Below are 57,671 nucleotides of genomic sequence, written 5' to 3'. Positions count from 1 at the left end.
ATACAAAACATAGTACTAAACTTAACTTCTTTTTCAACTAAATTCCTTCTTTCCCCTAATGTGTATTTTGTATATTGTTAAATAATGAGAATATAATCAACAATACTATAAACTAAATAATGCTATAAAATACCTACAATACCCGTATTATAAGTTAAAACAAGGTCTAATTCAATAAAAATCGTGTTAAAATTCCCCCTAAATGTGAAAATGTTTTAATTTAACATGATTCTTGATGTAACGACATATTATTTAAGTAGAGGGATTTAAGATGGGCATAGAGAGGGTGATGTGTAATGGGGATTGCGACAAATGTTGAGCTGCACAAATTGTATGAAGCAGCAATTGCTTTTCGAAAATTACAACCATGGAAATGGATGTATGCCTCTCAAGTATTTATCATTCACGATGATGAGAGAGATATAGATGGATTTTGTAGCATTATGGGAATGATGGGAGAGCATTTTTCATTATCAGTCTATTTAGGAGAGGCCGGTTATCAATCGTATCGCTATTTATATGATAAGGCGAGTTTAGCGTATATGGATCATATTTTCATGAAAGCAGAGGTTAAGAAAAATTGTTTAACCGTGAGCTTTGAAAACCCAGAAGCTTTGACAGAGCATGATGATGAGCAGGCGATGTTTTTAGGCTATCAGTTTAAAGGGAAAAATGAATGTCCAAGATTTCGTTATCATCATCCAGGAATTTATTCATGGTATCTAACGGATGGATGGCAATGTCGATTTTTAACGAAAGCATTAGAGCAAGCAATGATTGTCGCAAGATTAGAGTTGACGAAAGATTTAAAAGTGCCAGAGATTTATGATAGTAAATATTATTTAAGATATTATACAGAAGAAAAAGGATGGGACGGTACGTTTGTCGATGCTACATTGTATAAGAAAGCACCTACGCCTAAGAAAACTATTTTTCAAAACGATTTGTTAGCTTATCGAGTGAAGAAATTACCCAAATTACTAATTACATTAGAAGCAATTCAGTTTTATTTGCCTAATCCTGTCGTTGAGGTCGGTTCTGGCCAACCATTTTTTATGCTTGTTACTGCACTTGTTGATTCTGAAGAAGGACAACTTTTTTATCTGGATGTTCAGGAAACAGCTGCGCTTTACTTGACAGATATTGTTACAGAACTAGCAAAGCAATTTCTTGAACTTAAAATTAGACCGTGTGAAATTATTGCAGAGGATGAAGATACTTATGCACTACTTGAAGATGTTTGTAAACAAATTGATGTAAAACTTTCTATCGATTATCATACAGCGCGAGCTCATGAATTTGCCGAATATATTTTTGAAGAATTACAGAATGCAAGTTCTAACACAGTTAAAGTCATTGAGAGTGAACAGTCAGATATTGATAAGTTAATTATGTTTGCAGACCAAATTACAGATACGCTTCAAATCCAACAAGCACTTGATGATTTGAGTGAACAAGCGAAGGAACAATATAAGTTAATTACTCAAACATTTGTCTTAGCGATGTATACGATTCGAGATCAAATTCCAAGTGAATGGACAGGAGATGCTGTGAAAGATATTTGTCTAAATGTGTTGCCAGAACAACTTGAAAAGGATGTTTTAGCACAGTGTAAACCCGTCCTCTCACACTTTGTTACCGTTTTAGGTGAAGATGAAATTATCCCGAATTATCGGTCATTATTACTCGTGATTAATAATTGTCTTTGAGGAAACGACGATTTAGTCGTTTTTTCTTTTTCCAATAAATGACTGTTGATAGGAAACGTGCTACAATCTTCTTAACGTGAATAAGGAGTGAGAAAACTATGAACGTCAATGAAAAGATTAAAGCATTAAGAACAGAAATGAAACGAATTGGGGTACAAGCATACATTATTCCGAGTGCAGATGCGCACTTAAGTGAATATGTCGCAACACATTGGCAAGGACGCGCCTACTTATCAGGATTTACAGGTTCAGCAGGGACACTAGTTGTTACTGAGACAGAAAGTGGACTTTGGACAGATGGTCGTTACTTTATTCAGGCAGAGTCAGAGCTTGCTGGTAGTGAAGTTCAATTATTTAAAATGGGACAATCAGGTGTCCCGACAATTACTGAGTATTTAGCTAATACATTACAGGAAGGAAGTTGTGTGGGGTTTGATGGAAAAGTATTAGCCGCTTCAAATGTTTTAGAAATGTTAAAAACATTTGAGCCAAAAAAAATCAAAGTCTGTGGAGAACATGACTTATTAGATTCAATTTGGACGGATCGTCCAGCGATTCCAAGTACAGATGTTTTTATTCATGAGACCAAATATACGGGATACAGCTGTGCTGATAAGTTAAACATGGTTCGTCAAGAGATGAAAAAATCAAACTTAAACGGATATGTGTTAACGTCATTAGGAAGTATCGCTTGGTTATTTAATGTTCGTGGGGATGATATTTTATTTAATCCGTTAGTGGTATCGTATGCACTTGTATTAGAAGAGTCAGCTTATTTATTTGTTGATTCGCATCGCTTATCAGATGAGGTGACTAACTACTTAACAACTAATGGAGTGACCTTGAAGGAGTACGATGAAATCGATGAGATATTGGCCTCATCTGTTGTGTCTGGGCGCATTTTATGTCCACTTGAGACGGTGAATTATTATTTATATCATGTGCTAGTTAATCATGAAGGGGCTGAAGTTGTAGCGGGATTTGATCTTGTAAACAACTTAAAAGCGGTCAAAAATGAAACCGAAATTAAAAATACCCACAATGCCCAAGTCAAAGATAGTTGTGCCTTAGTCGGTGCCATGCAAGAGATTTATGAAAAATTAGATGCTGGGGAATTAGTGACAGAATACGATGTGCGTGAAATTTTAGAAGTTTATCGTCGACATCAGCCGTTAAACTATGGATCAAGTTTCGGGGCCATTGTTGCTTATGGTGCAAATGCGGCGATGATGCATTATAATCCGACAAAAGAAAAGTGCTCACTGATTGAGAAAAAAGGGTTTTTACTCATTGATTCTGGAGGTCAATATTTAGATGGAACAACAGATATTACACGTACATTTGTCTTAGGTGAATTAACAGAAGAAGAGAAAATTCATTATACCCTAGTGTTAAAAGGCCATATTAATTTGAGTAAAGCAGTCTTCCAAAAAGGATGCTCAGGAGGAAATTTAGATATTTTAGCACGCCAGCCACTTTGGTCGCATGGTTTAGATTATCGTTGTGGAACAGGACACGGTGTTTCTTACTTTGGTGGTGTTCATGAAGGGCCACAAGGATTTAGATTAACACAAACTGTTCCTCTGCAACCAGGAATGATGACAACAAATGAGCCAGGGGTTTATGAAGCGGGTCGCCATGGAATTCGCATTGAAAATACATTACTCGTTGTTGAAAAATGTGCAACTGAATATGGAGAGTTTTATGAGTTTGAAACGATCTCGTATTTCCCAATTGATACAAAAGCAATCATTGTTGAGATGTTAAATGATGAAGAATTAGCTTGGTTTAATCAGTATCATCAAAAAGTAGTCGAAACCTTATCTCCTCATTTAACAGGAAAAGCTTTAGAATGGTTAAAACGTGAGGCTATTCAATTAAGCAGATGATAAACCTTATCCTTATAATATAGAGAGAGTGCGAATGAATTACTAAATATTAGATAAAACTAACAAAATGCTTGAAATTTTGCTGACTTAATGTGATATGATAACCCTGTAAACGAATTCATTTTTAAGTGAGGGGGATTTTACGTGAAAAAGTATTTAGTTTTAGATATCGGTGGAAGTGCAATTAAATATGCAAAAATGGATGAAGAAGCTACCATTTTAGAAAAAGGTAGTGTTAAAACACCACTTGATAAAGTTGAAAGTTTAATTGAAGTTATTGGCTCTTTGTATGATCAGTATCAAGATGAAGTTGAAGGAATAGCCATTAGTATGCCAGGGGTTTTAGATGTTGAACGTGGTTATGCTTATAGTGGAGGATTTTTAAGATATAATACAGACGTGGAAATTGTCAAATTAATTCAAGAGCGCTGTCCTGTTAAGGTCACAATTGAAAATGATGGGAAATGTGCAGCTTTAGCAGAAGTGTGGAGAGGTAGCTTGCAAGATGTGAATGATGCGATTGTCATTGTTCTTGGAACAGGTATTGGCGGAGGGGTTGTCATTAACCGTAAGGTTCATAAAGGTTCGTCATCATTTGCAGGAGAGTTTAGCTCAATGCGTTTAAATAATCAAAAATTAGATGATGGTGAATATACGTGGGGATTTAGCGGTGGAGCAAGACAATTATCAAGTAAAGTGGCTGAAGTAAAACAGTTAAATCCAGATGAGGTGGATGGTTATTTCATCTTTGAAAAAGCAAATGAAGGAGATGAAGAAGTTTTAGCAATTTTAGATGAATTTACAAAACAAATCGCAGCACAAATTGTTAACCTTCAATGTGTAATTGATCCACAGCGTGTGGCCATTGGTGGGGGAATTAGTGCTCAACCATTATTGCTAGAATATATTAGAAAAAATGTGGATAGTTTCTCAGATAATTTTGGGAACTATAAACCTGGTGTCCAAGTAGTTCCATGTACGTTTAGAAATGATTCGAATTTAATAGGTGCGCTTTATCATTATTTAACATATACAGCTTAAGGGAAGTCTTTAGTGACTTCCTTTTTTTGTTTGATGAATTTAAAAGACGTTTTAAAGTGAGGGTGATATAATAAGTTTAATCAAGCATCTATGAAAGGACTGAATAAAATGGAACAAGTCTATCCACGTATTGTTGAATTTTTAGAAGAGGAGCTAGGCAAAGATACGAGTGGTCATAGTTTAGATCATGCGATTCGTGTTTATAAAAATGCTAAAGCTATTTTAAAATCAGAGGGTGGAAATGAACGTGTCGTTTTAATTTCAGCGTTAGTTCATGATGTCATTGACTCCAAGTTATTTGAAGATTCAAGAGAGCAACAGGCTAAATTATTAATCTTTTTGCAAACACTTGGATGTAGCCAAGTAGAGCTTAAAGAAATTTTCTACATTATTGAAAATATTTCTTATAAGGGGGGAACAGGTGAACCTGTTCACACACTTGAAGCCAAAATTGTTCAAGATGCGGACCGATTAGATGCCATTGGAGCAATTGGAGTTGGTCGAACATTTATGTATGGTGGATCAAGAGGAACTAAAATGTATGATGAAAATATCCTACCAATGGAGTTTGAAGATGAGACGGCTTATCGCCAACATAAAGGAACAGTTATTAATCATTTTTATGAAAAATTATTTAAATTAAAAGATTTAATGAATACAGAAACAGCGAAAAAAATCGCTAATCAGCGCCATGAATTCATGGTGACGTTCGTCGAGGAATTTTTGAATGAATGGAAGGGACAAGCCTAAATAAAAAATAGAGTCGAATATTGTGATTAAAATTGATTAAAGGTTGACTTTTTTTCCTGTTTCTCCTATAATTACTGAGAAAGCTTTAATTCGGTCCCGTGAGGCTGAGAAGAACACGTTTAAAAGATAATAGAACTATATCTTCCTTTAATGGAATTCGTGTATCCTCTTTTGGCCTACCTAAGTTAGCTGAAAGAGGATTTTTTATTTAAAAAGCTGAAAGTGGCAATTGAAATTTCATACAGGTCGTAGTTCGTAGTCTAAACTCGAATTTTGAGTTTAATGACATGAGGTGACTTGGTAGAAAATCTGCTGCTCGAAGCTAGATTGGAATGATATCTTGTTTCTAATATGACTAATACTAGGTAAGCAATCTTGCAGAATTTTACGAATTTTTATAGGAACGAACTTAACTAGTCTAAACTAACTTATTACCAACTTCGTGTTCTTTCTAAGTAAGGATATCCGATAGGATAAGTCATCTAAGGAGGAATTATAATGGAAAAGAAATTAATTTTAGATGTGCATGAAAAACCGAAAGTAGCACATTGGATTGCGTTAAGCATTCAACACGTGTTAGCCATGTTTGGATCAACAGTACTTGTTCCGATGTTAACAGGACTACCAGTTAGTTTAGCATTAGTATCATCAGGAATTGGAACGTTATTTTATTTATTTGTTACAAAAGGGAAATCACCTGTTTATTTAGGATCATCATTTGCTTATATCGCCCCAATTACTTCAGCATTAGCTCTTGGAGCAACTTTGAATGCAGATGGTTCAATTGCGAGTCATCCAAATTACGGAGCCGTAATGGGTGGATTAATGATGGTTGGGCTAGTTTATTTAGTGATTGCTTTGATCATTAAGTTTATCGGAACAGATTGGTTAAATAAAATTTTACCGCCGGTTGTTATCGGACCAACAATTATGGTCATTGGGTTAAGTTTGGCAGGAACAGCTGTTAACATGGCATCAGAACATATAGTGGTTGCCTTAATTACATTATTAACAGCAATTATTGTCTCAACTTATACAAAAGGGTTATTACAACTACTTCCAATCTTTAGCGGAATTGTTGTGGGATATATTTCAGCTGTCGCTTTCCAATTAGTCGACTTTAGCGCAGTTAATGAAGCAAGCCTCTTCGCTATGCCTAATTTTGCGTTCTTACACTCAAAACCAGTCTTTAACTTAGAAGTAGCAGCAATCATGGTGCCAGTAGCCATTGTAACAATTACAGAACATATTGGAGATCATTTAGTTTTGGGATCAATCGTCGGGCGTGATTTAACAAAAAATCCTGGGTTACATCGTACATTAATCGGTGATGGAGTAGCAACATTCTTCGCTGGATTTATTGGTGGACCTGCTAATACAACGTATGGTGAAAATACAGGAGTCATTGGATTAACAAAAGTTGCTTCTGTATGGGTCATCGGTGGAGCAGCTGTGACAGCCTTTGCTTTAGGATTTATTGGTAAGTTTACCGCATTAGTTCAAACAATTCCTAGTGCCGTAATGGGGGGAGTAAGTATTCTTCTATTCGGAGTTATCGCTTCATCAGGGGCACGCGTCTTAATCAATAACCAAATCGATTTCGGACGTCAACGCAACTTAATTATTGGAGCAGTTATCTTAATCGTAGGAATTGGAGGCTTAACGATCAACATCGGTCAAATTACTTTATCAGGAATGGCATTAGCCGCAATTATTGGTGTGATCTTACACTTAATCTTACCAGATAAAGAAGCCTCTTATGGACAAAGATCTAACAAAACTGAATTTGAATTAGAAGTAGTTGGAGAAGAATCAACAACTTCAGAAACAGTAATGACTAAGGAACAAACAACGGCTATTTAGTCCTTTATAAAAAAGTCAGCTTCTTTGCTGATTTTTTTATAAATATTTTTATAGAAAATATTGTTAAAAAAGGAAGAATATTGTTTAATTTTATATAAAAAAGGGTGAAATTATGAGTGCTATTAAACATTTAACACGATTGTCAGATTTTACAGTAGAAGAAATTATGGAAATTTTAGAACGTGCTAATCGTTATGCATCTGGTGAAACAATTCCACAACTTGAAGGAAAAGTGGTAGCTAATCTCTTTTTTGAACCGAGTACACGAACGCAATACTCATTTATGATGGCAGAACAAAAATTAGGATTAAAAACAATGGATTTCACAGCTGAAACGTCAAGTGTTCAAAAAGGTGAGACGTTATACGATACTGTCAAAACGTTTGAAGCAATCGGAGTTGATGGAGTGGTAATTCGCCATCCACAAAATAATTACTTCGAAGAATTAATTCCTAATTTAAACATTCCAATCTTCAACGGAGGAGATGGAAGTGGAAATCATCCAACCCAATCATTATTAGATTTATTAACGATTTATCAAGAGTACGGTAAATTTGAAGGATTAAAAATTGCAATCGTTGGTGACATCGCGCACTCTCGTGTAGCTCACACAAATATCGAAGTGATGAACCGATTAGGAATGGAGGTTCACTTAGTAGCTCCTGAACAATTCCAAGAAGAAGGATACGCATGGGAGAACTTAGATGATGTGCTAGAAGAAATGGATATTATCATGTTACTTCGTGTTCAACATGAGCGTCATCACGGTGGAATGCAGTTAACAAAAGAAGAATACCATGAGCAGTATGGCTTAACGGTTGAACGTGAAAAACGCATGAAAGAAGGAGCTATCATTATGCATCCAGCCCCATTTAACCGCGGAGTAGAAATTGCAGACGATGTCGTTGAATGTAAACGTAGTCGAATCTTCAAACAAATGAGTAATGGGGTATTTATTCGAATGGCAGTGTTGGTGGGATCCCTGGGCTACGTGGATTAATCGTAGATTAAGACCGTAGCTATCCTCCGCTGGTAGGGAATGGGATCCCTGGCGATTGTTGAAGACAATCTAATCCTCAACTGCTAGGGAATGAGATCCCTGGGCTACGTAGATTAAGACCGTAGCTATCCTCCGCTGGTAGGGTAAATTGAAACTAGATGATATAAGAGTAAAAGTTATAATAGTTCAATTCAAGTAGTAGGGCTAAATACTATTAGAAACTTATGGAGTAGGGAGTGAAGTGTCATGATTCTTTTAAAAAATGGGCGACAAATCAATGAGAGTAATGAATTAGTAGCTGTTGACCTTTTAGTCAAAGATGGAATCATTATTAAAATGACTGAATGTATTGAAAATACTGAGGCACAAGTTTATGATTTAGCAGGAAAATTAGTCTCGCCAGGATTAATCGATGTTCATGTTCACTTAAGAGAACCAGGGTATGAGCGAAAAGAAACAATTGAAACAGGAACGAAAGCTGCCGCACGTGGTGGATATACAACGATTGCAGCGATGGCAAACACGATTCCAGTCCCAGATTCAATGGAAAGTGTGACCTATATCGAAGGGTTATTACAACAATCGGCACAAGTACGTGTTTTCCCGTATGCAGCTATCACCCTTGGTGAGAGAGGACAAGAGATTGTTGATGTTGAGGCTTTATCAGAAACAAGTATCTTAGGGTTTTCAGATGATGGACGTGGAATTCAAGAAGCGGGTGTAATGTATCAAGCGATGCAACGTGCCAAGGCTGTGAATAAACCAATTGTTGCACACTGTGAAGATGATAGTTTGTTATTCGGTGGATATTTACATGATGGAGAATACGCAAAAGCAAATGGACATCGCGGAATTTTATCAGTTAGCGAATCAGCGCAAATAGCTCGTGATATTATGTTAGCTCAGGCGACGGGGGTTCATTACCATATCTGCCACATTAGTACGAAGGAAAGTGTTGAATTAGTTCGATTTGCAAAAGCCCAAGGAATTAATGTGACTGCTGAGGTGTCACCGCATCATTTAATTCTTTGTGATACAGACATCGTTAACGATGATCCAAACTTCAAGATGAATCCGCCACTACGTGCTGATGCTGATCGCATAGCATGTGTGCAAGGTTTATTAGATGGAACAATTGATGTTATTGCAACAGATCATGCTCCACATCATGAAGATGAAAAAGCATGGGGAATTGAAACAGCACCATTTGGGATTGTGGGATTAGAAACAGCTTTTCCATTAATGTATACGACATTCGTTAAAACAGGGAAGATGACATTAAAACAATTAATTGATTGTATGAGTACAAAGCCTGCAACTATCTTCAATTTACCATACGGAAAATTAGAAGTTGGAGCAGTAGCAGACATTACCATCATCGATTTAGATAAAGAGATGGAAATTGATTCAACTCAATTTTTATCAAAAGGAAAGAATACGCCATTTAATGGTTACCGTGTAGCGGGATGGCCAGTGATGACATTAGTAGGTGGCAAAGTGACCTACAAAGACGAACAGGTGAATTAATAGGAGGGTTAAATGATGTATAATCGTAAGCTTGTATTAGAAGATGGAACAGTATTTTTAGGAACAGCATTTGGATGCCTTGAACCGATGATCGGGGAAGTCGTATTCAATACAGGGATGACAGGATATCAAGAAATTTTATCGGACCCATCATACTTTGGGCAAATGGTTACGATGACGTATCCTTTAATCGGTAACTATGGAATTAATGATCATGACTTTGAATCATTCTCACCATCAGCATCAGCCTTAATCGTTAAAGAGTATTGTGAAGTGCCATCAAACTGGCGTTCAGCAAAAACATTAAGCGAATTATTAGAAGCAAAAGGTGTACCAGGTTTATGTAATGTGGATACTCGTGCTTTAACAATTAAAATTCGTGAGCATGGAGCTATCCGTGGAATGATTGCAGACATCAATAAAAGTAATGAAGAAATTTTAGCAGAGTTAAAAGCAACACCAGTATTAGATCGTCATGTTGAACAGGTATCAACAAAAATGGTTTACTCAGCACCAGGAAAGGGACATCGTATTGTTTTAGTTGATTTTGGTGTGAAAAAAGGAATCATCCGTGACTTAACAGCACGTGGATGTGAAGTCATCGTTGTCCCATTTAATACGACAGCTTCTCAAATCGATCACTTAAATCCAGATGGAGTTGTTTTAAGTAACGGACCTGGGGATCCAAAAGATGTCGTTGAAGCTTTACCAATGATTCGTGAAGTTCAGGAAAAATATCCATTAATGGGAATCTGCTTAGGGCATCAATTATTCGCGTTAGCAAATGGTGCAGACACGAAGAAAATGAAATTTGGACACCGTGGATGTAACCATCCAGTTAAAGATTTAGAAACAAACAAAGTTCACATTACTTCTCAAAATCATGGATATGAAGTATGTCGTCAATCAGTTGAAAATACACCACTAGAAATCACTCATGTTGCTTTAAATGACAACACAGTTGAAGGATTAAAACATAAAGAATATAAAGCATTTACTGTTCAATACCACCCTGAAGCATCACCAGGACCAGACGATGCAAGTTATTTATTCGATCGTTTTATTACTAATTTAAAATAATTTTTATGATGAAATAGAGAAATTAGGAGGAAGCAAGGATGCCAAAACGTACAGATATTAACCGAATTTTAGTTATTGGTTCAGGACCAATCATCATCGGGCAAGCAGCAGAGTTCGACTATGCAGGAACACAAGCCTGCCAATCTTTAAAAGAAGAAGGATATGAAGTCATTCTCGTTAACTCAAACCCAGCGACAATTATGACAGATACAGAAGTTGCTGATAAAGTTTACATGGAACCTTTAACGAAAGAATTTTTAAGCAAAATTATCCGAAAGGAACGCCCAGATGCCGTTTTACCATCACTTGGAGGACAAACTGGATTAAACTTAGTCGTTGAATTAGCAGAGGATGGAATTTTAAGAGAATGTGGTGTTGAAATTTTAGGAACAGATTTAGCAGCCATTAAAAAAGCAGAAGACCGAGACATGTTCCGTGAATTAATGTTTGAATTAAACCAACCAATTCCAGAATCGGTAATTGTTAATACCGTTGAAGAAGCAGTAGACTTCGCAAATGAAATCGGATATCCAATTATCGTTCGCCCGGCCTTTACATTAGGTGGAACCGGAGGAGGAATCGTAGAAGATGAAGAAGGTTTACGTACAACTGTTGAAAATGGATTAAATTTATCACCAGTTACACAATGTTTAATTGAAAAATCAATTGCGGGATATAAAGAAATTGAGTACGAAGTGATGCGTGATGCAAATGATAATGCGATTGTCGTATGTAACATGGAAAACTTTGATCCAGTTGGAATTCATACAGGAGATTCTATCGTCGTCGCTCCATCTCAAACATTAGCTGATCGTGAATACCATATGTTACGTGATGTTTCATTAACAATTATCCGTGCTTTAGGAATCGAAGGTGGATGTAACGTACAGTTAGCTTTAGATCCAAATAGCTTTAACTACTATGTTATCGAAGTCAACCCTCGTGTTTCTCGTTCATCAGCCTTAGCGTCTAAAGCAACAGGATATCCAATCGCAAAAATCGCAGCAAAAATCGCTGTAGGTTTAACATTAGATGAAATCATCAACCCAGTGACAGGTGTTTCTTATGCTTGCTTCGAGCCAGCATTAGATTATGTTGTTGCTAAAATCCCACGTTGGCCATTTGATAAATTCAATTCAGCTAATCGTCGTTTAGGAACTCAGATGAAGGCAACAGGAGAGGTTATGGCAATTGGGCGTAACTTTGAAGAGTCATTATTAAAAGCTGTTCGTTCATTAGAAACAAAGGTTTATCATGTTGAGTTAGAATCATTAAAAGAAGAATCAGATGAAATCTTATGGAAACGTACGAAGTTTGCAGATGATGAGCGTTTATTCGTGATCAGTGAGTTAATCCGCCGTGGAACAACAATCGAAGAAATCCACAACGTCACAAAAATTGATTTATTCTTCTTAACGAAATTAAAAGGAATCATCGATTTCGAATCAGTTGTAAAAGAAAATCCTTGGAACCTAGACATTTTAGGACAAGCTAAGCGTTTAGGGTTTGCTGATATTACAATCGCAAAATACTGGAATTCTACTGAATTAGATGTTTACAACTTCCGAAAAGAAAAATCATTAATGCCAGTTTATAAAATGGTAGATACATGTAGTGCAGAATTTGAATCAAAAACACCTTACTACTATGGAACATACGAAACATTCAATGAATCAAAACGTACAGATAAACCAAGCGTTGTTGTATTAGGCTCAGGACCTATCCGTATCGGACAAGGGGTTGAGTTTGATTACGCAACAGTACACTGTGTAATGGCAATTCAACAAGCAGGATATGAAGCAATTATCATTAATAATAATCCTGAGACAGTTTCAACAGATTTCTCAATTTCAGATAAATTATATTTTGAACCATTAACAATCGAAGATGTTATGCATGTGATTGACTTAGAGCAACCAGAAGGAGTGATCGTTCAGTTCGGTGGACAGACAGCAATTAACTTAGCATCTAAGTTACAAGAACGTGGAATTAAAATTTTAGGAACATCTTTAGAAAATATTGACCGTGCAGAAGACCGTGATCAATTCGAAAAATTATTAAAAGATTTAGAAGTTCCTCAACCATTAGGAGCAACTTGCCAATCAGTTGAAGGGGCAAAAGAAATTGCTAACCGTATCGGTTACCCAGTCTTATTACGTCCTTCATATGTATTAGGTGGGCGTGCGATGGAAATCATCGATAATGATGCTGAAATCGAACGCTATATGAAAGAGGCATTAAAAGAAAATGGGGAAAATCCAATCTTAATCGACCGTTACTTAACAGGTAAAGAGGTTGAAGTCGATGCTATTTCTGATGGAGAAAATGTTTATATTCCAGGAATTATGGAACACATTGAACGCGCCGGAGTTCACTCAGGGGATTCAATGGCAGTTTATCCACCACAAACGTTATCAAAAGAAGTTATGGATAAATTAATCGATTATACAACACGTATTGCTCGTGGTTTAAAAATCATCGGATTATTAAATATCCAGTTCGTTGTGACGAAAGAAGAAGAAGTTTACGTATTAGAGGTTAACCCACGTTCATCTCGTACCGTACCATTCTTAAGTAAAATCACAAACGTCCCAATGGCTAATATTGCAACAAAGGCAATCTTAGGGCAATCGTTAGTTGAGCAAGGATATGAAACAGGATATCATCCACATTCTGAAGGTGTTTATGTTAAAGCACCAGTCTTCTCGTTCTCAAAATTACGTAAAGTAGACATTTCTTTAGGCCCAGAAATGAAGTCGACAGGGGAAGCAATCGGTAAGGATCGTACGTTAGAAAAGGCATTATACAAAGCGTTAGTTGCAGCAGGTATGAAGATGCCAACACATGGACGCATCTTATTCACCATTGGAAATAAAGATAAAGAAGAAGCAGTAGAACTAGCACGTCAATTCACTGAAATCGGATATGAATTAATTTCAACAGAAGGAACTTGTAGGTTATTACATGAAAACGGAATTTACGCTGTTCCAATCGCAAAAATCGGTGAAGAAGGTAAAACAGTTTTAGACGTAATCCGTGGACAACAAGTTCAATTCGTTATCAATACATTCTCAGTAAGTAAAAAAGATCGCATCACAGATGGGTTCTTAATTCGTCGTGAAGCGGTAGAAAATAACATTCCATGTTTAACATCATTAGATACAGCGCGCGCGGTTTATAAAGTATTAGAATCAATGAGCTTTGCAATTGACGCAGCTATCTAATCCAATGTTTATAAAACCGACATCTTTTTAGATGTCGGTTTCAATAAGCAATTAAATAAAGTATAGTTAGAAGTTTAATTTAAATAGAATCTAGATTATAGGGGGTTCCATCTATGCGTAAAGTTCAGAATATGACGGTTGTCAGTCAAAAGTTAATTGCAAAAAATGTGTATGAAATTATTTTAAGTGGAAACTTAGTTCAAGGAATGCTGCAAGCAGGGCAATTCGTCAATATTAAAATTAACGAGGTGGCTTATCCACTATTAAGACGTCCAATCTCAATTTGTGAGATTAATCAAGAGTTAAATCAATTTAAGATGATTTACCGTGCAGAAGGAGAAGGAACAAAACTTCTTTCTCAAAAACAAGCAGGTGAACAAGTTGATATTTTAGGACCGCTAGGAACAGGATTCGATATTGAAGATGTTCAAGCAAATGAAACAGTTGTATTAGTTGGGGGAGGAATTGGAGTTCCACCAATGTACGAAATGGCCAAACGATTACATGCAAAAGGTAACAAAGTGATCGCTGTTTTAGGATTCGCTTCTTCAGTTGATGTTTTCTATGAAGAAGAATTTAAAGCTTATGCAGACGTATACATCACGACAATGGATGGTAGTCATGGTTACAAAGGTAATGTTGTTGAATTAATCAATGACAAACAATTAAACTTCGACTGGATTTATGGATGTGGACCAAAAGTGATGTTAAAAGCGATTGATGAACAATTCGGTCAAACGAAAAAAGGATATTTATCATTTGAAGAGCGCATGGCATGTGGAATTGGAGCTTGTTATGCTTGTGTTTGTCAATTAAACAGTGGGAAAATGGCTCGTGTTTGTAAAGAAGGACCAGTATTCAAACTTGGGGAGGTTGCATTATAATGAATCGTTTAGCAGTTAAATTACCAGGATTAAATCTTAAAAACCCAGTTATCCCAGCATCAGGATGCTTTGGATTTGGACGGGAATTCGCTGAATATTATGACTTGTCACGTTTAGGATCTATCATGATTAAGGCTGCAACCGATGAGCCGCGTATTGGAAATCCTACACCACGCGTGGCTGAAACACCAGGTGGAATGTTAAATGCAATCGGATTACAGAACCCAGGTGTTGATGTCATTATTGAGCGTGAATTACCATTTTTAGAACAATATAATTTACCAATTATCGCAAATGTGGCAGGTAAAACATTAGAAGAATACGTTACAGTTGCTGAAAAAATTTCTAAAGCACCCAATGTAGCTGCTTTAGAAATCAATATTTCATGTCCAAATGTTAAAGAAGGTGGAATTGCCTTCGGAACAGATGCGAATGTTGCCGCAGAATTAACGAAAGCAATTAAAGAAGTTTCAAGTGTTCCAGTTTATATTAAATTATCCCCAAATGTCACAAATGTTGTTGAGATTGCAAAAGCAGTTGAAGCGGCAGGGGCGGATGGAATTACAATGATTAATACGTTACTTGGAATGCGTTTTGATTTAAAAACAGGAAAAACAATCTTAGCTAATGGAACAGGTGGATTATCAGGACCTGCGATTAAACCAGTTGCACTACGTATGATTCATGATGTGTATAAAAATGTTAACATTCCAATTATCGGAATGGGTGGAATTGAGACAGCAGAAGATGTGTTAGAATTCTTATACGCAGGAGCGAGTGCCGTTGCTGTAGGGACAGCTAATTTCATCAACCCATATGCATGTGTGGATATCATCGACCGCTTACCAGAAGTATTAGACAAATACGGATTTGAAAAATTAAGCGATGCAGTCGGATATGCTCATAAATAAATGATAAAAGAGGTTTAGTAATCGACTACACTTTTTTTCAAAAAGGGATAAAAATTTGATAGAAACTACTTCAATAGTTGACAAAAAATAGGGTATCTTCTATAATTACTGAGAAAGCTTTAATTCGGTCCCGTGAGGCTGAGAAGAACACGTTTATATTTTAATATATTCCCAATTATTTTTATGGAATTCGTGTATCCTCTTTTAGCATACTCATAGGCTGAAAGAGGATTTTTTTGTATAAAAGACTGGAGCTTGAAGCTAGAGTGTATAAAAAGCTGAATTGAGTGGTAAATAGGGATTAGCACTATTCTGAATTTTATAAAGATTAGATTGGGTTACTAGAATTAAAGCAACTAAAAGGGAGGATGTTCTACGTGAATAAAGCAGTTATCATTGCATTAGATTTTAAAAATTTTGAAGAGACAAAAGCATTCATTGATCAGTTTGAAGAATCATTATACGTTAAAGTTGGGATGGAACTGTTTTATGCAGAAGGTCCTCAAATCATCAAGTATTTAAAAGAGAAAAACCATAAAATTTTCTTAGATTTAAAATTACATGACATTCCAAACACAGTGAAGAGTGCGATGAAAAACTTAGCACGCTTAGGTGTAGATATGGTAAATGTTCATGCAGCTGGAACAATTCCAATGATGAAGGCTGCTGTAGAAGGATTAATTGAAGGAACCCCAGAAGGTGAAAACCGACCATTATGTATTGCGGTGACTCAATTAACGTCAACAAGTGAAGAAATGATGCAAGAGCAAATTTTAATCAATGAAACGTTACCAAACACAGTATTAAAATATGCCCAGTTTACAAAAGAGGCTGGTCTAGATGGAATCGTCTGCTCTGCGTTAGAAACAAAAGAAATTCATGAAAAATTAGGATTAGATTTTGTAACATGTACACCAGGAATCCGTCAGGCTAGTGACAGTGTAGATGATCAAAAACGTGTCGTCACACCAGAAAAAGCACGAGAATTAGGATCAGATTACATCGTAGTCGGACGCTCAATTACACGTGCACAAAACCCAGTTGAAACATATCAGTTAATTAATAAACAATTTCTTGGATTATAAGATTCATAAAATATTATAACTATGAGGAGAGATTTATTTATGAAACGTACAATTGCTAAACATTTACTAAATATTCACGCCGTATTACTACGTCCAGAAAATCCATTCACTTGGACATCAGGAATTAAGTCACCAATCTATTGTGACAACCGTTTAACATTATCTTATCCAGAAGTTCGTCGTGACATCGAAGCAGGATTATGTGAAATTGTAAAAGAACATTATCCTGAGTGTGAAATGTTAATGGGGACAGCGACAGCTGGTATTCCTCACGCTGCAATTATGGCAGATAAATTAGACTTACCAATGGGATACGTACGTTCATCAGCTAAAAAACATGGCCGTGGGAACCAAGTTGAAGGATTAGTTAAAGAAAGAATGAAAGTAGTTGTTGTTGAAGATTTAATTTCAACAGGAAAATCTTCAATTGAAGCTGTTGAAGTTTTACGTGAATTAGGGTGCGATGTATTAGGGATCGTTTCTATCTTCTCATATGAATTAGAAACAGGATTAAAGAACTTAGAAGCAGCATCATGCAAAAATGTTTCATTATGTAACTATCAAACGTTAGTTGAAGTTGCAGCAGAAATTGGAGAAATCTCTGAAGAATCAATTGAAAAATTATCGGCATGGCGTAAAGATCCAAGTGATGAAAGTTGGTTAACAAAATAGTTAATTAGGAATCGATATGTTCGATTCCTTTTTTATAAATGTAAATGATATACAATAATATCTAATTAAGAAGGAATCTATTTTTAACTAAGTTATTAACAAATGATAATATTTATAAAATACTATAAAAAATTGATAAGATGTATTTATGTCTCTGTTTGTTTTTCCAATTTTAGGATGGGTGAATATTGACAAAGAATGAAATAGAGGGCATGATAATTATAAGTAGATTTATTAGTTATGACGTAAGGTATTTGTCACAATGACAAGTACATAATAAATTTACAGTGAGAAAAATGAATTGTTTTTCTAACTAGAAAAGGGTGGATTCATGGGAGAGCGTATTATTATTGCATCACAATCAGAGAGATTAGTGTCAACAATTAGGTCCCAAGTAACGAGTTCTGGTTATGAAGTCGTAGGGATAACGACGGATGGATATGATTTAATTCGCCGGTCAAAAGCATTAGCACCCGAAGTAGTTATTGTGGATGAAGATTTGCCAGGAATGAGTATTGTATCACTTGTAGAAACATTGATTCATGAACGTCAAGCAGTTTTATTATTAGGAAAGTCTTATCAAAAGTTTTATTATAGACAAGATCCGTATTTTGAATTTTGTGAAAAGCCGGTTCAATCCATTGTTTTATCAACGATGCTACGTGTCTTGACGAAATACGGTCAAACAGTCAGACAATTAGAATCAAAAGTTAACGAATTAGAACAAGCTCAAAAAACTGAGAAAACTATACGGTTAGCTAAGCGTGCGTTACAACAAAATCAGAATATGACAGAGGATGAGGCACATCGCTATATTCAAAAACGTAGTATGGAACTACGAATTAGTAAGTTAGAACTTGCTGAGAGAATTTTAAAAAGTTATAAAAAAAACAGTTGATTTTATTAGAGAAATCTCATATAATGGAAACATAGACAAAGGCGTCTTTAAGAAACAATATTTAAACTAATAGATGATGAACAATGGGGTTCATTAAACAATGTGTTTTGTTTAACACTTGTTTAGTGAACCCTTTTTTGTTAATTTTGATCAATGTCGATAAGATTAACAGACTCAATCACTGAGTGTATCATTATCTAGAATAGGGCAGTATCTATAATTGGGAAAATCAATGATTATTAATGGATTATGAGGAGGAGTTCTAAATGGCAACTTTAACAAAAGAAGAAATCTTACGTATTGCACATGAAGAAGGAGTAAACTTTATTCGTTTAATGTTTACAGATTTATTTGGGGTAGTAAAAAATGTTGAGATTCCTTTATCTCAATTAGAAAAAGCATTAAGCAATCAAATGATGTTCGATGGATCGTCAATTGAAGGATTTACTCGTATTCAAGAAAGTGATATGTACTTATATCCTGATTTAAGCACATGGTTAATCTTCCCTTGGACGCCAGGAGAAGCTAAAATTGCTCGTTTAATCTGTGATGTTCATAATGTTGATGGAACTCCATTTGCAGGAGACCCACGTTCTAACTTACGCCGTGTATTAGGTGAAATGAAAGAATTAGGATTTGCTCGTTTCAATTTAGGGCCAGAAGCTGAGTTCTTCTTATTCAAATTAGATGAGAATGGATTACCAACCGGTGAATTAAATGACCACGGTGGATACTTCGATTACGCACCATTAGATTTAGCAGAAAATTGCCGTCGTGATATCGTAATCGAACTTGAAAAATTAGGATTTGAAATTGAGGCATCTCATCACGAAGTTGCTCCAGGGCAACATGAAATCGACTTCAAATATGATGATGTATTAGCAGCATGTGACAAAATTCAAACATTTAAATTAGTTGTTAAATCAATTGCTCGTAAACACGGATTATATGCAACATTCATGCCAAAACCAATCGCTGGAATCAACGGTTCAGGAATGCACTGTAACGTTTCATTATTCAATGAAGATGGATCAAATGCATTCTTTGATAAAGAAGGAGATTTACAATTAAGTGAAACAGCATATCATTTTATGGCTGGTATCTTAAAACACGTTCGTAACTTCACAGCCGTATCTAACCCAACAGTTAACTCATATAAACGTTTAACTCCAGGTTATGAAGCTCCAGTTTACGTGGCATGGTCACCATCTAACCGTTCGCCACTAGTACGTGTACCTGCTTCTCGTGGAATGGGAACTCGTTTAGAAGTACGTTCAGTTGACCCATCAGCTAACCCATATTTAGCATTAGCTGCAATCTTAGCATCTGGATTAGATGGAATCAAAAACAAATTAACACCTCCAGCGTCAGTTGAAGAAAATATCTTTGAAATGACTCAAGAAGAATTAGATGCACATTCAATTACAGCTTTACCAGGATCATTATCAGAAGCTGTAAAATTATTAGAGCAAGATGAAGTTATTAAAGATGCTTTAGGTGCTCATATTTTTGAAAAATTCGTTGAAGCGAAACATGCTGAATACGATGAGTATCGTTTAGCTGTTCATGAATGGGAATTAAAACGTTACATGAGCTTGTTATAATTGATGAACCTTTTTAGATAGAAAATCATATTTATTTCGGGAGTATTAAATAAATAAAGAACTTTTCTGAGGGGAAGCAGAAAAGTTCTAAAAGACGATTGGTTGAATTACAAATTGTAATTGATCCAGTCGTCTTTTTTAGTTTATTAATCAAAAACAAATCACAATTTTTTAATTTTTACATAAAAGAGATAAGGTTCTTGTTATAATAAGTATAGAAAAAAAGAGGGAGTGAAGCAGATGAAATTAATGTTCGCATCGGATATTCATGGATCAGCTTATTGGGCAAAAAAAGTATTAGAACGTTTTGAAGAAGAGCAAGCGGATTACTTAGTGTTACTTGGTGACTTATTGTATCATGGACCAAGAAACCCGCTACCACAAGACTATAATCCACAAGTAGTTATTAAATTATTAAACAGTATCAAACACCAAATTATTGCGATTCGTGGAAATTGTGATAGTGAGGTTGATGAAATGGTGTTAGAATTCCCCATTACAGCAGATTATAACATCATTCCATTAAAAAATCGTAAATTAATGGCCTCACATGGACACCTTTATAATGATCAACAAATTCCGAGCTCATTGATTGAAGGTGATATCTTCATTTTTGGTCATATCCACGTGCCAATTTTAAAACAACAAGATGGTGTGTACATCTTAAATCCAGGATCGACAACCTTACCAAAAGAAAATCATCCAAATTCATATGGGATTTTAAATCACGATCAGTTTAAAGTTAAAACATTTGATGGAAAAGTCTACAAAGAAATCGCACTAAAATAAAAACTCGTCTTTAGACGAGTTTTTTTATAAGCGATAATCCATAAAATTCACTTTATATTTTTTTAACATTTGAATTTGATTTTGTTTTATCAGGTCTTCTACTGGTTTCTCAACATAGGTGATATGCCACGGTTCATATTGATACCTAGTTAAATGAGTTAGTGGTTGTGGATAGCGAATAATGAATCTATACTCATGGGCATATTCACCTAACCAAATGATTTTCGTTGGTTCCATTTCTTTATTCATGATAAATGCACATTGTGGTTGATGCTCACTATGAATTGGGTGTGGACTGTATGTATCAGCTATTTGTTAATCATCTTCTCAACAATATTCATCATAAAGATTTTTTTAACAGTCATAAGTTCCATAAACCGATAGGATAGAAAGATTTAGTTTTTCTTTTTTAGCATCAGATATGAGTGATAAGAAGGTATGCCCGACTTCCTAACAGGTACGATAGGGTGATTGTAGGAAGTAAATTAAATTTTTAGGTACAGAAGAAGAAAGAAGCTCGTAATAGTTATTCACAATCAGAGGAAATTGCTCTAAATTAGACATTTTAATCTCAGTATATGAAGCTAAATTTAGTTTTACATTTAAACGTCAAAAAATCTGATTATAGGATAGCTGTGGATAACTTTTTTTAATACATCATCTAACGGTTAATATTGTTTTCAACATAGTAATAAATCCTCTAAATTTTTGCATCACGTTTAATTCCTTCTCAGTAAAAAAAACAGCATAATCAATCATGCTGTTTTAATATATTATTTTTTAGCAATGGGTTTCACAACAACTTGTCCTTCGGCATCTATATACAAACCAATACATAATCTAGAGATTTTAAGTCAAGCTAAGTTCTTAAAATACGTTGATAGTATGACTGATTTATATAATAAAGGAGTTAGGCCAGAGACATGATCATAACAAATCTTTATGTAGTTAATCCCAGTCTGCGTATCAACAACGATATGCAACTTATCACTTAGGCCTCCTGGTTCATAAGAAACAACAAATCGAAGCGATATTCAATTTCTCCAAAGCGATATAGATTATATTGTTTATATACGAGCTACGCCAGTTTCTTTTGCTACTTTTTTAACAGCATCTGCTACGCGTTCAGCGACTTTTGGATCAAATGGCGAAGGAATGATGAAGTCAGCGCGTAACTCTTCTTCTGGGACACATGAGGCAATAGCCATTGCGGCTGCTAATTTCATTTCTTCATTGATTTTTGTGGCACGCGCATCTAAAGCTCCACGGAAAATACCAGGGAAAGCTAAAACATTATTAATTTGATTAGGGAAGTCTGAACGACCTGTTCCGACGACTAAAGCGCCACCTGCTAATGCATCTTCTGGCATAATTTCAGGATTTGGGTTCGCCATCGCAAAGATGAAAGGATCTTTATTCATGGAACGAACCATTTCAGGTGTCACAATGTTGGCAACTGAGACTCCGATAAATACATCAGCACCGACTAACGCAGAGGCTAATGTATCATCACCGATGAAGTTTTCTTTATTTGTAATTTCAACTAACTCTTTTGTTAAGAAGTCATAGCGATCAATTTTATCACGATGTACAATTCCATCAATGTTGTAACCGATAATATCCCCAACCCCTAATTGATTTAACATTTTAATAATGGAACTTCCCGCTGCTCCGGTTCCACTCACAACTACTTTTAAATCTTCTAATTTACGATCGGTTAACTGGCAAGCATTAATTAAAGCTGCACTCACAACGATAGCTGTACCGTGTTGGTCATCGTGGAAAACCGGAATATCCATTTCTTCGATTAGACGACGCTCAATCTCGACACAACGAGGTGCCGAAATATCCTCTAAATTAATTCCTCCTAAAGATGGAGCTAACAATTTACAAGTTTGAATAATCAGTTCAGGATCTTGTGTATCAAGACAAAGAGGAAAAGAGTCTACCCCAGCAAACTGTTTTAATAAAATAGACTTTCCTTCCATAACAGGTAAAGCGGCTTTCGGACCAATATTTCCAAGTCCTAAAACAGCTGAACCATCCGTAATGACGGCAACCATATTTCCTTTACTTGTGTAAGTATATACTTCGTCTTCATTTGCTGAAATCACACGACAAGGCTCAGCAACACCAGGTGAATAAGCTAGACTTAAATCTTCCTTCGACTCAACCTTAACCTTTGAATTAATCTCGATTTTTCCGCGAGCCTGTGCATGTAATGCTAACGATTGTTCAAAAACATTCATAATAAATCCTCCAAATAGTTTTTTCGATTAGTTTTGAGTTGAATAAAGACTATTACCATGACAATCTGTCGCCACAATAACAGGGAAATCTTCCACCACTAAGCGGCGAATCGCCTCTGTTCCTAAATCATCAAAAGCAATCACTTCAGCTTCTTTAATATGTAAAGCAAGAAGCGCCGCCGCACCACCAACAGCTGCAAAATAAACAGCATCATTACGTTTCATCGCATCAATTACCTCATGATTACGTGGACCTTTACCGATCATTCCTTTTAATCCTAAATCTAAAAGGGTCGGTGCGTAAGCATCCATTCGATAACTTGTCGTCGGACCTGCCGATCCAATGACGGCACCTGGTTTTTCAGGTGTTGGACCGACATAGTAAATGATACTATCTTTTAAATCAAATGGTAATGGTTCATTTGCATCTAAACGTTCAATTAATCGTTTATGAGCTGCATCACGTGCTGTATAAATGATCCCAGATAATTCAACAATATCCCCAGCTTTTAAGTTTTTAGTGACTTCTTTTGTTAACGGTAAGTTAATTTTCATTGTCCTCATCCTTTAATTAAAAAATTTCTGTGACATGTCTTGAGGCGTGGCATTGAATGTTGACTGCCACGGGTAAAGATGCAATATGGCATGGATAAGCATTAACTTTGACGGCTAATGCAGTTGTGCTTCCACCGAACCCCATTGGACCGATATTTAACTCATTAATTTCAGTTAATAATTCTTTTTCAAGACGTGCGCAAATTTCATCTGATGATGTATCTTCTAATGGACGCATTAATGCTTGCTTAGAGAGTAGGGCACATTTTTCAAAATTCCCACCAACCCCGACTCCGACAATAATCGGTGGACAAGGGTTTCCTCCAGCTTTTAAAATCGTATCTAGGACAAATTGTTTAACCCCTTCATAGCCATCTGATGGTTTTAACATTCCAACCGCACTGACATTTTCACTTCCAGCACCTTTAGGGGCAATCGTAATTTTTAATTCATCGCCTTCTACCCATTGGTAGTGAATGATGGCTGGCGTATTATCCTTCGTATTGATACGGTCTAGAGGATGTGCAACGACTGATTTTCTTAAATAACCGTTTTGATATCCACGTCGGATACCTTCATGAATGGCCTCTTCAAGGTTTCCAATCAATTGAATACTTGAACCAATCTCAACAAATACGACAACAATTCCTGTATCTTGGCACATCGGTACTTGTGAATTTGTTGCAATTTCATCATTTTTAATAATTTGACTTAAGATGGTTTGCCCAAGAGTAGAACTTTCGTTTTCTTGAGCTTGTCTTAATGTCGTCATAAGTGATGAGCTTGCATTATAGTTTGCTTCAATACACATTGATTCAATCTTTGGAATAATGCTTGATACTTCAAGTTTTCTCATAGATGAAATCCCTCCTATCACCTAGTATTTTACAGGATGTGACAATAGATGAAAAGAAAAAGCAGAGAGGATAATGATAAGTCGATAGGAAAAGATAATTAATGTTGAAAAATATGAAGTGAGAAGCGTATTCTTGCTAAAGAAAAGATTGCATTTTTGAAATTTACTTTACCATAAAAGAATCTAAGTAATCATCCTAGATTACAGAGGTCTTTTCTTCTTCTTTTTTCGTTCGGTTCATTTTGATAAAATATTATTTAAATTAACAAAAATCAAAAGCGATTTCGTGTCGAATCTACTTGAGATAATAGATAATTAAGAAATTTTTTGAAAATTATGTCTTAAGCGCTATAAAAGGTGAAAATATCTTTAACAACTTGGGCTAAAGTTTGATATAATACAATAGGTATTCGTGTAAAAACAGAAAGGAAGAGCGTCGATGGAAGTGATTAAAATAGAAGGAGGACGTCCATTAAACGGAACGGTCCGAATTGATAGTGCTAAAAATAGTACAGTTGCTTTAATTCCTGCGGCCATTTTAGCGGATTCTTCAGTTATTTTAGAAGGTGTTCCACAGATTGTGGATGTTGAGCATCTAGGGATGATGATTGAACAATTAAATGGTACATATAAGATAGATAATGACGAGTTAATTATAGATCCTACAAATTTAATCAATACACCATTAGTAGAGGGTGCAGTAAATAAATTACGAGCTTCATATTATTTTATGGGGGCTTTACTTGGAAAATTTAAAGAAGCAGTGATTGGAATGCCTGGGGGTTGCTACTTAGGTCCACGTCCAATTGACTTACACTTAAAAGGATTTGAAGCTTTAGGAGCAACTATTACACAAGAATCGGGAGCGATTCGCTTAAAAGCCGAGAAATTAACAGGAGCTAAGATTTATTTAGATTTTGCTTCAGTAGGGGCTACGATTAACATTATGTTAGCTGCCGTTAAAGCAGAAGGAACAACGATAATCGAAAATGCTGCGAAAGAACCAGAAATTATCGATTTAGCTAATCTTTTAAATAGTATGGGAGCTAAAATTAAAGGAGCAGGAACAGGTGAAATTCGTATTCAGGGAGTTTCATCACTTCATGGCACACGTCATGCAATTATTCCTGACCGTATTGAAGCTGGAACATATATTACTTTAGCAGCTGTCGCTGGAGAAGAAGTTAAAATTGATAACATTATTCCTCATCACTTAGAGGCGTTAATTGCAAAATTACGCGAAATGGGTGTGGATATTGATGTTCATGCAGATCATGTCATTGTACGTGGCGGCAAAGAAATGAAAGCCGTTGATTTTAAAACAAGTACTTATCCAGGACTTGCAACAGATTTACAACAACCATTAGTGACTTTATTAACACAAGCAACTGGGGTTGGAATGGTAACAGATACAATCTATTCTGATCGTTTCAAAAATTGTTTCGAATTAAATAAAATGGGAGCAAATATTAAAGTTCAAGGAAACTCTGCGATTGTTCAAGGACCAACAAAATTACATGCTGCTCGCGTAAAAGCAACAGACTTACGTGCGGGAGCTTCATTAGTGATTGCGGGGTTAATTGCTGAGGGTGTAACCGAAATCGGAAATACATACCATATTGATCGTGGATATTCAAATATTGAACAAAAATTAAACAATATCGGTGCTAAAGTTTGGCGTGAAACTGTAACAGAATAATAAAACAAAATAAAAATGGAATGCTAAGATAGAGTACTTTATTTGCAATTAACTAATTTCATAGCAATTGTCAAATTTTAATTGATCGATTCATGAAAATTTTTATTGCACCAGTACTATAAATTTAGTATAATTCTATTGTTATATAGACTTTCTCTGATTAATCAATTAATCAGGGCCGAAGGAGTGAACTAGAATGAAACAAGGAATCCATCCAGAATACAACCGTATTAACGTAGTATGTACAACTTGTGGAAACGAATTCGAAAGCGGATCTGTTAAGAAAGAAATTCGTGTTGACACTTGCTCAAACTGTCATCCATTCTACACAGGACGTCAAAAATTCGCTCAAGCTGATGGACGTATCGAACGCTTCAACAAAAAATACGGAATCAACACTAAATAGTTTTGATTTTGAAACACCACCATTTGTGTGGTGTTTTTTTTTTATTTATTTTAATTTAACAACCTGAGGAGATTTTAATAATTAACATAAACTGATTTAAAAACAGAGAGAGAAAGAGCTTTGGCATAGGCCAAAAGCTCTATTTGTTTAAATCAATGATTGGAAAAAAGAATTAAAATATCCTGTATTAGGGAATATTTAGTTGAAAAATGTTCAAACTAGGACTATCTTATGTATTGCTGATTTTGACTTTTACTTACTTCATAGATGATGAGAGAACAATAGAATGAAAAGCTGAACAATAATAATGGAAAGGAAGTAAATGGTGTTAAATATGATGAGAGATATCCAGAGGCTAATTAAAGAGAATAAGTTGGAAGATGCTATTCATGGAGTAATCGATGGATCAAAGAAAATAGAGCGAGTTGTTTCTGAATATTTATGGTCACAACAACGTCTTCAAGATTTGATTTTACGTGAATCAAAGGGAGAATTGATGCATTGGAACCATCTATACGATAGAATTGCCTATGTAGATGATTTAAATTCACCATGGTTTTATCGAGATGAAGAAGGGTGTTTTTATAATGTTACCGAAGATCATTTGAGTGAATTATTAATTCGAATTGAATTAATGACTCAGAGTGAGTAAGGGAATCATCTCAACATAAAGCTGATTGGTAGACTAACTATAAATAGTAGGAAGAAATTGTGTTAAGTCAATTTCTTCTTTTTTATATTCTATATATGGCGAAATCTAATTGATGGTTTTTCTTATATACTAGCTATAGTAAAAAGATTCTGAAAGGAACTTATATCAAAGCAATCTCTATGATAAGAGTTCTTTCAAATCATGTTAAAAGCTTTTCGCCATGTATATAGATAAAAATAAATTAAATTCATCTAATGTTCTTTATAGTAGTCAATGATAGATGTTTATGATGAAGAAAAATAATTATCTTTGATAGGGGGATGTTCGAATTTGGTTTCGTTTTCAATTCAAATTACGTTATACAAAGTTCGACAAAATAATTCGTCAGTTATGATTCTATTAGAATCTATCTGGAATATTACATAAAAAATTCCATTATTTAAAAACTGCTTATTATAATCTGTAATAAAATGTAGAAATTTTGATACAAGAGATTTTATAATAGAGTTTGTGGTGAAAAATGAACTATTTGAACTATATTTTTTCTTTTGAAAAGGAGAGAAAAAATAAAAGTTTCAAGAGGAGAATTAATAAAAAGTTTGAGGAGGAAATAATGGCATTTAAAGATATTCGATCGTTTATGAACCTCTTAGAAAAAAGAGGAGAATTAGTCAAGGTTACAGCAGAGGTCGATGCAGAATTAGAAATTACAGAAATTACAGATCGAATTTCAAAACAGTACGGACCCGCATTGTTATTTGAAAATGTAAAAGGATCAAACTATCCTGTCTTAATTAATTCGATGGGAAGTGATGATCGAATGAGTTGGGCACTTGGTGTAAATGAGCTAGATGATTTAGAGCGAGATATTGCCAACTTAATTAATATGCAAAATTATATAAAGATTCCGAGTCTGATTCGGTCAATTCCAAATTTGATGAGACTTTTAGCTGTTTTTCCTTGGAAATTACCGATGAAAGGGGCTTGCCAAGAAGTCATTGAACATCATCCAGATCTCTCAACCTTACCGGTTTTAAAATGTTGGCCTGAAGATGGAGGGCGATTCTTTACCTTACCATTAGTCATGACGAAGGATCCAGACACTGGAGTTCAAAATACAGGAATGTACAGGATGCAGATTTTTGACAAAAATACGACAGGTATGCATTGGCATTGGCATAAAGATGGTCGCGAAATTTATGATAAATATCGCCAGTTAGGTGGAAAAATGCCAGTTTCAGTTGCGATTGGTTGTGATCCAGCTATTATCTTCTCGGCAATTGCTCCATTACCTAAAATGATTGATGAAATGATGTTTGCAGGTTATTTACGAAAACGTCCAGTCAAAATGGTTAAATCGATTACGAGTGATATCTATGTTCCAGCCGATGCAGAATTTATTCTTGAAGGATATGTTGATGTCAATGAAGCGTTACGATTAGAAGGGCCATTTGGTGATCACACGGGCTATTATTCATTAGCTGACATGTATCCAGCCTTTCATGTCACGTGTATCACACACAAAAAAGATGCGATTTATCCAGCAACAATTGTTGGACGACCACCGATGGAAGATTGTTATATGAGTAAAGCAACTGAGCGAGCATTTTTACCGCTTTTAAAAATGATTTATCCTGAGATTGTGGATTACTCTCTACCCTTTGAAGGTGTCTTTCATAACTGCGTCATCGTCTCTATTAAAAAGCGATTCCCTGGTCATGGAAAGAAAGTAATGAATTCTCTATGGGGGATGGGACAGATGATGTATGCTAAAATGATCATTGTTGTGGATGAAGACATTAACCCTCATGATACGAAAATGGTCGCAAATCACATCTTTAAAACTTTAGATCTTAAAGAAGATTTAGTCTTCTCACAAGGCCCATTAGATGCATTAGACCACTCATCAGCGACCGATCATTATGGTTATCGATTAGGTGTTGATGCTACACGAAAATTTGAAGTAGAAGGCAAGATGGTGGAGTGGAAGATAGCTGAGCAGAAAGATTTCACTTCTTATCTTGAAACTCATCCTCAAATTCAAAGTTTTGATTATCCTTTACAGGGAGTCCTTCAAGGATGCCTAATTGTTTCTATGAAAAAACAACAGTCAGGAGATGTCCAAAACTTAATGCATGAACTATGGAATCAAGAAGAAATGGCGTTTAACAAATTCTTAATTGTCGTAGATGAAGATGTCGATGCAAAAGATACCTCTAAAGTGGCATGGAAGGTCTTTAATAATATCGATGCTAAACGAGATTTAGAAATTGTTGAAGTGTCAGATCAAAACTTTGGTCATCGAGTTGGAATTGATGCAACCAAAAAGACAACCTTAGATCAGCATCCTCGTCAATGGCCAAATGATATTGTTATGTCTGATGAAATTAAAGAAAAAGTCACAAGGAGATGGAGCGAGTATGGAATTAACTAAAAAGATTTATAAAAAAGTTAATGACTATGGAATTTTAGTCATGTTCTCACATACGATTTTTTCATTATCCTTTGCTCTTATTTCCATGTTATTAGCTGGGCAAGGTCATTTGAGTTTTAAAATAATCTTTTGGGTTTTAATTGCCTTTCTGTCAGCTCGTACGGGGGCAAATGCCTTAAATCGTGTCATTGATGCTGAAATTGATGCGAAAAATCCTCGTACAGCAACCCGCCAGATTCCACAAGGATTAATGAATAAAAAGGAAGTCATCATTTTTGTTGTGATTTGCTTTGCCATCATGGTGTTCGCAGCAGCGCAGTTAAATACGATTTGTCTAATTTTATCCCCAATTGCGCTCTTTTTAATGACGATTTATTCATACACGAAGCGATTTACTTGGCTATGTCATTTAGTCTTAGGTGTAACTTCTGCAGCAGCACCTGTTGGGGCATGGTTAGCTGTAACTGGAACTATTTCATGGATTCCTCTTTTAATGGGGGCAGCTAATACGCTATGGGTAGCGGGATTTGATATTATTTATGGTGCACAAGATTACGATTTTGATGTTAAAAATGGCATTCATTCGATTCCAGCACGATTTGGAGTCAAAAATGCCTTACATATTTCATCCGCCTTTCATATCTTAGCTGTTGCTTTCTTAATTGTGATTGGTCTTTTATCACCGGATCTAGGAATCATTTATTTTGCTGGATTAACGATTAATATTGTTTTATTTATCATCCAACATAAATTAGTAGCACCAGATAATTTAAAAAATGTAAAAGTAGCTTCTTATAGTATTAATCAGGTGATTAGTATTGTCTTTTTAATCACGGGTGTATTAGATTGTTTAATTTAGGAGAGACATCATGAAAAAAATTGTTGTTGGAATTACAGGAGCAAGTGGAAGTATTTACGCGAAGCGTATGATAGAGGTATTAGTAGAGCAAGGAATTTTAGTTCATGTCATTGCTACAGATACAGGAAAAAAAGTCTTTAACTATGAACTTTCTTTAAATTTAGAAGACTGGATTACTGAAATGCAACAACAGTACTCTAATCTGAAATTAGAAGATAATAATAACTTATTTGCTGGTGTGGCTAGTGGATCATATGGTTTTGATGCGGTGATTATTTTACCTTGTTCGATGGGAACAATGGCTGAAATTAGTCATGGGTTATCATCTAACTTATTATGTCGTGCAGCAGATGTTGCCTTAAAAGAATCACGTCCATTAATTATTGTTCCGAGAGAAACACCCCTAAATACGATTCATTTAGAAAATATGTGCCGTCTATCAAAGGTAGGTGCAACAATTATTCCCGCAATGCCTGGTTTTTATCATCATCCACAAACGATGGATGATCTCATTAACTTCGTTGTCGGAAAAATTTTAAGTTATTTAAAAATCAAACATGAATTATTTAAGAAATGGGAGGATACAAAATATGAAGATTAAAAATTTATTGGTTACAACATTAGCTGTGGCTGCTGGTTTAACATTAACGGCATGTCAATCAGATAAGTCAGAAGGAGCATCAACTTCACAAGAAGGAGAAGCGGTAACTTTGAATTTTGGGGCTATGGGGTCTATCGATACGATTCCATTCGTTATTGCACAAGAAAATGGCTATTTTGAAGAAGAAGGAATTAAGGTTAATTTAGAGTTATTTAACGCAGCTAAAGACCGCGATGCGGCATTACAGGCAGGGCAATTAGATGGTGTATTAGCAGATGAAACAGCGATTGCAATTTATCAAAACTCAGATATGGATATGCAAATTACGGGTGCAACAAATGGATACTGGACATTAGTAGCGACAGAGCAATCAAACATTCACTCATTAGAAGATTTAAAAGGTAAAAAAATCGGAATCTCTGAAAACACAATGATTGAATATTTAGCAGATGATATTACTACATTAAATGGAATTGCAGCAGAAGATTTTGAAAAAGTCGCGATTCCTGCCATGCCAGCACGTTTAGAAGCATTAAGAAATAATCAAATTGATGCCGCTATCTTACCAGCACCATTTAATGAAACAGCGATTGCCGATGGTGCAGTTGAAATTGAAACAATTCACAATACAGATATCATGATTTCAGTAACTGCATTTTTAAACAGTGTCATTGAACAATATCCACAAGCTATTCAAGGATTCTATAATGCTTATAATAAAGCTGTAGATTATATTAATTCAACAGACATTAGCGAGTATGAAGATGCTGTCATTAAAACAGTTGGTTATTCTGAAGAAACTCGTGGAAACATCATTTTGCCAAAATTCAAACATAACTACTTACCAGATGTAGAAAAGGTTCAGAAAGTATTTGATTGGGCAACAGCAAAAGGGTTATTAACAAAAGATATTACAGCAAAAGATGTCTTAAATAACGTTGCGACAAAATAACTAGATGAAGGAGAACCTGTATGATACAGATAAAAAATTTATCTGTTTTCTATCAAGGTAAAGAGGGAACGACTCAAGTTCTAAATCAGCTTGATTTCACCATGAATCGTGATGAAATTTGTGCGATTATTGGTCCATCAGGTTGTGGAAAGTCAACCTTACTTAAAGTTTTATCTGGGATTATAACGACTCATGAGGGTGAAGTCCTCCTAAATCAGGAGGTACTTAACCCTCATTCGCATAAAATCGGCTTAATTCCACAAAACTTTGGACTTTTACCGTGGAAAACAGTACAAGAGAACTGTCTACTTTCATTTAAGATAAAAAAAGAGAAAATCACTTCTTCTACACTAGAAAAAATGGATCAGATGATGAGACGTCTTAATATTGATCATTTAAAAAAGAGATATCCTCATGAATTGAGTGGTGGACAAAAACAACGTGTTGCGATTGTTAGGAGTTATTTAATGGAGCCTGATCTTCTTTTGATGGATGAAGCTTTTTCAGCATTAGATGCAATCATTAAAGAAGAAGCACAACAACTCTTTTTAGATGTTTGGAGCGAATCTAAAATTAATACGTTCTTCGTTACTCATAGCATTGATGAGGCGTTATATATGGGAAAAAAAATTATGGTTTTATCTAATAACCCGGGTCAGATTGTTAAAATCATAGATAATCCGCTATTTCATTTAACGGACTATCGTAATCATTCAGATTATCCACACCTATATGCTCATTTAAAGCAACTGATTAAGAAAGGGTGGATAGAAGAGTCATGATTTTTAAAAAAATGTGGAATTTAGCTAAAGGGTTTATTTTGTTCAATTTTATTTGGTATCTATTAGCGTTGATCATGAATTCTCGCGTGTTACCGACACCCGATAAAATTTACGTACATTTACCTACTTTGTTACAAAATAGATTTGAGGTTCATATTATTGCGAGTTTATATCGTTTATTTCTAGGAATGTTCATTTCTTTTCTGATTGGAACGATCATTGGGTTGTTAATGGGATATTTTCCGAGTATGAATAAACTATTCAACCCACTTGTCTATTTTGTTTATCCTGTTCCTAAAACAGCTTTGTTACCAGTCGTTATGACCATTTATGGACTTGGGGATAACTCGAAAATTATGATTATTGTTTTAATTACCGTTTTTCAAATGATTGTCTCAGTTCGTGATGCGGTCATTAATGTTTCAAAAGAAAACTATCACTCACTTATTAGCTTAGGAGCCAGCTCATTACAATTGTTTTATCATGTGACCTTTCCCGCGATTTTAACAGAACTCTTAACGAGCATTCGCGTCACACTTGGAACCGCCCTATCTGTTTTATTTTTTGTGGAGGCTTATGGGACAAAGCAGGGAATGGGCTATTTTATTCAAGATGCTTGGTCACGAATTAATTACATTGATATGTATTCAGGTATTCTGATACTTAGTCTTATAGGAGTTTCTTTATTTATTATTATTGATTTATTAGAGAATCGATTTTGTAAATGGAAAAAACAATAAATGCTTAGAAAAAGGAGATTGAAATTGATGCAGTTATCAAAGTTATTTCATCAGCATAAAATCAGTGTTAAGATTCAAGAAATAGGCAATGATTTGAATATATGTATCTTTGGCGGAGATGAACCACATATTGGAGCTGTTGCTTTAGGAATTCCTATCACTTTACCTCATGATCCACTTACTCAGACATCATCGGTCTCATTAATGACGGTACCTGGGCACAAAGAAGATGAGTTTGCATTAAGAGTGGCTCGTCAATTAGCCAAACAGTTAAACAAAGTCATTGTCGTTAGTTGTGGTATTCATATTCAAGACATTAAGAAAGAGGAAATTTTCCAATTAAGTGAATTATTAGATGATATTATCAATGAACTATTAAGTGTTTTAGCATAATAGGAAAGAGCTGTCTTTTTAATAAAGACAGTTTTTTTGTGAAATTTAAAATCATTTATTGACCTTTACGTTACGTTAACGATTATGATAAATCTACAAGGAGGGATGACCATGGAATATACGATTCAAAAGTTAGCTCATTTGGCTGGCGTTAGCACAAGAACTTTGCGTTATTATGATGAAGTTGGAATCTTAAAACCAGCTCGGATTAATTCATCAGGCTATCGTATTTATAGTCAAAAAGAAGTCGATCGTCTGCAACAAATTCTCTTTTATCGAGCGCTCGAGGTTGGAATCGATGAAATTAAACAGCTTCTTTTAAATCCATCGTATGATGAGCTAGATGCTTTAAATGATCATTATCAAAAACTCCTTGAAAAACGTGCACAAATTGATTTACTTATTCACAATGTTCAATCAACGATTGCCATGAAAAAAGGAGAGAAACCAATGACAAACAAAGAAAAATTCCAAGGATTAAAACAACAATTGATTAAGGAAAATGAACAAAAATACGGAAAAGAAATTCGTGAAAAATATGGAGATGAAAAAATTAACCGTTCTAACAAACAATTCGCCAATTTAAGCGAAGAAGAATTTAATCAGATGAATGAATTAGGACAACAAATTTTAGAAAAATTAGCAATAGCTATGAAGACAAATAATCCTCAAGGTGAATTAGCACAAGAAGTCGCAAAATTACATCATCAATGGCTAGGCTATACATGGCCAAGTTATAGTCGGGAAGCTCATGCTGGACTAGCTCAAATGTATGTATCTGATGAACGTTTTACCGCATATTATGATGATGCAGTTGAAACGGGTGCAACTCAATTTTTATGCGATGCAATTTTATACTATACTTCGAAATAATCGCAAATCAGACAGAATAAAAGTTCTGTCTTTTTTTATGGTTTTTTTATGAAACATTCTCTTTAACTCTGATTTTGTTTATAATAGATACTAAGATTAATAAAGAAGAGGAAGAGGTATGGAGTATAAAAAAATTAGGTTTTTAATTTTAAGTAAAACCAATGAAATAGAGAGAATGTTAGATGATTTGTTTATTGAACATCAAGAACAAATTAGTTTAAATTGTAAAACCTATCAGAATATTCGAAATCATGACGTAAAGGAATATGATTTTATCATTATAGATAATAGTGAGTTAGATGATTCGATCGAAATGATTCGTCAAATTAGACATCAAATGAATCAGAATATTCCGATTTTAATGTGCATTAATCAAGAATTCATGCAAAAGTTAAATGACTGTATTGAGGCAGGAATTTCTGATTATATTGTGAAACCTTATACAAAAGAAATGTTAAAGTTAAGAATTCAAAATAACTTAAATTTAATTGACGCATTTAAAATGTCAAAAAATAAAGAGTTACAATTTGATGCGTTATTAAATAATACTCCGTATATGGCGTGGTTCAAAGATAAAGAAAGTCACTATATTACCGTGAATCGTGAATTTAGAGAACATTCGGGAAAAGATGATGAAACTATTCATGGTCGAGACGATCAATTCGTTTGGGATGGGCAAATCGGAGATCGTTGTCGTGAATTTGATTTAATTGTGATGAACGAACGTCGACAAATTATGTTTGATGAAATTATTCCTGGTAAAAAAGGATATCGTCAATTTAATATTTATAAAGCCCCAGTTATGGATGAAATGGGAGATGTTATTGGTACGATTGGGATTGCTCGAGATATTACAGAACTTAGAAATAAAGATACTAAACTCTCAATCATTTTAGAAAATATTCCATTTGCTGTTTTCTTAAAAGATATGAATGGAATTTATATTGATGTGAATACGAACTTTCTAAATTTATGTCAATTAACACGCGATGAAATTATCGGACGAACTTGTTATGAACATGCATTAAGTGAAGGATGTATAGAAGAAGATCATTTAATAATGGATACCCTTGAGAGCAAAGTATTTATTCGAAAAATAATGATTGAGGGAAATGAACGTACATTAGAAATTTATAAAGCTCCTGTCTTTGATATTCAGGAACAAATGATTGGAATTGTTGGGGTAATGAAAGATATTACAGATATCATTCAAACTCAAGAACATATTAAAACATTAGCTTATACTGACTTTTTAACAAGCTTAAAAAATCGTCGTAGTTTATATCATTATCTTGAAAATGATCTAGCCAATAAAAATATTCCATTGACTGTCTTGTTTATCGATTTAGATAACTTTAAAAAGTTAAATGATAGTTTTGGTCATCATGTGGGAGATAAAGCTTTAGTTCATATTGCAGAAAAACTCGCTAATATTTGTGACGATGCTTTTGTAGCCCGTGTAGGTGGAGATGAATTTGTTGTTATTTGGGAACAAATTAGCGATGAGATATTAACTCAAAAGCTAGATCTTTTATTAAATAAGATGCGAACAGAATTTAGTAGAGGCGAGTATGCTAACATTGTTTCAGTGAGTATTGGGGTGGTTCGAAATGAATGCTCGTCAGGAGATGTTGAAACGATTTTGTTAAAAGGGGATTTAGCGGTTTATAAAGCAAAAGAAAAAGGAAAAAATCAGTATGTTATTTATACAGATGACCTTGAACGTGAGCGATTATTTAATTTACAAATGGAATATGATTTAAGACACTCGATTCAAAATAAGGAAATCAATCTATTTTACCAACCCCAATATACAGTTGATAAAGAATTAGTCGGTTTTGAAGCATTATTCAGATGGAATCATCCAAGATATAAACATATTCCTGTCATTGAGATTATTCGTTTGATTGAAGAATTAAGATTAATTGAGGAAGTTAGTGCATATGTTTGTCTTCAAGCTTTTGAATTTGCTAACGAAATTAATCAAAATAGAGAAAATCCAATCGTTGTCTCAATTAATATTTCTGCGTTACAAATTATGAATGATAACTTTGTGGATAATTTTAAATCACTGATTAAACAAGCAAATGTTAATCCGAACTATATTGGAATTGAAATTACAGAGACTGTTTTAATGCAAAATATTAATGAGAATATTAAAAAAATACGTGAACTAAAAGATTTAGGAATCACTATTTCACTTGATGATTTTGGAACAGGCTACTCATCATTGAACTATTTAATTAATTTGCCTTTATCAAAGGTGAAAATTGATCGTAGTTTTATTAAAGGGATGGGGAAGCAAGATGAATTTAAAAGCCTTGTCCGACTGATTATCGATATTGCACATTCGTTACAATTACCCGTCATTTCAGAAGGTGTTGAAAATGAAGAGGAATTAGAAATACTGAAACAGATGGATATTGATAATATCCAAGGGTATTATTTCTCAAAACCTATTTCAAAAGAAGATGCTTTATTATTAATTAAATAAACAAAAAGTAGAAGATCTTAATTGAAGATTTTCTACTTTTTTTTGTTTTTAACCACACTTAAAAATAATGAGTTGACTATACATTTTTTAACAAGGTGATTTCATATAATGAATTATCTTATAGTATATAGGAGGATTAGAGATGTATCAAAAAGTTAAGGAAATGGTCGATACCATTTATCCACAACTCATTGCTATTCGTCGCGACTTACATCAACATCCTGAACTAGGTCTAGAGGAATACCGAACATCGGCGTTAGTTTTAGACTATTTACAACAGTGGAATATAAAAGTAACCCAACTTATTGGAGAAACAGCCATCGTTGGCTTAATTGAGGGAAATCCGGGAGAGAAAACAATTGGGTTACGAGCAGATATGGATGCTCTTCCCATTGAAGAGAAAACAGGGGCACTATATGCCTCATTAATACCAGGAAAAATGCATGCTTGTGGACATGATGTTCATACAACAATTTTATTAGGGGCTTCTTATATCCTTCAACAGCTAAAAGAAGAGTTTAAAGGGAATGTTAAACTTTTTTTTCAACCAGCTGAAGAAACAGTAGGTGGAGCTAAACCAATGATTGAAGCAGGATGTCTGGAACACCCGAAAGTCAATCATGTATTAGGACTTCATGTTCGTCCAACTTTAAATGTGGGTGAGGTAGGATTTCATTATGGAAAGTGTCATGCGGCAAGTGACACCATTATCATAAGCATTAATGGAAAACAAGCACATGGAGCCTATCCACAAGATGGAATCGATGCAATTTTAATTTCGGCACATGTCATTACGGCATTGCAAAGTCTGATTAGTCGTAACTTATCTCCATTTGAAACAGCTGTTCTTAGTTTGGGGATTATTGAGGGAGGAACGGCTGGGAATATTGTTTGTGATCAAGTCACAATTAAAGGAACATTACGCACCCTTGATCAAACGACACGTGTTTTTATGAAAAAACGGATCATTGAAGTTGCAGAAAACACTGCAAAAGCTTTTGGAGGAAGTGCAGATGTTCGTATTGAAGAAGGCTATGCACCACTTATTAATGCTCACGCCATTACAGATGCTGTTGCTCATGTCGCAAGGAAGCTACTTGGAGAAGATAATGTAATTATTATGGAGCATCCAAGTCTTGGGGTTGAAGATTTTGCGTATTTTGCGGAGGCTGTTCCATCATGCTTTTATAATTTAGGAACATCAAATCCTCATAAAGGAATTCAAGCAGCTTTGCATGAGAATACATTCGATGTGGATGAAGAAGCCATTAAAATCGGGGTTTGTTTACAAGTGTTATCAGCACTTCATTTGCTAGAACAATAAAGGGGGAAGAGAGCGTGATTGAACCAAAACCATTAAAAATGGGAGGGAAAATAGCAATCGTGGCACCGGCAGGACCATTAGAAGCAGAAACCGTCTTTAAAGGAGAGGAAGTTTTAAAAGAAATGGGTTTTGATGTAATCATCACTCCTAGTTGCTTTGAACGAAAAGGTTACTTAGCAGGATTATCGGATCGCCAACGAGCAGAAGATATTATGATGATGTTTGCAGATGATGAAGTCGATGCTATCCTTTGTATGAGGGGCGGATACGGTTGTAATCGGATTATTCCATACTTTAAAAACTTCAAATTTGAAAACTATCCGAAACCATTTATCGGTTATAGTGATATTACTTACTTGCACCTTTTCTTCAATCAATACCATCATCTGATCACCTATCATGGCCCCATGCTAAAAGATCTTCTCCTTAAAAATGAAACAACGACTAATCATTTTTTAGAAACTATTATGGGAGAGACAACTTTTGATATGATTGATGTTCCGTATTATAATCAAACCGTTTGTCCCGCTTCCGGAATTTTAGTTGGGGGAAATTTGACGATTATTTGTTCGACGCTCGGAACCCCTTATGAAATTGATACACGAGGAAAAATTTTATTTATCGAAGAAGTTAATGAACCTGTTTATGCGGTTGACCGATTACTCATGCAACTCAAATATAGTGGAAAGCTAAACGATGCAGCGGGAATTATTTTAGGTGACTTCAATGTTTATGATAAAAAAGAAACAGACAAGTTACTTAAACGCACACTAACATCTTGTCATAAACCGATTGCCTACAATATTCCAAGTGGACATTGTAACCCACTAATTACCCTTCCACTAGGTGCTTATGTTACTTTAAATCCTCAAACAAATAGTTTATCTATCCAACAAGGATGTACTTGCCAATAAGAAAAAGCGATAAAATCCTAACTGATTTTATCGCTTTTTGTATACGCGGGAAATAATTTGGAAATTAAAAGGTTGGCTTGAATCTTAAAAGAAGTATCTGTTATAATTATCAAGATGTTCAAATTTTGATAGAAAACATAGAGAAATGTAGGATAGGATGAAAGGTGGTTTCATAGTATGTATGATGTTCGACAAGAAGGTTGGGTAGAAGCAATTTGTGGTAGTATGTATGCAGGAAAGACTGAGGAGCTAATCCGTCGTTTAAAGCGTTTAGACTTTGCGCGCCGTTCATATTGCTTATTCAAACCAGCTATTGATAATCGCTATAGTGACGACGAAGTCGTATCACATAGTGGATTAAAAATGCCGTCAATCGCGATTGAACACCCAATTGAGATTTTAGATTACATTAAAGACGATACATATGCTGTTGCAATTGATGAAGTGCAATTTTTCGAAGAAACTATCGTTGAAGTGGTTGAACACTTAGCAGATAAGGGAATTCGTGTGATTGTTGCAGGCCTTGATAAAGATTTCCGTGGTGAACCATTTGGAACAATGCCAGCTTTATTAACAAAAGCAGAGTTCGTGACTAAGTTAACCTCTATTTGTAGTGTTTGTGGAGCATCTGCGACACGTTCACAACGATTAATTAATGGACAACCTGCTTCATATTTTGATCCAATTATTCAAGTCGGAGCTAAAGAAGCATATGAACCACGTTGCCGTCACTGTCATGAGATAAAAGATCGTCCAGATTGTTTAGGTTTAAAAAAATAAAAAAATTAAGATAAATGATTGACAATATAATTATATTTCGGTATAATCTATATTGTTGATACGGAGGAATACCCAAGTCCGGCTGAAGGGATCGGTCTTGAAAACCGACAGGGCGTGAAAGCGTCGCGGGGGTTCGAATCCCTCTTCCTCCGCCATAACAAGATAATAATTCACACGTCATGTGTGATTTTTTTTTATTCTTTGTAAGAAAATATTATCGTTATAATAGTAGGGTACAAAAAAGGAGCTAAATGATTTTAGCTCCTTTTTTTATTTATGATTTATGGCAAGTCTTCGCCTTTGTACATCCTGAACATCCACAGCTACATCCATTTGATTTTTGATTACGTAAGATTTTGCGGATTGCTAATAGTAAAGCAATGATAACGATTAGAGTAATGATAATAGTAGCTGTAGAAATGTTATGGGTTTGAATAAAAGTACCACCTTGATAAATCACAAGAGCCACAACATAAGCTAAACCTGTTTGGTATCCAATAGCAATCCATGTCCATTTCCAAGACATCATCTCACGTTTAATCGCACCAATAGCAGCGAAACACGGAGCAGCCAGTAACGTAAAGGCCATGAAGGAATAAGCACTTAAGGGGATGAATAAAGCTGACATATTTCCAAGTAGCTCGACTGATTCCTCTGTCATTTCCTCACCTAAACCAAATAATACCCCAAACGTTGCAACGACATTTTCTTTCGCTAAGAATCCAGTTACAGTCGCCACAGCTGCCTGCCAATTTCCAAATCCTAAAGGAGTGAAAATAGGGGCAATGACACGACCGATTGAAGCTAAAATACTCTCATTCGCTTCAACCATTTCAAGTGACCAATTAAATGATTGCAAGAACCAAACGACACCTGAGGCAACGAAAATAATCGTTCCTGCTTTATAAATAAACGCTTTAGCACGATCCCACATATGAATTAAGACACTTTTAAAACTCGGAACATGATATTGTGGAAGTTCCATAATAAATGGGGCAGGATCACCAGCAAATAACGGCGTTTGTTTTAAAATAATTCCTGAAAGAATAACCATCCCAATTCCTAAGAAGTACATCGAAGGAGCTACCCAAGATTGAGTTGGGAAAAATGCACCTGCCATTAAAGCAAAGACTGGTAATTTTGCTCCACAGGGAATAAAAGGTGTTAACATAATCGTCATACGTCGATCCTTTTCATTTTCAATGGTACGGCTTGCCATAACTGCTGGCACACTACATCCAGAACCGATGAGCATTGGAATAAAAGATTTTCCCGATAATCCAAATTTTCTAAACACGCGATCCATAATGAAAGCCACGCGTGCCATATATCCACAATCTTCTAATATTGAAATCAGTAAAAATAAAATCATAATTTGTGGAACAAATCCTAAAACCGCACCAACTCCACCGATAATTCCATCCACAATCAGACCAATTAGCCAATCAGCTGTCTGAATACTTTCTAAGAAAGCTGCGACATTTCCTTGAATGAATTCACCAAAGAACGAATCATTAATCCAGTCCGTCGCAAAGGTACCAATAGATGTGATAGAAATATAATAAATTCCCCACATAATTAAGGCGAAAATCGGAAGAGCTAGCCAACGATTAGTCAATAATTGGTCAATCTTATCTGAAGTCGTTAAATTACCTTGCATTGATTTTTTGACATACTGTGACACTAGTTGACTAATATACTCATAACGCTCATTCGTAATAATACTTTCGCTATCATCATCAAACTGTTCTTCACAAGCAATTGTCATCTCCTCAAATTTAACCTTCACACTTTCAGGTAATGATAATTGTTTTACCACACGGGTATCACGCTCAAATAACTTTATACTGTACCAGCGAAGAAGTGGTTCAGGAACAGCCCCTGATAATAAAGACTTCATTTCGTGCAACATCCGTTCAATATCTGAACTGAAAGTTGGCATCGCAGGTGCTTGTTTAACAGAAACAACGGCTTCAATTAACTCGTTTAATCCTTTTTGTTTTAAAGCTGTCGTCTCAATGATACGACATCCTAATTGTTTGGATAGTTTGGCAAGATGAATCTTTGTTCCATTCTTTGTAACGATATCCATCATGTTTAGTGCAATGACCATTGGAATAGTGGTTTCCATTAATTGCGTGGTCAAATAAAGGTTCCGTTCAATATTAGAAGCGTCAATGATATTTAAGATGACATCTGGTTGTTCATTTATTAAAAAATCACGAGTAATAATTTCTTCCGGAGTATATGGAGAAAGTGAATAAATCCCTGGTAAATCGACAATTTTAATCTCTTTGTTTCCTTTTAAATACCCTTCTTTTTTCTCTACTGTTACTCCCGGCCAGTTTCCAACATACTGATTACTTCCGGTTAGAGCATTAAACATCGTCGTTTTCCCACAGTTTGGGTTTCCAACTAAAGCGATTGTTATAGACATTGTAAACTCCCCCTTAATCATAGTGAATGATGTTGATTACCAATGGAAAATTAAATCTCAACGATAATATTTTCAGCATCTGCTCTACGAAGCGATAATTCATAGCCACGAACGGTTATTTCAATGGGATCCCCAAGTGGGGCAACTTTTCGGATATAAATAGTAGCTCCCTTTGTAATCCCCATATCCATAATCCGGCGCCTAAGCGGTCCTGTTCCATTTAGCTTTTTTACGATGACTGTTTCACCAATTTTCACATCTTTTAATGTTTTCATTCGATATCTCTCCCTTATACAAAAATACGTTTTGCCATCATTTGATCGAGTGCAACACGTGTATCTTTAACATTAATAATAAAGTTCTGTCCAAACTTAGATACAATGGTCACTTCACTTCCAACAATAAATCCAAGACTCTCTAGAAAACGTTTGGTATCATCACGCCCACTAATTTTTTTAATGATAACTGATTCTCCTATCTCTACCATTGTTAATGGCATCATTATGGCCTCCCTTTAATATTAGCAATTACCAACTTCAGTAGAAAAAAGTTAGCTTAAGCTAACTCATATTACTAATTTGACATTTATATCCAATAATGTCAATAGCTATTTAATAAAAGTATAAAAGTTGAAGAAACGAAACAAACTATGTTAAGATTAACTATATTTAGATTTTAAGAAATAGGGTGGGTAGATGAAATTACAAGAGTCGGGTGAAAATTATTTAGAAACCATTCTAATTTTAAGCCGAAAAAATGGATCTGTTCGTTCTATCGATGTGGCAAACGAGTTAAATTTTTCAAAACCAAGTATTAGTCGTGCGATGGGAATTTTGAAAAATGCAGGTCTAATTACGATAGAGAAAAATGGACAAATTAATTTAACTGAAGTTGGTCATGAAAGAGCAACTGCGATTTATGAACGTCATTGCTTAATTAAAGAATTTTTAATAAAGACACTCCAAATTGATGAATCATTAGCTGATAAAGATGCTTGTCGAATTGAACATGTTATTAGTGAGGAAACGTTTAATCGAATGAAAGAGTTATTAAAAAAATAACATAATAAGAGGCGGATAAATATCCGTCTTTTTCTTTAACCTCTGTATGTTAGCATTGTCTCATGTGAAAAATATAGGAGGAGTGATGGAGTGGCTTTTAATTAAAGCGACTACTATTAATCTCACTGACTGAAGCCAGCTCTATTTTATCAGTGTCTCAATTAATTTTTTTATTAATGGAGAGTTATTTAATATATAACCAATTAGAATATTAAATAGAAGTATAAAAAAGAGCAGCCGTTATCCACAAGTAACCGTTGCTCTTTTTTATTATATAAGTCTAGAAAAGTTTTTCACTTAAAGGTTTACTAGTGATGGATAACCTTACACTCTTTGAGTGATCAAAATAGGATAAGGAACCTAATAAATGATAATCTGAAATAATCGATTAATTTTCATTTAAATAATCTTTTTGAATACTCAATTATTGTTTATAGCAATTCGTTAAGAAAAACATTTTTGTTTGAAACACTTATTCATCGATATTATTATAAAACTTATCGAAAAATGGATTCTCATACATAATCTCCTTTAAAGGTGATAAGAATAATGTTCTGATCGTAGTGTTGATCGTGAAGTTTTTCGAACGTCAATTGGCCCTTCAACGGGGATAAAAAAGATTTATTTTGTTTCATAGCGTTCCCCATTAAAGCTTCAAATATAAAAAAGAAGTTCGCCTTAACGAACTGTGTAACCTAAACGATTAAATGCATCAAGAATATATTTCGGGGAACCAATCCCTTCATTATAACGAACAGAAACTAATTTTAAAGAAAGATTAATATCTAACTTTTCCACACCCTCTAAATTTGTTTCGAAGTAATCTTTAATTTTTTTTACATCCTCATTTGAACTTAAATTTTCTACATTTAGCATAAAAGTTTTAGCCATCATCCTCACCTCAGACTTTCTTTATTACTTAGTCTTGATAACATCCCTATTTTATCATAGAATAAATTAAAAAAGAACAAATAACAGGTGATTATTATGGAGCACATCTTATTTATGCAACAAGCCATCGAAGAAGCTAATAAAGCCAAAGCCATCGGAGAAGTGCCCATTGGTGCTGTTATCGTTAAAGATGGACAAATTATTGCTAGAGCCCACAATTTACGTGAAAAAATTCAACTTTCAAATGCTCATGCTGAAATGTTAGCCATTAGCAAAGCAAATGAAGTAGTTGGATCTTGGCGATTAGAAGATTGCATTATGTATGTTACACTCGAACCATGTCCGATGTGTGCAGGAGCTATTGTTCAATCTCGTATTCCGACTGTTATTTATGGTGCGAAAGATCCTAAAGGTGGATGCTGTGGAACAATTTATAATTTACTTGATGAATCAAAGTTTAATCATCAATGTGAAGTGATTTCAGGTGTCTTAGAAGAAGAATGTGGACAACTGTTGTCAGATTTTTTTAGAGAATTAAGACAGAAAAAAAAGCAGCAGCGTGTTGACAAGCAAGAGTCAAATTGATATACTAAATGTGTATCAATCGAAACTCTCTTTTGGTACCCTTATTCAATAGAACGGTGTGAACCAGGTCAGGACAGGAATGTAGCAGCCTTAAGCATTTAGTTTTATGTGAGTAAGGGTACCAAAGGGGAGTTTTCTTTTTTTATCTTCATTTATCGGTATAATATGGAAAAATAGAATTGGAATCAGTGATTCAAACTAAAAAGGTCTTTAACAAAAACTTAACAGAAGCACAAGCTTGAGTATGATAGAATAAACATAATCAATTGTTTTTTTGGAGGTGTCATTCGATGAGTAAAAAAGTGTTAGTTGTTGAAGATGAAATTTCAATTCAACGTATTTTACAATATGATTTAATGCAATCAGGTTTTTCAGTCGATCTCGCCTCAGATGGGGAAGAGGGATTGCAAAAAGCATTAGCTGATGAATATGATGTCATGTTACTAGATGTCATGTTGCCGAAGCGCGATGGTTTTTCCGTTTGTAAAGAACTTCGTAATCGTGGAAATTCAATTTATATTGTTATTTTATCAGCACGTGATGATGAATTAGACCGTGTTCTTGGTCTTGATGTAGGGGCTGATGATTACATGACTAAACCTTTCTCATCGCGTGAAGTTGTCTCGAAAGTAAAGGCCATTATTAGAAGAAGAGAAGTTTTATCTGCAGGGAAAGGTAAATCTTATTTAAGCTATCAGCGTATTAGGCTAGATAGTAGTCGATTTGAAGTATTAATTGATGATCAAGTAGTTGATTTTACACTTAAAGAATATGAATTACTAGAGTTTTTAATCCAACATAAAGGTCAGGCGCTTTCTCGTGACGTTTTACTCGATCGATTATGGGGATTTGAATACGACGGTGATACACGAATTGTCGATGTCCACATTTTTAAAATTCGTGATAAATTGAAACCTTATGGGATTAAAATTAAAACCATTCGTGGAGTGGGATATATGTTAGAGGACGAAGCAAATGATTGATAGCCGTCATGAACTTATTTCATTTTATATTGTTTTCACCTTGTTATTAATCACTAATCTTTATAGTCAAAACAATAGTCAAGTTACGATTTTATTTTTACTAATCTTACTTATTTTAATGATCATGCAATACGGACGTTCGATGACGTATCTCAATCAACTTAAAAAATACGATGAGGTCGCTGCTAACATTCAAGAACATCGGGATTGGAGCAATATCTCTCCATTGGTGATTGAACAGCAAGAAGTTATTGGAGTTCAATATAATAAATTAATGCGATTGATTCAAAAACAAGAATTTAGAAATCGTCGCAACATGCAGATTATTAGTATTATTACGAATAGTATTCAAGATCCAATGGTTATCTTAAACATTAATGGTGAACTTGAATATGCTAATAATCGCTTTAAAGAATGGGTGAATATGTCAGCTCTTAAAAGGGTTTCTTTCCAAGAGGTGAAAAATGAGTCCTTACGTAAAATTTTAGAAGATGCACTGATTTGTGAAACGACGCGAAAAAAACAATTAGAAATTAATCAAAAATATTATATTTCAACGGCGCATCCCATTTTTAATGAGCGCGAGGACTTTAATGGAGCTGTTATCTTATTTCACGATATTACTGATATCAAAAAATATGAAAGCTTACAAAAAGAGTTCTTCGGAAATGTGTCACACGAACTGAAAACCCCAATAAGTGCGATTAAAGGATGTACGGAAATTTTATTGAACGGAGCAAAAAATGATCCACAAACCTGTGATGAATTTTTAACGATTATTCAAGATGAAAATAACCGAATGGAACAACTCGTTAAAGATTTATTGTTAATTAATCGTTATGAACATGATCAAATCAAGCATAATACCGATCGTGTTTGTCTAAATGAATTACTGACAGATTGTATTGTTCAAACACTCAATATTGCTAATCTAAAAAATCAAAAAATTATGCTTGAAGCCACAGAAGATTATAGTCTAGATGGGGATTATATCAAGTTACAACATTGCTTCCTCAACCTATTAACGAATGCTATCCATTATTCAGGGGAAGACACAACGATTACGATTAGAATCAGGCAACGTGGTTCAAATATTGAAACTCAAGTCATTGATCAAGGAATCGGGATTCCTGCTGCTGACATTCCACATATTTTTGAAAGATTCTATCGAGTGGATAGAGCGAGATCACGTCATACAGGCGGAACGGGACTTGGATTATCTATCGTTGCATCTATTATTGAGGCACACGGTGGAAATATCAAAGTTAAAAGTGAACTAAATAAAGGAAGTAAATTCATCGTGACATTACCTCAAAAAATGAAGAAGTAAGCTGAGCTTACTTCTTTTTGTATATTTTTGTCTACTAGTTATAAACTATTATTAATCATATCTTAACTATTTCTTAACAGAAAATTAATATTTGAAGGGTGAATTTGTATTACAATTAACTCATCAACAGAACAGATACAGATCATGGAGGAATGATGAGAATGAAAAAACTATTAAGCTTAGTAGCAGCTGCAGCATTAACTTTTTCAATGGCAGCATGTGGGTCAACTAACAACGGATCAGACACAATAGACCAAAGTGGGGACACAATACAAACACCTTCAGCACAAGCTGTAGAAGGGGCAATCGATGTTGTAAGCCGTGAAGCGGGATCAGGGACTCGTTCAGCATTTGAAGAAATCATTGGATTTAATGGAGAAGATCAAGATCCATTAACAGCAAATGCGACAATTAAAGATGGAAATGGAGTTGTGGCAACATATGTAGCGGCAAATGATGCTGCAATCGGATATGTTTCATTCGTAACACTAGAAGAAAATCATGGGAAAATTAATGGATTAACAGTAGAAGGTGTAGAAGCAACAGCTGAAAATGTATTAGAAGGAAAATACTCAGTAGCACGTCCATTCGAAATGGTATATATGGAAGAAAATATTACAGATGTTGAACGTGCATTTATCGATTTCGTATCTTCAACTGATGGATTAGAAATTTTAGAATCAAAAGGAACAATCGTTGATACAAAAAATGCTGAAGCGTTTGATATGTCAAAATACGGTGACTTATCAGGAAACATTGTGATGGGTGGATCAACATCAACAGAAGATGCAGTTAAGGCATTAGCAGAAGAATTTACAGCTTTATTTCCTAAAGTAACTTATACATACGATGCAACAGGTTCAGGAGCTGGAGTTAAAAATGCGATTTCAGGAGTATACACATTAGGATTTGCTTCTCGTGAAATCAAAGAATCAGAATTAGCAGAGGGAATTATACCTGTTACGTTATGTATGGACGGAATCGCATTAGTTGTTAACCCATCAAATAACGTAACAGATATTTCAAAAGATCAAATCAAAGAGGTTTACACAGGAAACATTACTGAGTGGTCAGAATTAACAAAATAATGAATTAAAAAAGAAATCACTACTTCCTCAGTGATTTCTTTTTTAATTTAGGTGAATTCTCCAACAGCGACTCGTTACAAAAGGCTTAGAAATATTAATAATTTGTTAACGAATCATAGAGTAAATAGGTATTAACTGTTAATTTTCTATTACCAGAACATAGAAACCCTTGAAAAATCCACATTTTATCACCCATTTGAGGAGTAAATATTTATCTTCGATAAATGACGGGGGCCCTTACCCCATTAAAGGGGGAAGCCAGTTTCACTGGATGGGGACCCGCTTTGTTAAGGAATTGTTAACAAGCGTTAATTTTCTGTTAACAAAACGTGGTTTTAAAAATTGAGGTGCTACAATTACGTTGTAAATAGAGAGTATTAATTTAGTTTAAATAAAACGAGGTGTTAAGTGTGAAAAAAGACATGACCCTTAATCGTAAACGCGTGTTCTTAGAAAAGTTCTTCCATGTTCTATTTCTATTAGCAGCGCTTTTTGCGGTCATTAGTGTAGCGTTAATTATTATCTTTATTTTTGGAAAAGGGCTTGCGCCATTCTTCCCAAATAATCAATTCGGAACATATAACTTTGTAGACTTTATCACAGGGTTGAAGTGGACACCGCAAAGTGGGGATTATGGAATTGGATACATGATTATCAGTTCGATTTTAGCCACACTTGGTGCAATTGTTATCGGGGTACCGATTGCGTTATTAACATCAGTTTTCATCGCTGAAGTCGCACCAAAACCATTAGCTAACATCGTACGTCCAGCGGTTGAATTATTAGCAGCTATTCCATCAGTTTTATACGGGGTATTTGGTTTTGCGGTCATTACACCATTAGTTAAGCAAATTTCTCCATATCCATCAGGAGATTCATTATTAGCGGTTATCGCTGTTTTAACCATTATGATTTTACCGACGATCGTAGCGGTTGTTGAAACATCAATTCGTGCAGTTCCGCAAAGCTATAAAGAAGGATCGTTAGCACTAGGTGCTTCAAAAATGCAAACAATTTTTAAAGTCGTATTACCAGCAGCTAAATCAGGGATTTTAACCGGGGTTATTTTAGGGGTTGGTCGTGCAATCGGAGAAACAATGGCGGTTATCTTAGTAGCGGGGAACCCTGAATCAGGAATTCCACATACAATCTTCGATCGTGTTCGTTTATTAACAACAAATATCGCATTAGAGCAAGGGTATGCAGCAGAAATGCATGAACAAATGTTATTCTCAACAGCTGTCATCTTATTCATCTTTATTATGGTGATCAACTTAGTATTATCACGCATTCAAAAAAAGGCAGGTGATCGTTAATGTCTCGTAAACTTAAAGATAACTTACTAAATGGCCTCATTTGGTTGTCAGCAGCGTTCTCAGTTGGGATTTTAATCACCATCGTTGCATTTATCTTCTCAAATGGATGGTCAAAAATGTCATGGGACTTCTTAACGAATGACTATGAATCACAAACTCAATATGTGAACGTGACGAGTCATCAGTCTTACACTGCGCCAAGCTCATTATCAAGTGACGCTTTATTTTCAGAAAACTTAGGGATTGCCATTGAACCAAACGAACATGGTTATGAAGTTGCTTGGATCGATGATCAATCACCAGTAAAAACTGCAAAAAACAATGCAGATGAAGCCTTCCCAGTCAAAGTTGGATACCAACTAGAACAAATTAATGGAGAAGGAGCAAACTTAAAAATTAAAGCTGATACAGATGCAGACGACATCATCAACGCTTTAAATGCAAGTGATACATTAATGATTAAAGTTGTTTCACCAGGTGGAGGAATCTTCCCAATGATCGTCTCAACTTTAATGCTAATCTTAGTTGCCTTACTATTCTCGGCACCAGTCGGAATTTTAGCAGCCATCTACATGGTTGAATACGCAAAACCAGGAAAATTAGTTAACTTAATTCGTTTTGCAACCGAAGTTTTATCAGGAATCCCATCAGTTGTATACGGTTTATTCGGGATGTTAATCTTCGCCAACACCTTAAAACTTGGAATGTCAATTCTATCAGGTGGATTCACACTGATGATTTTATTACTTCCAACAATGATGCGTACAACTGAAGAAGCATTAAAAGCCGTTCCTATGAGCTACCGTGAAGCATCATATGGACTTGGAGCTAACAAAATTCAAACTTTATCAAAAGTCGTATTACCAAGTGCTATCCCAGGTATTTTAGTTGGGGTTATCTTATCAATTGGACGTACAATTGGGGAATCAGCAGCCTTACTATTTACAATCGGAACATTTGCTAAATTACCAGTCAATCCAACAAGTGGGCACCTTTCATTATTTGAAACCGGAACATCATTAACGGTTCGTGCTTACGTTGAAGTGAAAGAATCAGGGAATGTTGAAATGGCAGCAGCTATCGGAATCGTCATCCTTGTCATCGTCTTTACATTAAACTTAATTTCACGCTTAATCTCGAAAAAATTCAGCAAAGCAAACTATTAGGAGAGTGAAAAGGAATGCAACCTAAATTTAACGTTACAGATTTAAACTTATTTTATGGAAACTTCCAAGCCTTACACCACATCAATATCGAAATTCCAGAACGCAAAGTAACAGCATTCATTGGGCCATCTGGATGTGGGAAATCTACATTCTTACGGACCTTAAATCGTATGAACGACTTAATCGAAACAGTCAAAATCACAGGAAACGTGACACTTGATGGAGATGACATCTACTCAGACATCGACGTCATGAAACTTCGTACACGTGTCGGAATGGTCTTCCAAAAACCAAATCCATTCCCAATGAGCATTTATGATAACATCGCTTATGGACCACGTTGCCAAGGAGTTAAAGATAAGAAAAAACTAGATGAAATTGTTGAAAATTCACTTCGTGGGGCAGCGTTATGGGATGAAGTTAAAGATCGCTTAAATAAATCGGCCATGGGATTATCAGGAGGGCAGCAACAACGTTTATGTATCGCCCGTGCCATCGCCATGGAACCAGAAGTTATCCTTATGGATGAGCCAACATCAGCCTTAGACCCAATTGCAACTCAAAAAGTTGAAGAATTGATGGAACAGTTAAAAGAAAAATACACAATCGTTATCGTTACTCACTCAATGCAACAAGCGGCACGTATCTCAGATAAAACAGCCTTCTTCTTAATGGGAGAATTAATTGAATTTGATGATACAGATAAAATCTTTACTAATCCAAAAGATAAACGTACAGAAGATTACATCACTGGACGCTTTGGATAAAAATAAGGGGTGAAAATGGAATGAAAAAAACAAAATTAGAAACAGATTATGAAGTCTTACTTCAAGGTATTGAAAAACTATCAGTCTTAACGATCGGAGCGTATGAAAATACGCTGGAAGCATTAAAAACACTAGACTTAGAAATTGCCTTACAAATCATTAAGCAAGATCAAGATATTGATGACCTGCAAGAAGATATCACAGAAGAATCAACAATCTTTATCATTCGTCAGCAACCGGTTGCCAGTGATTTACGCAAAATCTTAATGGTGATGCGTCTTGCGACTGAATATGAACGTATTGCTGACTACACCAAAAATCTTGCAGAATATATCATCTTAATCAAACAAAATGAATCACTTGAACACTATGAAAAGAATGTGGACAAACTGGTTCGCATGCTAGAAATTGTGATTAACATGTTAAAACTAGTGATGGAAGGTCTTCAAGAAGAAAACAAAGCTAAAATTAAAGAAGCGGCAGACATGGATAAGCAAGTCGATGAAATTTATAATGAATTATTAGCTTCATTAATTACACACATCCAAGTGGTAGATGGAAAAGTCTTCGGGACAGCATATGCTATTCTGATTAATAAGTACATTGAACGTGCAGGCGATCATGTCACAAACATTGCAGAAGAAATATTATACGCCTTAAAAGGCCGCCGCTATCACTTAAACTAATAAAAAAACGCGTAGAGCTCATCTACGCGTTTTCTTTTGGTAACCAATTTCCTTTCCAAGCATACAGCCCCATTAAAATAAGACTGAGCGTCTACTAAATTGGATAACCTAGGATTACGTCCTCAATACTTGAGGAAATTCTTAAAATGGTGAAAATTCAGAAAACATACACGATACAAAGACTCAGAACTGAAAGAATCATCATCACCATCGTTTTCCCGACCGCCGATTGTTCCAACAAGGGACTACATCAACACCAATGATAAATAAGCTGGAATAATCCTATCAAGCATGACGTGGGCATAGTGGATTTGGGTAAAAATACGAAGCGCCTCACCCTCAAAGACATACATGATACCACAAGAAGATAGTGTATAAATCGTCGTAATCAACATCAACGTACGAAGTCCTTTATAAATTCTCAACTGTGACCCTTAGCGATTGTCCAAGACAGTCTAATCCATGATTGCTAAGGAATGGCAGGCCTTAAGTTTTTACAATCTAAAAACTTATTTACACTGATATAAAAAAATTTTTTTAAAACGTAAATCTGTAACAAGGCCTCAGACATTGTCAATAATTTATGATATAATCAAGATAATTTTTAAACTAGAGAGTAGGAGTTTTCTTATGTCTTATCATGCATTATACCGCGCTCATCGTCCTCAAAAGTTCAGTGACGTCGTAGGACAAAAACACATCGTAAGAACCGTTCAAAATGCCTTAAAACATGAGCGTTTATCACATGCATATTTATTCTGTGGACCACGTGGGACAGGTAAAACATCAATTGCGAAAATTATTGCAAAAGCTGTTAACTGTATCAACTATCCTACGGCCGAACCGTGTAATGAATGTGTAAACTGTACAACAATCACAAACGGATCAAATGCCGACGTCTTTGAAATCGATGCGGCAAGTAACAACGGTGTCGATGAAATCCGTGAAATCCGAGACAAAGTAAAATACGCCCCAACGATGGGACGATACAAAGTATATATTATCGATGAAGTTCACATGCTATCAACAGGTGCATTTAATGCTTTATTAAAAACATTAGAAGAACCACCAAAACATGTCATCTTCATTTTAGCCACAACCGAACCACACAAAATTCCACCAACCATCATCTCGCGTTGTCAACGCTTTGACTTCAAACAAATCTCAACAAAAGAAATCTACGAACACCTAGTTGAGATTATCAAACAACAAGATTTAGCCTACGAAGAAGAAGCCGTACAACTCGTCTCAGAACTTGCGGAAGGTGGAATGCGTGACGCCCTTAGCTTACTCGATCAAGTCATCTCTTATTCAGATGATAAAATTACATTAGATGATGTGCACGCCCTAAGCGGGACCATTGCCAATCATCAACTCTTACAAATCATCAAAGCAATCGAAGAATTAAACTTCTCACACGTCATCGACTTAATTAAAGACATGACAGAGAACGGAAAAGAACCAAGTCGCATTATTGACGGATTAATCACTGTTTATCGCGACTTACTCGTGTACCAAAAATCACAAATCTCAGTTTCTAACTTACTAACGAACAATCCTATGTTTACAGAGTTAGTAGAGAATCTTAATTCAAATGATATCGTAACCTACCTATTTAAATTAAATAAACTTCAATCTGAATTAAGATACTCTAATCATCCCGAACTCATGCTAGAAGTCGGGCTGCTCAGCTTATCCGATACCAATGATCAATCAGACAACAACAAGGATTACCAAACAGAGATTAACGATCTCAAGCAAGAAATCACCCTACTAAAACGATTAGTTAAAAAAATCGAGCACACAGGACCTGTTAAAGCTGAGCCATCAATTAATAAATCAGATTCACAATTTAAAATGAACCTCTTCAATGAACCAGAAGTCGTTGAACTCAAACTACCTAAAGAACCAGAACCAATCATTCTACCAGAGCACGTCACACCAGAAATGCTAACCATTGAACAAATCCTATCTAAAGCGACAAAAGAAGCTCGCGACCACGTCTTACAAAAATGGGCACAACTCAACCCAATCCTTATGCCGGACTACAAAGAAGTCATCGTCCTACTACAAGACGGAAACGTCGTCGCCGCTTCAGATGAAGGATTTATTTTAACTTATAAACATGAACCTGGCTGCAAACGATTACTACGTGAAGATAATCGAAAAATAGCAGAACAAATTGTGGCCTATCTCTTTGGAAGTCCATATCCATTTAACGTCATGCCAGAAGCTTTCTGGTTAGAACAACGACAAAGCTATATTGAGCAAAAGAAAAATGGTGTTGAACCGCGCTTAAAACAATATAGTCAGGATATTAAAAATGTGATAAATTATAATGAGGAAAGTCAAACTAAAGATAACGGCTTTGTAGAAGACATTGTTAAAATGTTTGGAGCCGATTTAGTTAACATAATCGATGAATAGGAGTAGTGAAGAGTATGAACCCAATGATGATGAAAAAAATTCAAAAAATGCAACGTGATATGGTGAAAGCACAACAAGAAATTGAACAATCAGTATTCACAGGAAGTGCAGCTGGTGGAATGGTAACAGTTGAAGCAACAGGAACAAAACAAATTAACAAAATTACTATTAATCCATCTGTTGTTGATCCAGAAGATGTAGAAATGTTAGAAGACGTAATCTTATTAGCATTAAACGATGCATTACGCCAAGTTGATGAAAAAACTGAATCAACAATGGGTCAATTCACAAAAGGGATGAACATCCCAGGATTATTCTAAGGAGAAATCATGCAATATCCTCAACCCATTACAAAATTAATCGAAAGCTTTAGTAAGCTACCGGGAATCGGAAATAAAACAGCTGAACGATTAGCTTTTCATGTGATTAGTTCAATGAAGGAAGATGACGCTACTACATTTGCTAAAGCATTAATTGATAGTAAACGTCAACTATTCAAATGCCCGATTTGTGGTCATATCACCGATACAGATCCTTGTATGATTTGTGCAGATTCACATCGAGACCGATCAGTTATTGCAGTTGTACAAGACCCTAAAGACGTCATTGCTATTGAACGTATGCGTGGTTTTAAAGGATTATATCACGTGTTAAATGGAGTTCTATCGCCATTAGATGGAATGGGACCTGAAGACATTGGAATTCCTGCATTAATTGAACGACTAAAAGACGAAAATGTAAAAGAATTAATTCTAGCATTAAGCGCCACACTTGAAGGAGATGCCACATCTCAATACATTGCAAAATTATTAAAAAACACAGATGTGAAAGTCACTCGTATCGCACGTGGACTAGAAATGGGACGCTCAATCGAGTATGCTGATGAAGTCACATTAATTCGCGCTCTAGAAGGACGCAGAGAGCTATTCTAATATAAAAAATAGTTACTGTTTTTTTGCAGTAACTATTTTTTTATGTTTAAATTCACATAGAAGCGGGATAATGGCTTAAACCAGATTTGATTACAGTTATATCACTCTTTCTAAATGCATATGATTGTCAATAGGAAGGGAGGTGACGTGTTATAAAGTGAGTATACTTTATAACAGTAATATGAAAGTAATAGGATGGTTAATCAAACGATTCATCATAGGAGTATTTGCACTATATCTATTTAATATAATTGGAGTTTATTTCAGTGCATCAGTTCCTCTCAATTACATTACGTCATTTATAACAGGAACATTAGGGATTCCTGGATTTATTCTTGTATATGTTTTAACTAAAATAGTGCTAATTTAAAGTGGGTACAATTGTATCCACTTTTTATATGATAAACAACCAAAATTTGAGTGTTCATATCTCGAAGTTATGATGATATAATCATTGAGTAAATTAGTGTATTCATTCAAGAAAAAAGGTTTTAGTCGTTATTTTGTATTTATTCTCGAAAATCGCGAATAAATAATATAAAAAAGAATAATTATTTCTAAAACCACTTGAAAAAAGTAATACTTTGGGGTAAAATAGCTAACGGTACATTTTCTTTATTTTCACAAGAAAATTTGAGCCCCAGCGAATTTTCATATGAAAAATAACTAAAGCGAAAGAAGTAGGAGGCAGGACAATGCGTACAACATTTATGCAAAAATCTCATGAAGTAGATCGTAAATGGTTCGTTGTTGACGCTGCAGATAAAACTTTAGGACGTTTATCTACAGAAGTTGCAACACTTTTACGTGGAAAACATAAACCAACATTCACACCACACGTAGACTGTGGAGATTACGTGATCATTATCAATGCTGATAAAATCACTTTAACTGGAAACAAATTAGAAAACAAATTATACTACCGTCACTCAGGATACCAAGGTGGATTAACAGTTCGTACAGCTAAACAAATGCGCGAAAATACACCAGAGCGTATGTTAGAGTTATCTGTAAAAGGTATGTTACCAAAAGGACGTTTAGGACGTGCAATGGGTAAAAAATTATTTGTTTATGCTGGATCTGAGCATCCACATGCAGCACAAAAACCTGAAGTTTACGAACTTCGTGGATAATTAAGAGGGAGGTAACACTATATGACAGTACAATACTTAGGAACTGGTCGTCGTAAAAGCTCAGTTGCACGTGTACGTTTAGTACCTGGAACTGGAAAAGTAATTATCAACGGTCGCGAATTTGAAGATTATATTCCTTCTGCAGCAACTCGTTTAGATATCATGCAACCATTAACATTAACTGAAACAACTAACCAATATGATGTATTAGTAAATGTTAACGGTGGAGGATTAACTGGACAAGCTGGAGCTATCCGTTTAGGGATTTCTCGTGCATTATTACAAGTTGATGCTGAATACCGTGGAACTTTAAAACCAATCGGATTATTAACTCGTGATTCACGTGCTAAAGAACGTAAAAAATACGGACTTAAAGCAGC

Annotated in this window: 57 protein-coding genes, 1 tRNA gene and 1 other RNA gene (2 of these 59 running past the window's edge); 48 read left to right on the top strand and 11 right to left on the bottom strand. The window is 35.1% G+C overall.

Annotation, left to right across the window (positions count from 1 at the left end):
• Positions 1 to 37, bottom strand: the 5' end (the start) of a protein-coding gene (locus J0J69_RS07930) for a YidC/Oxa1 family membrane protein insertase (protein WP_055275279.1). The gene continues 755 nt to the left of window position 1, outside the view; only the first 37 of its 792 coding nucleotides appear in the window; its start codon is at positions 35 to 37; its stop codon lies off the left edge, out of view.
• Positions 38 to 296: 259 nt separating this feature from the next.
• On the opposite strand from J0J69_RS07930, the gene J0J69_RS07925 reads away from it, so the two are divergent.
• The 16 genes from J0J69_RS07925 to yfcE all read left to right on the top strand — a co-directional run bounded on the left by J0J69_RS07925 (position 297) and on the right by yfcE (position 20,926).
• The gene (locus tag J0J69_RS07925; RefSeq protein WP_055275278.1) at positions 297 to 1,709 is read left to right on the top strand and encodes a DUF7309 domain-containing protein; all 1,413 of its coding nucleotides are present in this window, start codon (positions 297 to 299) and stop codon (positions 1,707 to 1,709) included.
• Positions 1,710 to 1,807: 98 nt separating this feature from the next.
• Positions 1,808 to 3,598 (top strand): aminopeptidase P family protein, encoded by a 1,791-nt coding sequence (locus J0J69_RS07920; protein ID WP_055305069.1) that lies wholly within the window; start codon positions 1,808 to 1,810, stop codon positions 3,596 to 3,598.
• 144 nt (positions 3,599 to 3,742) lie between these two features.
• On the top strand, positions 3,743 to 4,639 hold the full coding sequence (locus tag J0J69_RS07915; protein ID WP_082411188.1) for an ROK family protein: 897 nt from the start codon (positions 3,743 to 3,745) through the stop codon (positions 4,637 to 4,639).
• 108 nt (positions 4,640 to 4,747) lie between these two features.
• Positions 4,748 to 5,389, top strand: a complete 642-nt coding sequence (locus J0J69_RS07910; RefSeq protein ID WP_055242526.1) for an HD domain-containing protein — start codon at positions 4,748 to 4,750, stop codon at positions 5,387 to 5,389.
• A 498-nt stretch (positions 5,390 to 5,887) separates the two neighbouring features.
• Entirely contained in the window at positions 5,888 to 7,252 is a 1,365-nt protein-coding gene (locus tag J0J69_RS07905) for a solute carrier family 23 protein (protein ID WP_055275275.1), read from the top strand.
• Positions 7,253 to 7,364: 112 nt separating this feature from the next.
• Positions 7,365 to 8,252 (top strand): aspartate carbamoyltransferase catalytic subunit, encoded by an 888-nt coding sequence (locus tag J0J69_RS07900; protein WP_237252601.1) that lies wholly within the window; start codon positions 7,365 to 7,367, stop codon positions 8,250 to 8,252.
• Between the two features lie 246 nt (positions 8,253 to 8,498).
• Complete coding sequence (gene pyrC, locus J0J69_RS07895; RefSeq protein WP_212725901.1) at positions 8,499 to 9,779, top strand: dihydroorotase; 1,281 nt, start codon at positions 8,499 to 8,501, stop codon at positions 9,777 to 9,779.
• 15 nt (positions 9,780 to 9,794) lie between these two features.
• Positions 9,795 to 10,859 carry a carbamoyl phosphate synthase small subunit gene (locus J0J69_RS07890; RefSeq protein WP_212725900.1) on the top strand — a complete coding sequence of 355 codons (1,065 nt, stop codon included), beginning with the start codon at positions 9,795 to 9,797 and terminating at the stop codon, positions 10,857 to 10,859.
• 38 nt (positions 10,860 to 10,897) lie between these two features.
• Positions 10,898 to 14,083, top strand: coding sequence for a carbamoyl-phosphate synthase large subunit (gene carB / locus J0J69_RS07885; RefSeq protein ID WP_212725899.1), 3,186 nt, complete (start codon positions 10,898 to 10,900; stop codon positions 14,081 to 14,083).
• A 113-nt stretch (positions 14,084 to 14,196) separates the two neighbouring features.
• Entirely contained in the window at positions 14,197 to 14,967 is a 771-nt protein-coding gene (locus J0J69_RS07880; protein ID WP_055275267.1) for a dihydroorotate dehydrogenase electron transfer subunit, read from the top strand.
• On the top strand, positions 14,967 to 15,878 hold the full coding sequence (locus tag J0J69_RS07875) for a dihydroorotate dehydrogenase (protein ID WP_055242505.1): 912 nt from the start codon (positions 14,967 to 14,969) through the stop codon (positions 15,876 to 15,878). The genes J0J69_RS07880 and J0J69_RS07875 overlap by 1 nt, the downstream gene beginning before the upstream one ends.
• Positions 15,879 to 16,246: 368 nt before the next feature.
• On the top strand, positions 16,247 to 16,963 hold the full coding sequence (gene pyrF, locus J0J69_RS07870) for an orotidine-5'-phosphate decarboxylase (RefSeq protein ID WP_237252599.1): 717 nt from the start codon (positions 16,247 to 16,249) through the stop codon (positions 16,961 to 16,963).
• A 39-nt stretch (positions 16,964 to 17,002) separates the two neighbouring features.
• The gene (gene pyrE / locus J0J69_RS07865; RefSeq protein WP_212725898.1) at positions 17,003 to 17,635 is read left to right on the top strand and encodes an orotate phosphoribosyltransferase; all 633 of its coding nucleotides are present in this window, start codon (positions 17,003 to 17,005) and stop codon (positions 17,633 to 17,635) included.
• A gap of 331 nt (positions 17,636 to 17,966) precedes the next feature.
• On the top strand, positions 17,967 to 18,533 hold the full coding sequence (locus tag J0J69_RS07860; RefSeq protein WP_055242511.1) for an ANTAR domain-containing response regulator: 567 nt from the start codon (positions 17,967 to 17,969) through the stop codon (positions 18,531 to 18,533).
• A 266-nt stretch (positions 18,534 to 18,799) separates the two neighbouring features.
• On the top strand, positions 18,800 to 20,137 hold the full coding sequence (glnA, locus tag J0J69_RS07855; RefSeq protein ID WP_068759173.1) for a type I glutamate--ammonia ligase: 1,338 nt from the start codon (positions 18,800 to 18,802) through the stop codon (positions 20,135 to 20,137).
• A 240-nt stretch (positions 20,138 to 20,377) separates the two neighbouring features.
• A complete protein-coding gene (gene yfcE / locus J0J69_RS07850; RefSeq protein ID WP_212725897.1) occupies positions 20,378 to 20,926 on the top strand; it encodes a phosphodiesterase in 549 nt (182 codons plus the stop codon).
• Between the two features lie 24 nt (positions 20,927 to 20,950).
• Here yfcE and J0J69_RS07845 read toward each other — a convergent pair whose 3' ends face one another.
• The 5 genes from J0J69_RS07845 to J0J69_RS07830 all read right to left on the bottom strand — a co-directional run bounded on the left by J0J69_RS07845 (position 20,951) and on the right by J0J69_RS07830 (position 24,586).
• A complete protein-coding gene (locus tag J0J69_RS07845; protein ID WP_262941064.1) occupies positions 20,951 to 21,211 on the bottom strand; it encodes a D-alanyl-D-alanine carboxypeptidase family protein in 261 nt (86 codons plus the stop codon).
• Between the two features lie 569 nt (positions 21,212 to 21,780).
• The gene (locus J0J69_RS13535) at positions 21,781 to 21,960 is read right to left on the bottom strand and encodes a DUF6440 family protein (RefSeq protein ID WP_147614350.1); all 180 of its coding nucleotides are present in this window, start codon (positions 21,958 to 21,960) and stop codon (positions 21,781 to 21,783) included.
• 33 nt (positions 21,961 to 21,993) lie between these two features.
• Positions 21,994 to 23,175, bottom strand: a complete 1,182-nt coding sequence (locus J0J69_RS07840) for an NAD(P)-dependent malic enzyme (protein ID WP_055244806.1) — start codon at positions 23,173 to 23,175, stop codon at positions 21,994 to 21,996.
• Positions 23,176 to 23,202: 27 nt separating this feature from the next.
• Positions 23,203 to 23,730, bottom strand: a complete 528-nt coding sequence (locus tag J0J69_RS07835; RefSeq protein ID WP_055275257.1) for a Fe-S-containing hydro-lyase — start codon at positions 23,728 to 23,730, stop codon at positions 23,203 to 23,205.
• A gap of 16 nt (positions 23,731 to 23,746) precedes the next feature.
• On the bottom strand, positions 23,747 to 24,586 hold the full coding sequence (locus J0J69_RS07830; RefSeq protein WP_055244802.1) for a fumarate hydratase: 840 nt from the start codon (positions 24,584 to 24,586) through the stop codon (positions 23,747 to 23,749).
• A gap of 439 nt (positions 24,587 to 25,025) precedes the next feature.
• On the opposite strand from J0J69_RS07830, the gene murA reads away from it, so the two are divergent.
• The 16 genes from murA to J0J69_RS07750 all read left to right on the top strand — a co-directional run bounded on the left by murA (position 25,026) and on the right by J0J69_RS07750 (position 40,644).
• Complete coding sequence (murA, locus tag J0J69_RS07825; protein WP_055244800.1) at positions 25,026 to 26,285, top strand: UDP-N-acetylglucosamine 1-carboxyvinyltransferase; 1,260 nt, start codon at positions 25,026 to 25,028, stop codon at positions 26,283 to 26,285.
• 196 nt (positions 26,286 to 26,481) lie between these two features.
• Complete coding sequence (rpmE, locus tag J0J69_RS07820; protein WP_055244798.1) at positions 26,482 to 26,691, top strand: 50S ribosomal protein L31; 210 nt, start codon at positions 26,482 to 26,484, stop codon at positions 26,689 to 26,691.
• A 373-nt stretch (positions 26,692 to 27,064) separates the two neighbouring features.
• Positions 27,065 to 27,343 (top strand): hypothetical protein, encoded by a 279-nt coding sequence (locus tag J0J69_RS07815; RefSeq protein WP_256637853.1) that lies wholly within the window; start codon positions 27,065 to 27,067, stop codon positions 27,341 to 27,343.
• 613 nt (positions 27,344 to 27,956) lie between these two features.
• On the top strand, positions 27,957 to 29,777 hold the full coding sequence (locus J0J69_RS07810) for a menaquinone biosynthesis decarboxylase (protein ID WP_212725896.1): 1,821 nt from the start codon (positions 27,957 to 27,959) through the stop codon (positions 29,775 to 29,777).
• Entirely contained in the window at positions 29,764 to 30,636 is an 873-nt protein-coding gene (locus tag J0J69_RS07805; RefSeq protein WP_055244792.1) for a UbiA-like polyprenyltransferase, read from the top strand. Before J0J69_RS07810 ends, J0J69_RS07805 begins: the two co-directional genes overlap by 14 nt.
• 10 nt (positions 30,637 to 30,646) lie before the next feature.
• Positions 30,647 to 31,237 carry a UbiX family flavin prenyltransferase gene (locus tag J0J69_RS07800; protein WP_212725895.1) on the top strand — a complete coding sequence of 197 codons (591 nt, stop codon included), beginning with the start codon at positions 30,647 to 30,649 and terminating at the stop codon, positions 31,235 to 31,237.
• Positions 31,227 to 32,189: an ABC transporter substrate-binding protein gene (locus J0J69_RS07795; RefSeq protein ID WP_055244788.1), complete on the top strand. Its 963-nt coding sequence runs from the start codon at positions 31,227 to 31,229 to the stop codon at positions 32,187 to 32,189. The genes J0J69_RS07800 and J0J69_RS07795 overlap by 11 nt, the downstream gene beginning before the upstream one ends.
• A gap of 20 nt (positions 32,190 to 32,209) precedes the next feature.
• Positions 32,210 to 32,971, top strand: a complete 762-nt coding sequence (locus J0J69_RS07790) for an ABC transporter ATP-binding protein (RefSeq protein WP_055244786.1) — start codon at positions 32,210 to 32,212, stop codon at positions 32,969 to 32,971.
• Entirely contained in the window at positions 32,968 to 33,711 is a 744-nt protein-coding gene (locus J0J69_RS07785; RefSeq protein WP_212725894.1) for an ABC transporter permease, read from the top strand. Before J0J69_RS07790 ends, J0J69_RS07785 begins: the two co-directional genes overlap by 4 nt.
• Positions 33,712 to 33,738: 27 nt before the next feature.
• The gene (locus J0J69_RS07780; RefSeq protein ID WP_070100350.1) at positions 33,739 to 34,104 is read left to right on the top strand and encodes a proteasome assembly chaperone 4 family protein; all 366 of its coding nucleotides are present in this window, start codon (positions 33,739 to 33,741) and stop codon (positions 34,102 to 34,104) included.
• Between the two features lie 111 nt (positions 34,105 to 34,215).
• Positions 34,216 to 34,977, top strand: a complete 762-nt coding sequence (locus J0J69_RS07775) for a MerR family transcriptional regulator (protein WP_055244781.1) — start codon at positions 34,216 to 34,218, stop codon at positions 34,975 to 34,977.
• A 118-nt stretch (positions 34,978 to 35,095) separates the two neighbouring features.
• Complete coding sequence (locus tag J0J69_RS07770; protein ID WP_212723378.1) at positions 35,096 to 37,471, top strand: GGDEF/EAL domain-containing response regulator; 2,376 nt, start codon at positions 35,096 to 35,098, stop codon at positions 37,469 to 37,471.
• Positions 37,472 to 37,613: 142 nt separating this feature from the next.
• On the top strand, positions 37,614 to 38,795 hold the full coding sequence (locus J0J69_RS07765; protein ID WP_055275246.1) for a M20 metallopeptidase family protein: 1,182 nt from the start codon (positions 37,614 to 37,616) through the stop codon (positions 38,793 to 38,795).
• 14 nt (positions 38,796 to 38,809) lie between these two features.
• Entirely contained in the window at positions 38,810 to 39,709 is a 900-nt protein-coding gene (locus J0J69_RS07760) for a S66 peptidase family protein (protein ID WP_237297210.1), read from the top strand.
• Between the two features lie 177 nt (positions 39,710 to 39,886).
• Positions 39,887 to 40,489, top strand: coding sequence for a thymidine kinase (locus tag J0J69_RS07755; RefSeq protein WP_055244332.1), 603 nt, complete (start codon positions 39,887 to 39,889; stop codon positions 40,487 to 40,489).
• Positions 40,490 to 40,551: 62 nt separating this feature from the next.
• Positions 40,552 to 40,644, top strand: a tRNA-Ser gene (locus tag J0J69_RS07750).
• Between the two features lie 119 nt (positions 40,645 to 40,763).
• Here J0J69_RS07750 and feoB read toward each other — a convergent pair.
• The 3 genes from feoB to J0J69_RS07735 are packed head-to-tail and all read right to left on the bottom strand — an operon-like array spanning position 40,764 to position 43,425.
• A complete protein-coding gene (gene feoB, locus J0J69_RS07745; RefSeq protein ID WP_212725893.1) occupies positions 40,764 to 42,926 on the bottom strand; it encodes a ferrous iron transport protein B in 2,163 nt (720 codons plus the stop codon).
• 50 nt (positions 42,927 to 42,976) lie between these two features.
• Positions 42,977 to 43,201: a FeoA family protein gene (locus J0J69_RS07740; protein WP_212725892.1), complete on the bottom strand. Its 225-nt coding sequence runs from the start codon at positions 43,199 to 43,201 to the stop codon at positions 42,977 to 42,979.
• A gap of 14 nt (positions 43,202 to 43,215) precedes the next feature.
• Positions 43,216 to 43,425, bottom strand: coding sequence for a FeoA family protein (locus J0J69_RS07735; protein WP_305888107.1), 210 nt, complete (start codon positions 43,423 to 43,425; stop codon positions 43,216 to 43,218).
• A 196-nt stretch (positions 43,426 to 43,621) separates the two neighbouring features.
• Here J0J69_RS07735 and J0J69_RS07730 point away from each other — a divergent pair, with 196 nt between their 5' ends.
• The gene (locus J0J69_RS07730) at positions 43,622 to 43,987 is read left to right on the top strand and encodes a metal-dependent transcriptional regulator (protein ID WP_212725890.1); all 366 of its coding nucleotides are present in this window, start codon (positions 43,622 to 43,624) and stop codon (positions 43,985 to 43,987) included.
• Between the two features lie 678 nt (positions 43,988 to 44,665).
• Here J0J69_RS07730 and J0J69_RS07725 read toward each other — a convergent pair.
• Positions 44,666 to 44,878: a heavy-metal-associated domain-containing protein gene (locus J0J69_RS07725; protein WP_055244323.1), complete on the bottom strand. Its 213-nt coding sequence runs from the start codon at positions 44,876 to 44,878 to the stop codon at positions 44,666 to 44,668.
• Positions 44,879 to 44,974: 96 nt separating this feature from the next.
• On the opposite strand from J0J69_RS07725, the gene tadA reads away from it, so the two are divergent.
• From tadA to phoU, 9 genes are all read left to right on the top strand, one after another.
• Positions 44,975 to 45,463 carry a tRNA adenosine(34) deaminase TadA gene (tadA, locus tag J0J69_RS07720; protein WP_055244321.1) on the top strand — a complete coding sequence of 163 codons (489 nt, stop codon included), beginning with the start codon at positions 44,975 to 44,977 and terminating at the stop codon, positions 45,461 to 45,463.
• Between the two features lie 32 nt (positions 45,464 to 45,495).
• An RNA gene (gene ffs, locus J0J69_RS07715) (signal recognition particle sRNA small type) lies at positions 45,496 to 45,591 on the top strand.
• A 162-nt stretch (positions 45,592 to 45,753) separates the two neighbouring features.
• The gene (locus J0J69_RS07710; RefSeq protein ID WP_055244319.1) at positions 45,754 to 46,446 is read left to right on the top strand and encodes a response regulator transcription factor; all 693 of its coding nucleotides are present in this window, start codon (positions 45,754 to 45,756) and stop codon (positions 46,444 to 46,446) included.
• Positions 46,439 to 47,776, top strand: a complete 1,338-nt coding sequence (locus J0J69_RS07705) for a sensor histidine kinase (protein ID WP_212724658.1) — start codon at positions 46,439 to 46,441, stop codon at positions 47,774 to 47,776. Before J0J69_RS07710 ends, J0J69_RS07705 begins: the two co-directional genes overlap by 8 nt.
• A gap of 161 nt (positions 47,777 to 47,937) precedes the next feature.
• Positions 47,938 to 48,864 carry a substrate-binding domain-containing protein gene (locus J0J69_RS07700; protein ID WP_055277487.1) on the top strand — a complete coding sequence of 309 codons (927 nt, stop codon included), beginning with the start codon at positions 47,938 to 47,940 and terminating at the stop codon, positions 48,862 to 48,864.
• A gap of 410 nt (positions 48,865 to 49,274) precedes the next feature.
• Positions 49,275 to 50,180: a phosphate ABC transporter permease subunit PstC gene (gene pstC, locus J0J69_RS07695; protein WP_055305727.1), complete on the top strand. Its 906-nt coding sequence runs from the start codon at positions 49,275 to 49,277 to the stop codon at positions 50,178 to 50,180.
• Positions 50,180 to 51,346: a phosphate ABC transporter permease PstA gene (gene pstA, locus J0J69_RS07690; protein ID WP_068759161.1), complete on the top strand. Its 1,167-nt coding sequence runs from the start codon at positions 50,180 to 50,182 to the stop codon at positions 51,344 to 51,346. Before pstC ends, pstA begins: the two co-directional genes overlap by 1 nt.
• Positions 51,347 to 51,360: 14 nt before the next feature.
• On the top strand, positions 51,361 to 52,113 hold the full coding sequence (pstB, locus tag J0J69_RS07685) for a phosphate ABC transporter ATP-binding protein PstB (RefSeq protein WP_055244310.1): 753 nt from the start codon (positions 51,361 to 51,363) through the stop codon (positions 52,111 to 52,113).
• Positions 52,114 to 52,133: 20 nt separating this feature from the next.
• Complete coding sequence (gene phoU / locus J0J69_RS07680) at positions 52,134 to 52,799, top strand: phosphate signaling complex protein PhoU (RefSeq protein ID WP_055244308.1); 666 nt, start codon at positions 52,134 to 52,136, stop codon at positions 52,797 to 52,799.
• Between the two features lie 245 nt (positions 52,800 to 53,044).
• Here the strand turns inward: phoU and J0J69_RS07675 are convergent, their stop codons facing one another.
• Positions 53,045 to 53,224: a hypothetical protein gene (locus J0J69_RS07675; RefSeq protein WP_144436954.1), complete on the bottom strand. Its 180-nt coding sequence runs from the start codon at positions 53,222 to 53,224 to the stop codon at positions 53,045 to 53,047.
• Positions 53,225 to 53,429: 205 nt separating this feature from the next.
• On the opposite strand from J0J69_RS07675, the gene dnaX reads away from it, so the two are divergent.
• The 6 genes from dnaX to rpsI form a co-directional block, all read left to right on the top strand.
• Positions 53,430 to 55,226: a DNA polymerase III subunit gamma/tau gene (gene dnaX, locus J0J69_RS07670; protein ID WP_055277481.1), complete on the top strand. Its 1,797-nt coding sequence runs from the start codon at positions 53,430 to 53,432 to the stop codon at positions 55,224 to 55,226.
• A 14-nt stretch (positions 55,227 to 55,240) separates the two neighbouring features.
• The gene (locus J0J69_RS07665; protein WP_055277479.1) at positions 55,241 to 55,546 is read left to right on the top strand and encodes a YbaB/EbfC family nucleoid-associated protein; all 306 of its coding nucleotides are present in this window, start codon (positions 55,241 to 55,243) and stop codon (positions 55,544 to 55,546) included.
• Between the two features lie 9 nt (positions 55,547 to 55,555).
• On the top strand, positions 55,556 to 56,158 hold the full coding sequence (gene recR, locus J0J69_RS07660) for a recombination mediator RecR (protein WP_055244302.1): 603 nt from the start codon (positions 55,556 to 55,558) through the stop codon (positions 56,156 to 56,158).
• Between the two features lie 142 nt (positions 56,159 to 56,300).
• Complete coding sequence (locus J0J69_RS13530; protein ID WP_082704884.1) at positions 56,301 to 56,528, top strand: pro-sigmaK processing inhibitor BofA family protein; 228 nt, start codon at positions 56,301 to 56,303, stop codon at positions 56,526 to 56,528.
• 325 nt (positions 56,529 to 56,853) lie between these two features.
• Positions 56,854 to 57,291 (top strand): 50S ribosomal protein L13, encoded by a 438-nt coding sequence (gene rplM, locus J0J69_RS07655; RefSeq protein ID WP_055244298.1) that lies wholly within the window; start codon positions 56,854 to 56,856, stop codon positions 57,289 to 57,291.
• A gap of 21 nt (positions 57,292 to 57,312) precedes the next feature.
• On the top strand, positions 57,313 to 57,671 hold the 5' portion of the coding sequence (rpsI, locus tag J0J69_RS07650) for a 30S ribosomal protein S9 (protein ID WP_055244296.1). Its footprint extends 31 nt past the window's final position; the window shows 359 of its 390 coding nt (coding positions 1-359); it begins with the start codon at positions 57,313 to 57,315; the stop codon falls past the right edge of the window.

The organism is Turicibacter bilis, assembly GCF_024499055.1.
Lineage (GTDB): Bacteria > Bacillota_I > Bacilli_A > MOL361 > Turicibacteraceae > Turicibacter > Turicibacter bilis.
This window is presented reverse-complemented; position numbering and strand designations above follow the sequence as displayed.

Excerpts from the sequence above, each read along its gene's own strand:
- J0J69_RS07925 (WP_055275278.1), top strand. The coding sequence starts at position 297 with ATGGGGATTGCGACAAATGTTGAGCTGCACAAATTGTATGAAGCAGCA.
- J0J69_RS07920 (WP_055305069.1), top strand. The coding sequence starts at position 1,808 with ATGAACGTCAATGAAAAGATTAAAGCATTAAGAACAGAAATGAAACGA.
- J0J69_RS07910 (WP_055242526.1), top strand. The coding sequence starts at position 4,748 with ATGGAACAAGTCTATCCACGTATTGTTGAATTTTTAGAAGAGGAGCTA.
- J0J69_RS07905 (WP_055275275.1), top strand. The coding sequence starts at position 5,888 with ATGGAAAAGAAATTAATTTTAGATGTGCATGAAAAACCGAAAGTAGCA.
- J0J69_RS07900 (WP_237252601.1), top strand. The coding sequence starts at position 7,365 with ATGAGTGCTATTAAACATTTAACACGATTGTCAGATTTTACAGTAGAA.
- pyrC (WP_212725901.1), top strand. The coding sequence starts at position 8,499 with ATGATTCTTTTAAAAAATGGGCGACAAATCAATGAGAGTAATGAATTA.
- J0J69_RS07890 (WP_212725900.1), top strand. The coding sequence starts at position 9,795 with ATGTATAATCGTAAGCTTGTATTAGAAGATGGAACAGTATTTTTAGGA.
- carB (WP_212725899.1), top strand. The coding sequence starts at position 10,898 with ATGCCAAAACGTACAGATATTAACCGAATTTTAGTTATTGGTTCAGGA.
- J0J69_RS07880 (WP_055275267.1), top strand. The coding sequence starts at position 14,197 with ATGCGTAAAGTTCAGAATATGACGGTTGTCAGTCAAAAGTTAATTGCA.
- J0J69_RS07875 (WP_055242505.1), top strand. The coding sequence starts at position 14,967 with ATGAATCGTTTAGCAGTTAAATTACCAGGATTAAATCTTAAAAACCCA.
- pyrF (WP_237252599.1), top strand. The coding sequence starts at position 16,247 with ATGTTCTACGTGAATAAAGCAGTTATCATTGCATTAGATTTTAAAAAT.
- pyrE (WP_212725898.1), top strand. The coding sequence starts at position 17,003 with ATGAAACGTACAATTGCTAAACATTTACTAAATATTCACGCCGTATTA.
- J0J69_RS07860 (WP_055242511.1), top strand. The coding sequence starts at position 17,967 with ATGGGAGAGCGTATTATTATTGCATCACAATCAGAGAGATTAGTGTCA.
- glnA (WP_068759173.1), top strand. The coding sequence starts at position 18,800 with ATGGCAACTTTAACAAAAGAAGAAATCTTACGTATTGCACATGAAGAA.
- yfcE (WP_212725897.1), top strand. The coding sequence starts at position 20,378 with ATGAAATTAATGTTCGCATCGGATATTCATGGATCAGCTTATTGGGCA.
- J0J69_RS07840 (WP_055244806.1), bottom strand. The coding sequence starts at position 23,175 with ATGAATGTTTTTGAACAATCGTTAGCATTACATGCACAGGCTCGCGGA.
- J0J69_RS07835 (WP_055275257.1), bottom strand. The coding sequence starts at position 23,730 with ATGAAAATTAACTTACCGTTAACAAAAGAAGTCACTAAAAACTTAAAA.
- J0J69_RS07830 (WP_055244802.1), bottom strand. The coding sequence starts at position 24,586 with ATGAGAAAACTTGAAGTATCAAGCATTATTCCAAAGATTGAATCAATG.
- murA (WP_055244800.1), top strand. The coding sequence starts at position 25,026 with ATGGAAGTGATTAAAATAGAAGGAGGACGTCCATTAAACGGAACGGTC.
- rpmE (WP_055244798.1), top strand. The coding sequence starts at position 26,482 with ATGAAACAAGGAATCCATCCAGAATACAACCGTATTAACGTAGTATGT.
- J0J69_RS07810 (WP_212725896.1), top strand. The coding sequence starts at position 27,957 with ATGGCATTTAAAGATATTCGATCGTTTATGAACCTCTTAGAAAAAAGA.
- J0J69_RS07805 (WP_055244792.1), top strand. The coding sequence starts at position 29,764 with ATGGAATTAACTAAAAAGATTTATAAAAAAGTTAATGACTATGGAATT.
- J0J69_RS07800 (WP_212725895.1), top strand. The coding sequence starts at position 30,647 with ATGAAAAAAATTGTTGTTGGAATTACAGGAGCAAGTGGAAGTATTTAC.
- J0J69_RS07795 (WP_055244788.1), top strand. The coding sequence starts at position 31,227 with ATGAAGATTAAAAATTTATTGGTTACAACATTAGCTGTGGCTGCTGGT.
- J0J69_RS07790 (WP_055244786.1), top strand. The coding sequence starts at position 32,210 with ATGATACAGATAAAAAATTTATCTGTTTTCTATCAAGGTAAAGAGGGA.
- J0J69_RS07785 (WP_212725894.1), top strand. The coding sequence starts at position 32,968 with ATGATTTTTAAAAAAATGTGGAATTTAGCTAAAGGGTTTATTTTGTTC.
- J0J69_RS07780 (WP_070100350.1), top strand. The coding sequence starts at position 33,739 with ATGCAGTTATCAAAGTTATTTCATCAGCATAAAATCAGTGTTAAGATT.
- J0J69_RS07775 (WP_055244781.1), top strand. The coding sequence starts at position 34,216 with ATGGAATATACGATTCAAAAGTTAGCTCATTTGGCTGGCGTTAGCACA.
- J0J69_RS07770 (WP_212723378.1), top strand. The coding sequence starts at position 35,096 with ATGGAGTATAAAAAAATTAGGTTTTTAATTTTAAGTAAAACCAATGAA.
- J0J69_RS07765 (WP_055275246.1), top strand. The coding sequence starts at position 37,614 with ATGTATCAAAAAGTTAAGGAAATGGTCGATACCATTTATCCACAACTC.
- J0J69_RS07755 (WP_055244332.1), top strand. The coding sequence starts at position 39,887 with ATGTATGATGTTCGACAAGAAGGTTGGGTAGAAGCAATTTGTGGTAGT.
- feoB (WP_212725893.1), bottom strand. The coding sequence starts at position 42,926 with ATGTCTATAACAATCGCTTTAGTTGGAAACCCAAACTGTGGGAAAACG.
- J0J69_RS07740 (WP_212725892.1), bottom strand. The coding sequence starts at position 43,201 with ATGAAAACATTAAAAGATGTGAAAATTGGTGAAACAGTCATCGTAAAA.
- J0J69_RS07735 (WP_305888107.1), bottom strand. The coding sequence starts at position 43,425 with ATGCCATTAACAATGGTAGAGATAGGAGAATCAGTTATCATTAAAAAA.
- J0J69_RS07730 (WP_212725890.1), top strand. The coding sequence starts at position 43,622 with ATGAAATTACAAGAGTCGGGTGAAAATTATTTAGAAACCATTCTAATT.
- J0J69_RS07725 (WP_055244323.1), bottom strand. The coding sequence starts at position 44,878 with ATGGCTAAAACTTTTATGCTAAATGTAGAAAATTTAAGTTCAAATGAG.
- tadA (WP_055244321.1), top strand. The coding sequence starts at position 44,975 with ATGGAGCACATCTTATTTATGCAACAAGCCATCGAAGAAGCTAATAAA.
- J0J69_RS07710 (WP_055244319.1), top strand. The coding sequence starts at position 45,754 with ATGAGTAAAAAAGTGTTAGTTGTTGAAGATGAAATTTCAATTCAACGT.
- J0J69_RS07705 (WP_212724658.1), top strand. The coding sequence starts at position 46,439 with ATGATTGATAGCCGTCATGAACTTATTTCATTTTATATTGTTTTCACC.
- J0J69_RS07700 (WP_055277487.1), top strand. The coding sequence starts at position 47,938 with ATGAAAAAACTATTAAGCTTAGTAGCAGCTGCAGCATTAACTTTTTCA.
- pstA (WP_068759161.1), top strand. The coding sequence starts at position 50,180 with ATGTCTCGTAAACTTAAAGATAACTTACTAAATGGCCTCATTTGGTTG.
- pstB (WP_055244310.1), top strand. The coding sequence starts at position 51,361 with ATGCAACCTAAATTTAACGTTACAGATTTAAACTTATTTTATGGAAAC.
- phoU (WP_055244308.1), top strand. The coding sequence starts at position 52,134 with ATGAAAAAAACAAAATTAGAAACAGATTATGAAGTCTTACTTCAAGGT.
- dnaX (WP_055277481.1), top strand. The coding sequence starts at position 53,430 with ATGTCTTATCATGCATTATACCGCGCTCATCGTCCTCAAAAGTTCAGT.
- J0J69_RS07665 (WP_055277479.1), top strand. The coding sequence starts at position 55,241 with ATGAACCCAATGATGATGAAAAAAATTCAAAAAATGCAACGTGATATG.
- recR (WP_055244302.1), top strand. The coding sequence starts at position 55,556 with ATGCAATATCCTCAACCCATTACAAAATTAATCGAAAGCTTTAGTAAG.
- rplM (WP_055244298.1), top strand. The coding sequence starts at position 56,854 with ATGCGTACAACATTTATGCAAAAATCTCATGAAGTAGATCGTAAATGG.